This window comes from Leptolyngbya boryana PCC 6306 (genome assembly GCF_000353285.1).
Taxonomy (GTDB): Bacteria; Cyanobacteriota; Cyanobacteriia; order Leptolyngbyales; family Leptolyngbyaceae; genus Leptolyngbya; species Leptolyngbya boryana.
On the sequence record NZ_KB731324.1, the window covers coordinates 5,219,426 to 5,274,185 of the forward strand.

Here is a 54,760-nt window from a genome sequence, read left to right on the forward strand (position 1 = left end):
GAACCGTCATCGGTTTTGCGACGCGGGTCGGTATCCCGATGAGGTTCGGAGCTTTTCGTTGTGGTTTCCTGGCTATTCCTTCAGGTAGGTATTGCTGCTGCGACTGACCAATTGGGTGCATCGAGTCGATTGACTGGGCTTGCGATTTTAGGCTCGATCGCTGCTCATTCTGCCCAAACTTAATCGCTGTTTTAGCGTGCTAATCTACGATCGCATTCAACAACACTTCTGCCAAACTCATATCTGCCATATCATCCATCGTCACCGTGTCGCAGATATCAAACTTTGCTCCTACACTTTGAAGCTGATCGTCGAGAACCTTCAAGAATTTTGTCGCACTGGCATCTGAGCCAACTTGAATGAAAGAAATGGCTAATTCTTCATCGCGTTCCATTTTCTGTGTCGCTTGCACGATCGCTTCAATCACGGCTCGGCGATCGTCCGGCTCACCATCGGTAATGACTAAAATGGTTTCTCCAGTTTTGCTCTGCCCTGTGGCTTTGCGGCGAAAATAATCTTCGGTGGCATCCCGCAACACTGCTGCCAGATTGGTCGAGCCAACCGGATCGTTTTCCATAAAAATCTGTGCGACTTTGCTCGCCGTCACATTTTCGTACCGTCTGAATCGGCTAGAAAACGTATAAACCGTAATACCATCGGGATCAAACTGCTCGCATTTGCGCGCCAGTGCCAGCGTTGATTCTTGGGCTGCTTCCCAACGACTGCCGCCCCCAATTTGATCATTGGTAGACATACTGCCACTTTTATCCAAAATCAAGGTGTAGTCTCGATTTTGCAAAGTTTCAAAATTGGGCACGGCACATCTCCTATCGTCTAATTGCTATCCAGCACTGGGCTTCGATCCCGTCATCCCCATAATTTCGTAGCCTGCATCGACGTAGATCACCTGACCCGTGATCCCGCTTGATAAGTCACTACAGAGAAATGCTGCGGTATTCCCGACTTCGATCTGCGTCACAGTTCGACGTAACGGCGCAACTTCTTCAACGTGGTGAATCATATCGAGAATGCCACCGACTGCCGAGGAAGCCAATGTCCGAATCGGACCTGCTGAAATCGCATTGACTCGAATATTGTTCTGCCCTAACTCATTTGCGAGGTAGCGCACGTTCATTTCCAATGCTGCCTTGGCAATTCCCATGACGTTATAGTTCGGGATGACTTTCACACCACCGAGGTAAGTCAGCGTCACGATACTACCGCCTTCGCTCATTAGAGGTTTTGCGGCTCCAGCTAGTTGCACCAGCGAGTAAGAACTGATATCCAACGCCAGCGAATAACCCGCGCGCGACGTTTTGGAGAAATCGCCGGATAAATCATCTTTGCTAGCAAATGCGAGACAGTGGATCAGAATATCCAACTTGCCCCATTTGTCTTTCACGGTATTGAATGCGCTCTCAATCTGTGCGTCATCTTGCACGTTCAACGGCAAGAACAAACTGGGATTGAGCGGCTCGGTCAAGTCGGCAACTTTCTTTTCCGCTTTGCCGGTTGCATCCGGTAGATAGGTGATGCCAATATTTGCGCCTGCTTTGTGTAGCTGCTGAGCGATGCCCCATGCGATCGAGCGGTTGTTCGCGATTCCCGTTACAAGTGCGTTCTTTCCAGTCAGGTCTAGCATGGTCTTCTACCGTGTAAAGCATTTATGAGGATAGCAGAAAGGGATCCCTCTCGAACTGCTCTTCGCTGACGCGATCGTCCCAAGCTTGGCGGATCGAGGATCGAATTGCGTCATTTCTCAGTTCGGTTTTTCTGCCAGCGAATCCTCTCTGATTCTGGTTCGGAATCCTTCATGATTCCTTAATGCCTCGTCCTAGAATATTCGTGCTTTCACGGTATGATCTGTGGAAATTATTGGGTCTGCCCAGAAGATTCCAGTAGATCGACTCGAAATTGCGCCTTCTTCTTAGAGAATTTACTGAGTTTTCTGAAGATCAAAGCGAAATTGTAGTTTACGACACTAAAACAGATCATAGACTCAGTTTTAGTGGTCTAAAGTCATCGATTGCTTACATAGACTGTTAGACTTCCCAGCTTCACTCGATACGACAAGGAAAGAAATGGTAGTGACCAAGGATAAACCGCTTGCAGCGATGTTTCGTCAGATTGGAGGGGGAGCATATCCTCCTGTTGTAGAGACGTTTGAACGCGGTAAGACCATCTTCTTTCCGGGCGATCCGGCGGAGCGGGTCTACTTTCTCGTCAAGGGTGCGGTTAAACTCTCACGGGTGTACGAGGCAGGAGAAGAAATTACCGTCGCGCTGCTGCGAGAAAACAGCGTGTTCGGGGTGCTTTCTCTGATCACAGGACAACGTGCCGATCGCTTTTATCACGCAGTTGCCTTCACCCCTGTCGAATTGCTGTCTGTTCCGATCGAACAAGTTGAAAAAGCGCTCAAAGACAATCCCGAACTCTCAATGCTGATGCTGAAAGGCTTGTCGTCGAGAATCTTACAAACTGAAATGATGATTGAAACGCTGGCGCACCGAGATATGGGATCGCGTCTTGTGAGTTTCCTCCTGATTCTGTGTCGTGACTTTGGTGTGCCCTCACAAGAGGGGATCATGATTGATCTCAAACTGTCTCACCAAGCGATCGCTGAAGCAATCGGCTCGACTCGCGTCACAGTCACCCGCTTACTGGGAGATTTGCGTCAGGACAAAATGATCTCAATTCACAAGAAAAAAATAACCGTTCATAATCCGGTAACGCTTAGTCAACAATTTACCTAATTCGATTAGAATTCAGTCCTGAGTGACTCACGCGAATCATAGAGCGAGCAGTCATAATGAAAGGCAAAGTCTGAAAGTGCCCTTAGAGTGCAGTATGTCTAGGGGTTTGTGGGAGCGTCATGTCCGATGTCGGGCTAATTCTAATTTTGGTGGTGTTGGTGTTAGGAGGGGTGATCGCGACAGTCGGCGATCGCTTAGGAACGCGCGTGGGAAAAGCCCGCCTCAGCTTGTTCAATCTCCGTCCCAAACAAACAGCAGTTGTCGTGACGATTTTGACGGGCACGCTGATTTCTGCCTCTACGTTAGGCGTTTTACTGCTTGCGAGCCGCACCTTTCGAGAGATGGTGTTGAACTTCGGGCGAATTCAAGCCGACTTGCGGGCGACAAATCGCGACCTCGATAAAGTCACGGCTGATCTCAAAACCACAGATCAGCGAAAAGCTGAGGTTGAGAAAGATCTAGAGCAAGCGCGATCGGAACGTGCCCAAATTGAGGAATATCTCAAGCGCCTCAATGCCAATCTTCAAGTTTCAGTCGCTCGACAACGAGAAACCGATGCCCAACTTCGCAGGACAGAAGCGCAGCGAGATCTCACCCGCAATCAGCTAGAAACAGTTTCTCAGCAAGCACTTTCGCTCCGCAACGAAATCAATCAGCTGGAATCTGAGCAGCAGGCGTTAATTGAACAACGGGATCAGGTGAAAGCCCAAATTGCGGAACGAGATGCGCAAATTGCGGAACGAACTGCCCTGATTGAAAAGCGCGATCGCGAAATTAATGAGCGCGATCAAGTCATTGCTCAACGCGAAGCAGAATTGAAAACCCTGGAACAGCAGAGAGCTTTTCTCGTGGCAGCCGTTCAGCAAATTCAGCAAGATGTGGAACAGATTCGCCGAGGTGATCTGGCAATTTTTCGGACACAAGTGCTGTCTTCAGGCGTTGTGCGCGTCGTCGAACAAGGTGGAGCCAAAGCAGCAGTCGATCAATTACTGCAATTGGCAAATCAGACCGCGATCGAGTCGCTTCGCCTGGGGCAGAACAATCAGCAAATTGTGCAAATCCCGATTGCGGAAGTGCAAAACCTCATTCAGCAAATTCAAGATGGTAAAGATTATCTGGTGCGGGTGCAAGCCGGGGCAAATTATGTTCTCGGTGACGACCGAGGTGTTGTCGTGAATATGAGTGCGGTGCCGAATCAGGTTGTCTTTTTAGCAGGAGATACGATCGCGACTCAAACGCTGGAACCGTCTAAACTGTCCCCCCAGGATTTTCAGAAAACCTTACAAGACCTAATTGCAGCTTCTAATGCCCGTGCCCGTGTCGCAGGGGTGATGAATGACAGACTAGAGGTTGAGAAACTGTTGAGTCTGGGATCTTTTATCGATCAGCTTCGCCGCTATCCGAATTCGATTGAATTGCGGGCAGTTGCATCGGATGTGACTTACACAGCGGGACCGCTCAAAATAGAATTAGTAGCGGTGCAGGATGGGCAGGTTGTGCTGCGGGCATCGAATTAGCAATCTGTAGACAGAACAACGGCAAGAGGTGAGTATGGCGGAACAGCCCGTTATTCTGGGATTTGATCCAGGGCGACAAAAATGCGGAGTCGCAGTGATGGGAGTCGATCGCCGAATTTATTATCATCAAGTGATCTCGTCTGAAGAGACGATTTCGACGATCTCATCTCTGAGGAGTCAGTTTCCGATTTCGCTGTTGGTCATGGGTGATCAGACTTCTTCTAAAACCTGGCGGCAGAAGTTAGAGACTGATCTCAGTGAGCCGATGCGAATTATCACCGTCGATGAGCGCAATAGTTCGCTAGAGGCGCGCGATCGCTATTGGCAAATGTATCCACCGAAAGGGCTAACGCGGCTGATTCCTGAAGGGATGAGAACGCCGCCGCGACCGATTGATGACATTGTGGCAATTTTGTTGATTGAACGGTATTTGGGACGGCTGGTGAGTGGAGGAGTAGGGGAGTAGGGAGTGGGGGAGTTCACAACTCCGCCCGAATCGTAAACGAATAATCCCCACCCGGTTCAAGCTGATAATCTTTCGCTTCCAAAAATCTCCCTAGCGGTTCCTTAATCAAGGCTCGTCCGAGCGAAGGCTGAATGTTCAGCAATCCGCGTCGAAAATGCCAATGAAACTGCCACTCATATTCGTTTGCTCTGACCTCGCCTTCGATACTGCCCTGTTGCCAGGACTGGCGCAAAATGCGGACATGGGCAGTGGTTTCAGGGAGACGTTTGCTCATGATGCAGACTTCGACTCTACAGATTGATTGTTGTAAAGGCTCATGGCTTTTTCAACCCCTTGCTTGAGACTGAGTTCGACGGCGCTGACTGTGAGGTTTAAAACCTCATCGATCGCACCTTTCTCATTCGGGGCAAAGGTTCCTAAGACATGAGATACCGCATCTTTCTCGTTCGATTTGGCGCTACCGATACCAATTCTTAGGCGAGGAAATTTCTGAGTTCCCAGATGAGCGATCGCGGATTTCATTCCATTTTGCCCACCGGCTGACCCGGATAACCGCAATCGTAATCTTCCGACTGGCAAATCCATGTCATCGTAAATGACCATCACCGCTTCGGGTGGAATTTTGTACCAATCGATCACGGCTCGAATCGCTTGACCGGAATTATTCATATAAGTCGTCGGTTTCAGCAAGCGAATCTTGCCGACCGGACTCATTCCTTCTCCAAACCAGCCTTGGAATTTTTTATGTTCGGACAGTCCAATCTGCCAGAGTTTTGCTAAGCGATCGATCGCCAGGAACCCGACATTATGACGAGTATTTTCGTATTTGCTGCCAGGGTTTCCTAGCCCAACGATCAATTGCGGGGACGTTGCTTCGGAGGACATTAGGACTCTTTCTCGATCGGGGTGACAGCGACAGTCTCCTCAACCGTTTGAGGGTCTTCTGCCGGGGCGATTTTTGGTTTTTCTTCTAAAGTTGCTTCCATGGTCTGTGGAGCCGAGGCAGTCAGATTTTCTGCTTCGCGTTTGAATTCATTCTCAAATTCTTTAGAAGCGTCCTGGAAACTCCGGATCGCTTTACCCATACTGCGTCCAATTTCTGGCAGTTTTTTGGGACCAAAGACTAAGAGTGCCACGACGAGGATCAGTACCATTTCGGGTAAGCCGATGCCGAAGAAGTTCATATCGATCTCCTGATGTCAGTCAAGTAAAGGTGGAGTAGGGAGTGGGGATTCGATCTATTGTAGGGGTTCCCCTCAATCCCGCTCCTAAAAAAAAACCCGGAAAACTCCGGGAATGATTTTGCTAATTGCGTTTTTGGGTTTAGTTGCCCCAATCAACGTTAAAGCCATCGAGAAGCAATTCTTGGTTATAGATTTGCAGAATGATCAGCAGAAATACCAAGAAGAGTGCCATAAAGACTCCCATCAAAGGGGTGGTTCCCCATCCAGGTACAACTTTACCGTATTCAGAATTTAAAGGTTTTAGAATGTCTCCCAACCGAGTCCGCTGTGCCATGGCTCACCTTTATCGCTAAGTCTTGGAAAATGTTTAAACTCAATATATCAGCTTTGGGCGACGGCTTTCACAAGGGCTTCAAACAGAAGAATTGCAACTTTGCGCCGGGTGTAAGCGCGAGCCAATTTAATCTTGATGCCGCGCGGTCGTTCGTCGCTGCTGAGACTATAGCGATCAAGCGCGGTCTGGTAGATCTGGCGAATTTCGAGAATTCGGGGGTTTTGAGTTTTGCGGCGAACTTCGATTTGAGTAAACATCCACTGCCACAAGGCTTTACGACAGAGCGATGAGCCGCCTGTACGACGTTTTTTCAAGCTTGTGCCCGACTCTTCTCGCACTGGGGCAACGCCGATCGCTTTTTGAAATCGCCTCAGCGATAAATGTCGCGTGGTCGGTTTGCCCGATTTTTTGCCTTTAGCAATGCGAGTCTCAGGTTTGCCGTCGAGCAGAAAATCTTCGAGTGGATAGATCGTCGAAAGAAATAGAGCTGAAACGCGATCGCCAAATCCAAACTCTCGAAATACGGTGAGGTAGGGAGTGAAGCGATCGTCACTCTGAATCAGATGAGCAAGTTTTTGAGCGAGTTCTCTTTCCTCTCGAAAGCAAGCAGTTAGCGCTCGCGCCTGCATCTGAATTTCATCGTTTAGCCCAAATCCAATCGATTCAGCCAGCAGTCGATCGTAGCGCTTGGATTGACGTTCACCCGCGAGCCATCCCCAGAATAAGGGCGAAGCATCGCAGTTGATATTCATCTTTTCTGGGAACGCCTGCGCGAGGTCTTGCCGCAGGCGATTGATGATGGGAGCTTTTCGGCGATCGAGATGCTGAAGTCGCAGGGTGAGAGCGCGGATGGCTTGAATTGTGGAATCGCGCCGTCTCACGTAGTCGTATTTGGTGCGCTTGAATGGGTCAAGCCCATAGCAGGCAAGGGCGAGGGAATCGGCAAAGTCATCTTTGTCAGGAAGTCCAAGCGATTTTCGATAGGCGCGCAGCTTGGCATGATCCACAGCGCGACATTCAATTCCGGCTTCTTCCAGGCGTGCAACCCACACCGCAGAGTAAGCGATACCCGTCGGCTCATAGATGGCAATTTCAGGGCTGAGTGCAAGCAGCTGGTTCAGTCCGGCGCGGTTGAGTTGAAATTCGTGAAAGTTGTATTGCTGGTAGAACGTCTGTGGATGCGGTGGGATTTCGGTGAGTAGACACGCGACAACTCGATCGCAGCAGACATCTAGCCCGATCACACGGTAGGTATTCATGACTGGTATGAGCGACGTAGTTTTTTTGAGTCAATCTCAGCCTAAGAGTCGCCATAGTTTCCTAGCTCAATATGCAGGCGTTGAGATTGATAAAAGACTTGAGCCGCGCTTAATCTTAGCGAGAGGCATTAGAGCCTACTTCACACTGAAAGCGCTTAGCTTTAAGTCACGGAGGACAACCGCGCTTACGAGTTCAAAAAGGCAATGCCTACCTCAACATTAAAGCGCGATTGACTCATGCCGCGACAGACGTAATCAGGCATTCAATCGAGGGATTTAAACATCCGAATTATGTCTGTTTCATTTGCTGAGTTTGGCAAAATCATCAGGCGGACTGAAATCGGACGGGTTTCGGATAATTTTCGGAAAAGTATCGGAAAGTCTGATCGGATGGAAATCCGCTAGGCTTTTCCGTCCGAGTCCGATTTGTCCGAAAATCCGAAGTTTGTCCGAACGGACAGATTAAAGCGTTAGGAGAAGTCGCCATTCTTTCTGATCAGAATTGCGCCATTCCCCTGCTTGAATTCCGGTCAATGCTGTTAGTAATTGCCTCACTTGCTCAGTGTTCAAGCCGTATTTTTTAGCCCAGTTTGAGCGCAATTTCTCAACCGTAATCCATCCTTCTGGATCGCTATATTGCGCGCCTTGACCGCTGAGATATTCAACGCATAGCCAACCAATATCACCACACGCTTGCATCACGTCCTGCTTGAGTTTCAGTAAGTAGGTGGCTTGTTCTGGCGGTGCAAGTTCAGCGTGTGGAGTTGCACCCCACGCTGGCGATTGCTCCGGATAGAGGTTGCCTAACTCCTGCATCTGCTGATTGTGGTCAAGATCCATCGTTGCCAGGTTGCGATGATGCTGGTTCATCATGCTGTGCGAGATTTCTCGCTCGATCAACGACTCGGTGAGTTCCTGTCTGCGTCCTTCTTTCTGCCACTTGGGGAGAATGTGCAGAGCGTGAATAAAGCAGAGAATCGGAATTAGAAAAGTGAGCAGCTGAATCGACGGCGGCAAGATTTTGGCAAAGCAGATAAGGATGAACCAGGTAAAACAACCTGCGGCAAACGTGACTGCCCATTGTTGCCCGTAGTCGGCTTGAGGCATCCAGGTCATGAAGCGAGCCATCCGATTAGACCTCCGATGGTGAATGTCAGGAAAAGTGCGATCGCTAAACCGAGTGAGGTGTCCTCCCCCCATCCAAAGTGCTGATCGAGCAGTGGACCCGCGAAGTAACTCATGAGGGTGAGAACGAGCAGGATGAGAAGAACAACCCATAATCCGATCGCGAGTGGGGGAAGGTGGCGCGCCATTAGCCCAATAAAAGAACTAAGAGCTAGACCTAACCCCAGTAGGGTTGCGAATCTAGCTATTTTGAACATGTTTGATTAGCTCCAGCGGTTGCTTACGTCGGAGTAGAGCGCCTGATATTCCGAGACTTTCAGCTGTGCATCATGGTGAGACGCGCCCAGGCTGTAGCCCATTTGAGCGTATGCCGGGGTGAGGTTGTAGAGCGTCTTTGCCTTGCTGACATCGGCTTTTTTCTTGGTGGCAGTTGTGCGAGCCACAGTGGTTTGATAGGCGCGGAAACTGGATTGATCCGCTGCGTCTGAGGATTCAATCGAGCGCAATGCCTGATAAGCTTGACGGTTGTTTTTCGCCTGACGCTTGCGAGTGGCGGCGGTGATTCTCAGTTTGTCTGCTTCTTCTTGGGTGAAGTTGCGATGTCTGCTGACAACTTTCTCGGTGCGAATTTCACTACTGTCGCCCGGATTCCAGGGAGTAGGCGCGCCGCTGGCGACATTCATCACGTCATTGGGGGTCATGATTTGATTAACCTTTGACATTTTGCCGTTTGAACTTCCGAGTCTCATTTGATGTGCTCCTTAATTTGCAGAATGAATTTAGCGATTGCAGAAGGCGAGACAGTTGGTGGGAACCACTTTCTCTTGAGTGACGATCACAGGCTTTTCGATAATTTGCGGCTGAGCCGTAGCAGCAGCTGGCGGCGCGATCAAGTTGACAGCGACGTGAGTAGCGGCGGCGATCGCGACGGCAGCCATACCGACTGCGAACCAGAACAAGCCATCTTTGTCAGAGAGCAGCTTGACCAACGCAGAGTCAGGAACCAGCCGATAGTCTGTGCCATTGTGTCGATAGACCGGGTAATCGGTCGGTTTGGTGCTGTGCCATTGAACTGGCTGATGTTTGGTTAGATTTGCCATGATAGGAATGAGTAGATTTGCACGAACAAATAGGCGATCGCGCTTCTGTGGAGAAAGCACGGTCGCCTATTTCATTGATTGAATTCTGAAGTTACTTGCATAATTGGATTGCTCCGTCTGGGTGATGCTTGTACGGGGCTAGGGGGAGGTAAACTCCCCCGAATTGAGAATTTAATTTTGGCTGCGATCTCACCTCCTATCGAGTTACTGTTTGCGCTGAAGTGTAGAGACGACTACGCTTCAGCGCTTTTATTTGTGAACCGATCGGGCAGATCGCCAAGTTCGCACTGCAACAGATCGCAGAGCGCTTTGACCTGCCAAATGAACAAGCGCGGCTCTTCCCTGCCTTTCTCCCAGTTCCTAACCGTGTGGTCAGTCACTCCGAGGGCATCTGCTACAGCCTTTTGGGTTACTCCAGCCTTTTTTCTAAGTTCCACAAGCGCCTTTCCTGAAGACTCTTTAGACATCTTACCGTAAGTGGGCTTACGCGAAAGCTTGCTTACGGTAAGATGTTAAGGTCTACCGTAAACTGACTTACGCTTTGACATCGACGCGGGGCGAGATTTGCCGTCCTTCCCCGTGTCGCTACCCAATGATCCAACGAATCAGGGAGTTACGCCTGTTTCTCTCTTCCACTGCTAGAAAACGCTGACGGAATTAAGTCCAAAAAAAGCGCGATCGCACTTTTCCCGAAGAAATGCGATCGCGCGCTTACCTGAATTGAGGCTATCTCACTCATGACTAACCAAGAAATCATCGATCGATTACGCCGTCTCACGACTTGGCTCGCAGAAGACCATCAGGAACAAGCAGCCGACCTACTTGACGAACTGAGCAGCCGACTCAGTGATCAGGTCATAACTATGAATCTTGGCATCACGGGCAGTCCAGCAATTCTGGCAGCCGCGATCGGCAAAATCATCACGGACAACACCAGCGAAGCCGACTTAGAGCAGCTGCGCAACGACCTAATGCTGAGCCTTGCCAATCGACCGGACTAAAAAAGCGATCGCACTGCCAGGCAGTGCGATCGCTCAAAAAACAATTCTTGACTTTGTAACCAAAGGATAGCTTATGCAACTCCAATCAAGACCAACGAATCGCGACGCTGATATTTTGGCGGCGATCGCGCTGGAATTTGGGGACTACCTTGAATTTCTCACCTCATCGCAGCGACTTGAAGCCTTACTCCTGATTTCGCTCGCAACCTATACAGGCTCGATCCATCTGGCAGCAAATCATTTTGCTCTGTCCATTTCCACGATGTCACTCCCCCGAAAATTCGGTTTACTGGCGGGGCGACTGTCGAGAGATGGACGGCTCACTTTGTCGATCGCGCTGGCTCAATCTTTGAAGGACTACCCATGAATGATTTAGAGCAAAACCGCATTCGTCGGCTAGAAAACCACGTCAGCATCTTGATCACCCAACTTGCCATCACAAACACCGATTTGTGGCACGTGGTTGGAGAACTTTACAACCTCTACGACCCGAGTCATCCCAGAGCCATCGAGCTGAGCAAAAAACAGCTTTCAATTGGCAATCGGATTGAAGCGATTCGCTCGCTCGCCCCTCAGCCCAAAACCTTCTAACACTAAACAAGCCAGCAGGAAGACTCGACCCCTTCCCTGCTGGCTTGTTCCATGAATTTAATCATCTACCGACCCAACAAATACTCGCTTGCTGGCAATTTCGCACGCGAGAAACCACGTAACCGCATACCCCTATGAGGCTAGTCAAATGGTAGCAAGCCATAACACCCCCGTCCAATCTGAACCCAAAGTTCTGCCGATCAATCCTCAGCAAGACGGGATGATGATGATGGAATTGCAGAACAAACAGCGCTTTGAGGATGAAATTCTCAAGAAATCACTTCAGAATCTTTGGGAACCTGCACACCGCAAACACTATCTGACTCAAATCGCTCGCTCGTATGACACGTCGATCGAGACGGTCGAAGAAATCGCCCAACTCCTGGTCAGCAACATGGGCGTAGACCTGGAAGAACAGGAATTCACCTCAATGGTGCAAACCGTGCGGCAAATCGAAGCGATCGTGGATGAGGGATTGAGAAACTTCAAACTCTCTCGGCTCGCGAAGCGCCTGAGAATGCCGAAGACCGACATGATGAACTCGTACTATAAGGCGCTGATTAATCAGGCTCCCTTTGTCGATTACACCCTTGACCAACTCGATCAGCTTTGCACCCAAGTTAAAGACTGGCTTGTGAGTGGCTGGATTCCTCAAGGCATCGTCATGCTGCTTCATGCCCTCGGCGGCGCTGGCAAATCACTCATGATCTACGAGTTGATCGAATGCGTGGTCAAAGGGCAGCCGTGGAACGGCTATCAGGTCAGGCAAGGTAGAGCATTGATTCTGCAATCCGATGAACCCGTCATCGTTACCCGCGAGCGAATGCAGATTCGTGAACTCAGTCGGGAGTATCCCGTTACCGTCGTACCCGGCTGGCAAGTGGAAAACATGGCGCGATTGGAAGCGCGGTTGAAAGAATATGCCGAAATAGGCGATCCAGTGCGGCTGTGCATGGTGGATTCTGTGACGGCTATCAATCGCAACACGCTGATTTCCGAGAATGACACCGAGTATGCTCGCTTCATGCTGCAGCTGAATGACCTGGGCGATCGCTACGGCTGCACCTTCATCGTGGTGCATCACTCCAATTCCGATGGCGAGTCACGCGGTACGAAAGCCCTCTACAACTCGGCTTCCGAAGTTTGGGGCTTGATGGTTGCTGACGAATCGACAGGAGATCGCATTTTGCGAGTGCAGAAAACGCGCATGGGACGACCGCCAGGGCGCTATAAATTCCAATTTGAAGAGGAGAATTTCACCTTCACTTACTTGGGGCGTGAGGGTGACGAATCTGGAGAAGAAACAGCCCACACCGAAAAGCGGATCGAGCTTTGGCTGAATGAAGATGAGCATCGCGGCATTGGCTATGAAGTTGAAGAAATTGCCCAATATCTCGGACTGAATAAAAATACTGTCCGCAAAGTTTTGAAGGAGATGTGGGCAAAGGGTTCTGTGATGAGATATCCAAAGCGACAAGGAAACACAATGGTCTACTACGTGGGCGAACGTCGATCGCCAGATGAGGCGCGATCGACTAGCGATCGACCCTGCGATCGACACAAAAATCCAGCAAATCCGGGAAAAACTGAGGCTAGTGATCGGTCGATCGCGAAAAGTGAGCAAATTTCACTGTTGCAAAACCCTCAAAATGGCGATCGACCGATCACTAGCCCGGTCAAACCCTTGAAAAATATAGAAGATGATGTCGATCGCGAGGTCGATCGCACGTCGATCGCAGGGTCGATCGACACCCCGCTTATTGAGAACGCGATCGACTTGATTGAGGTGGGCGATCTGGTCACTCCTAATGCAACTTCTACGTGGCACAGTAGCGGAAGTGACAAGCTACCCTGGCGAGATATCCCTAAGCCTTACACCAGCAGTAGCAAGACCATTCCGGTTAATGCAATCGAGGGCAAGCTTTTCTTTGAATTAACGGACGTGAGCCGTGTGATTGCCATCAATGGTGAACGAATCAAGGTTCGCAATCAAAAGACCGGGCGCAATAGCGTCTACCAACTGGCTGACGTTTCGTTGCTGAGGAAACGCAATGGTTAGCTGGACTCAAATTGAATCCGCTCGCGAGGCATTGCTAAAGATGGCGCGTGGTAAGCAATTGGCATTACCGATCGCTGTGGAAGTTGTGCCAAAAAAAAAGAATTCTCCCTCACGACGAGCGAGGGAGAAGCGGCGATATGAGCAGTTGAAGCTGTTCTAAGGGTTGAGTGCAATCGTCACTCAGATGTGAATGCGGGATACTCTGCGATCGCAGTTCTCGAAGCTGCGATCGCTCGATACTCTTGAGCCAGCTGCTCTAATCCCAACGCAAGCTCTAAATGTGAAATGCCGCCTATTTCTGGCAAGTGAATCACTAAAAATCCAACGTGAGTCTTAACGGCTCTCACGTTCTCCAGGTCCATATTTTCCATTGGCTGTCTCAGGTGTGGTGAGGCGATCAAGTTTTTCGTTGAATAAACTCATCTCTTGCTGAATCTGCTGAAGGGCGTGGAAAATCTCGGTTTCCGTCCGCTTGCTCATCTGCAAAGCGAGATTAATATCTGTCGTAGCTGCACCCATTCGCTCGATCGCGAGCGCAATTTTATCGTGACTGCCTTTCAGCTGGATCAGCATTTCGGCTTGCTGTTTGAAGTGGATATTGCGATCGTTGCGAACATCCTCAATCAAAATTGCCATCAGCTTTTCTTCGCTGGCATCCTTCTGCTTGAAAAACCCTACGCCTTCTTTGATCAGGTAAACCACGATCGCCACCATCAGCCCACCTTCCATTAGAGGAGGGGTAGCAGTTGGGAGGGGTGAGGGTTGAAGCGGTTGAGCGGTCATCGCTGAAATATTGCTCATGTTGCTTGCCCCCAGATCAGCATTTCACCGACCGAAACGTTTACCCCGCCTGTGCTGTTAGAAAAGACAAACGTGTAAATCGTGTGAGCGGTGTTGAAATCTGTATCACTAGCGAGGTTGATCGTTTGGACTGTGGCTACAGTTGCCAGAGTGCCAGAGTATAACGGTGTACCAGCTGTGCTGGTCACTGCTCCAGCAAAGATGCTCAAATCTCTAGGATGATTGAAATTTCCGTTGAACTGCCCTAACCAAAGCTGCACTTGATTAAGGTAGACAGCGGTTGAAAACTGCACTTGTACGAATACCGTTGAGGCATTCGTCACCATCATTCCAACGGTGTTACTACCATCACGCAAAGCGCTCATTGTGTAGGCTGTGCCGTGATAGGTGTAGCTTCCGTTATTGATCGGCGTGTAGGTCAGCGGGTCAAGCTGCGCTGTATTGCGGCTTGAGATTGTGTTAGACACTAAGCCCGCGTTCCTCAAGCAATCTAGAATCGCCACGCTCGTTGTCCTCAATTGCTCGTTCGTTGGGTTCGATGGAGGATTTGAAATTGTGGGCGGTGTAGTAGAAGCCCTAGCAGCGCGGGTTACTGGCATTAGACAAACTCTCGTACTAAAGCGTTTCCACCCGTAGCCGACCAAATCCCGGCGATGTTGCCTGTGTAGGCAATCGGAAGCTCATACAAATCGCCATTGTTGAGCGAGATAGTAAACGCAGAAGTCGAAGCGGTTGCACCTAGCTCGACATACAAAATACCCGTGCCGTTGTTCAAGATAGAAGCGCTCTTTCGGTTTGCGTTTGCAGCGAGCAGCTGGACAGAAGTTGTCGAAGCTGTGACAGCCGAAGCTACGACATTTGAGCTAGTCGGAGTATTTACAGTGACTTGAGTTGCGCCACCACGAGAAATGGGCATAGAAGAAACCTCAATCTGAACATCAAAGGGCGTTGCAAAATTCGGCACTCTGAGGGCAAGAGCGCGATCGCTGAAAAATGGGGGCGCTTCAAATTCGAGAATCCGGGCGTGAGGGGTCGCAGTAATGCGGCGCTCGTCATAGATATCAGTGGAGTCCGGATCAACTTGAGCAAGCCAAACCGGAACACCAGCCGTCTCAAACGTGAGCCGGACATAACCTAGGTCTGGGTCAATCACTGGAGTAGATTGCCAGTCTTGCCCTGCGGTAATCGTTGCGAGCGTTGTCCAGGTCATCAGAATAAAAGTTGAACTTGCGTTTGCAATTCTCGAATCAAGTCTTCAGTACTATCGCTTTCAGTGCCGATGTACTCGTAGAGAGTCAAGGCAATCTCACTAAACCACCACGGACAACTAAATTTCAGTTGATAAGTGGTTGAGAACTTCGGGAAAATCAGCAATCTTGCACCATTGCAGGGCAGTTGATAGCGACTCAGCGCCAGTTGCCCAATGTCAGAAACGCCAGAATCGACTAGAGGCGTGAGTGATCCGCCGCTTTTCCAGGTTGATTTGGCGTACTGACTGAACGTTTTAACCGCCAGAATGCGCGATTCTGCTTGCACGGGTAGCACCGTGTCAGGAATCAACGATCGCTCTCTCGCACTAATCTGCTGAGTTGTGAATTGGTGCTGATAAAGCAATTGCCAATTCGTACCGTTAGCGGGATTGATGATTAATCGGCTCATACATGAGGCAACCAGAGAATCGTGTCTGCATCTTCTAAAGCCGTTCCCTGTTCAATCACAGCGTCAATGTTCTCGTCAACGATGCCCCAATACTCACCAGGCTCTACGCCAAACTGAGCAAGGCAATCTTCTAACTCATCGATCGTCACGTCTCCTTTGAGAAATTTCTCAGTTAGGCGTTGAATCGTGAAATGAGCATCAATTTCAGCTGCAATATCGCTTTTGTTGTGATCTGGGGTGAGTCCCAGATCAAGCAGGAACGGCTCTAGAACGTGCATGAATTAGACCTTCTCTTCAACCAAAGTAAACTTCAGGTTAGTCGAAGACCCTTTCGCCTGAGTTGCGATTTCGTTGAATGCGTCAACCATCGTATCGGTTGCGCCTTTCTTGCCAAATGGAATCGAAGCGCTTTCAGTGTTGTACTTGAGATACTTCAATCCAGTGAGCTTGGAAGTAGCAGCTGTACCAGTCTGGCTAGACTGCTGACGACGAACCACGCGAGCAGGGCGGTAGGTGCTCATCTTGATCGGGGTGTTTGTGCCCAAGGTTGCCGTGACACGGGTATTTGCTTCGCTCAAGTTGCTGAACAAGTTCCAGGACGGAACCAGGGCAGAGGCTTGAATTTTTACCGCAGTGCCGAGAGGTAGAGCGAAGGGGTCGAGGTAGAGCTTAATCGAGTCGGGACGGTTGCCTTTCGTTCCAATTCCCTCGCCTTGTTCAGCCAGTCCTTGCAAGTAGTTAAGGTATCTTGTGCGAGCGGTTGCGCCACGCATTCCGCGTAGAACGCGGGAAAATCTCGGTGCTGTTGACATACGTTGTAAGAGTGCTTGAGAGTGAGTAGCTGTATGAGAAGCGTGCCTTCAATCTACCCACCCAAAAACACCTATACGAGTTTCTGGAAAGGTTGAACCTTTCCCAGTGATACCGAAAATTTTAGGTTCGATAGCTTGGCACCAAAGCGCTGTCATACCGTCCAGAACGGTCGAATAAGTACACGGGTTTGGCTAGACCTGCGAGCTTTACCGTGGCGTATTGAAATCGCACTTCAGCAATTGGACGACGGCGGGGAAGACGGCGGGATTTGCCCAGAATTGTCTCTCTGGGTGGAATGGTGGGAAAGGCTTCAGAAGGGCTACCGTTTTCGATACGGTTGAAGAACTCCCAATCAGGGGTATGCGATTGCAGATCTAGCACTTTGCCGATCAGCGTTCTAGCTTCAGCTTCGCTCCGGACCAATAGCTGAAGCTGATATCCCTTATCCCAATCGGTGTAAGAGCAAAGTTCCTTGCCCTTCCTCCACACAAACCCCTGACCTGTGCCGAATTCGGTCTTGATTTTGTTGGCAAGGGCGAGAGCTTCGGAGTTAGAAAAGGTTGTACTCGTTTGAGTCATCAGACGAAATGAGATTTCGCCTGAAACGGGGTCATAACCGGGTTCAACGTCTTCTAAATCTTCCAGGAAGTAGAGCGTCACTTGTGGACGGGTGCGACGTAACACGCGGTAATTCAAATCGCGATCTCCGCTCACTATGCCCTGATTCCATCGCTGTTTAATCAGCATGTCAAAGAGCAGCATTCTCGATAGGGTCATATCCATCGTGTCCATCTCTGCGTGAGTGCAGGCAGTTCTCAAACTAGCTCTAGGGGTGTTGATGTCAGGGTCATCGGTCGTAATGTCGCTGAACCATTCACGCACCTCTGGGTTATAGGTGCGGCGAATGGTGTCTTGCAGGTGTTCAGCGGGGCTGAAATTGTTTGGTAAAGGCATTACTCTGCATCTCCTTTTGTGCGGTCTGTTGGTTGCAGAGTGGGCGATTTACTTGCGGCATTCGACTGATCAGCCGTGGCTTTTGTCGAATCGTTATCGGGGCGACTGTTGGGGGTGGCTTCCTTGATTGCCTTGTCAAAGGCTTCTTTCTGCTCCCTAAATTCGTTCACTTCTTCAGTGATTGATCGAACCTCGCCCACAACACTAGCAATTGAGCTTGCGGCATCATCTAGGTTTTCTTGACCATCCCTAAATTTCTGCATTCTCTGCTGCCATTTGCTCTGGGCTGTAACCCGCTCTGGCATCCAGGGATAAGCATTCTCGCCCACGACTCGGAAGCGTTTCAGCGCGTTGCCAATTTTTCCGGTATTTTCTGCCGTCCATTCGGCAATTTCGCGGGATGAGTCAGCGATCGATCTGACTGTCCAAACAATTTGGCTCGCAGTGGTGACAATGCGATTGAGCTTAGTAAAGGTTGCTTTGGTCCCGTTCCAGGTTTCTGCCCCTAGCGCATTCTCCATCGTTTCATTGACTGCCTTACCTAGCACTTCGTTAAAGTCAAAAGCTTCGGCGGCGGTCTTATCTACGCCAAACATCGGGGCAAAGGTTTGAACGGACTGCGTAACGACATCGCCCAAGGTTTGACCCAGATTTGCAGACAGCATCGCGGCATTATGCAACGATGCAGCGGTGCTGAGTGTGTTCATCACTTGGGTGAGTCGCGCGCGCAGTTCAGCCAATCCAAAGCGCGATCTGATGTTGGCAGTGCGATCGCCCATCATTTTTGCGAAGGGTGCAAGATCAGACGGAACTTGCACCGGTTCCTTGATAAACACTGCGCCTGTCAAACTATTCCATGTCACAAAGCGATCGACCATCACCGCTGTCATTTGTCGCTGCTGATTTTGGGCTTGCTGTCCAAGCTGCAAATCCGCAATACAGTCGTTCTGACATCGCCCAGGCGTAGTTTGATCGGGTTCAACTCGCTTCTCAGCTTTGCCTTGAATTTCCTGAATTTTGTCAGATTTCAATCTGCCGTCTTTGAGAAAGTCAGTAGTAATCCTTCCATCTAGTTGCTGTCTTAGCCCAATTTCTGGAGCAAAGTTAGGGCGCTGATTCAAATTGACTTCTGGAGCAAAGTTAGGACGCTGATTCAAATTGACTTCTGGAGCAAAGTTAGGGCGCTGATCTACTCTGATTTCCTGGCGAACTTCAACGCGAGGCTTAGGATCAATACCGGGTTTAATTGGTGGGCGACCAGGGGGCGGCTCAAGTCTTCGATTAGGCGGCGGAATTTCAATAATTCGTACTGGGGGATCAATACCTCTGCGATCGGGTGGTGGGACAGGCTCGATTCTGCGATCGGGTGGTGGGACAGGCTCGATTCTGCGATCGGGTGGTGGAGCAATAACGGGCGGTGGAAAAACCGGGGGCGGTGGAAAAATAACTCCGATTGGCGGAGGTTCAGGACGGGGTGGTGGAAATGGATCGATTCCTGTGCCTGGATCAGGAACAATTGCAGGACTTCCAGCATTCAGAATCACCCGAAAGTTACCGAATTCTAGGACAGCGGTATTTACGGGCTGTCCAATCATTTCTCGCACTTGCTCGCCGCTTGCTCTTTTCCAAACTAGAAAAAACGTGTTGACAATTCTGCGCCCACTATCAGCAACCGTGTTTGGATCTGTACTGTCTGGGTTCGATTCATCCGTGGTGAATCGCTGGATTGCAAGGGGTGTTCCGATTCGCTCGTCATATGACGAAACTGGCAGACTATCTTCACCAGAGCGGGGCGTAAGTTCTTTTGTGCCTGGATTTCTCACAGATCCAGCATCGCGATTATATCGAGTAGCGATAATCCCGATTCTGAATGTATAGGGCACTTCGGTAGGTTGAAAGTTGACGGTTGATGTACTGTCTCTTCTTCCGCGCTCTAATCGCCAGTCAATATTTGTGTTTGGTGGTCTCCCTTGCCGTCGCCTTATCAACTCCTCCCATTGTCGATATTCGGTAACGGGATCAGGAATAACACTGCGTCTAAAACTTTGCCAGTCAAACCGCCCTTCTTTAAAGGCGTTGATCACTGCGTCCCCCAGGAACCCTACAGCAGCAACCGCCACACTTCCCCTGATAACAGTGCTGGTTCTAATTGTTCTGGAGCCATCACCGCTCCGATTTAAGACAACCTCAGATGCTCTAGGAAACGGCTGTGGTGAAGTAAATCCACCTTCGATTCTTCCTTGAGGGGTGCGATTATACCTTTCCTGGGCGCGCTGCCGTACCAAATCGCCATAGCCAGAGAATTTATCTCTAATCGCTTCTCCTGCGGTTCTTCCCCGTCGCTGCCCATTGTCTAGAATTTGCTGGACTCGATTCTCAGTTGGCTTTCCCCCAAACATCCCACCCCGATTAGAAGTAGATACAGAGGAAGGATTTGGATTGTAGTTGGTTTGGCGAGGATTGTAGCCCCAATTCATGTTCGGGATGAAGCCGGATGAGACTTTCCCGTTATTGATAGATATGTTCGGCATTCTTTTACCCCAAAAAAAACAAAATCGAGGGGTATTCCCCTCGATCGCCAGAAAACAGGATTGAAATTAATTGCTGGTGAATGACGCGGGAATGTTGCCACTTCCCAGTTCATCAACGCTCATCCAAAGCTTGCGCGTGTCGGTAATATAGGCAGGATCAAGCTTGAGAGACAGCCTTAAAAGTAATTGAGTCGTTTCTTCAGCAGAAGTAAAGATTCCAGTCTGAACTGAAAGTTCTCGGACGGTTTCACTCTCTAAAACCGACTTGTCGGGATACATCCTCGAAAGCGTGAGCGCTCCCCAGGCGACTAGCTGCTCTAAGGTGACGATCGAATTGGGGATTTGGGTTGCGATATTAAGTGCAGTCATTTTGGATTAAGCCTTGCTACGGGTTTATTAATCCCTGCAATGACGCAAATCACAGCGATCGACGAAAAAAGCCTGCAACTGAACCGTTACAGGCAGACGGGAATCATAAACGCGACGGGTTTAGATTCCATAAAATTATGAACAGAACGACCGAATGGCTGAACGGATTAACAACCAAGCTTGCAATCGCGCTCATGCTCGCAACTGGACTTCTCTTTGTCTTGAGAGTCTGCAAGTTTCATATTGAACGAGCGAATTTAAGTGAGGCGGCAGCGATTGCGGAGAAAGAAGGGGTGATACCAGAGCGAGCCTTCGCATACAGAGATGGTAAGGACTACACCCAACAAGAGTTAGTCAAGCCTTACGACATTGCACTAGACCAGTTGCAGCAAAAATGCCAGGAATCTCGAATGGAGATTGCGGGAATGGTAAGCGCGATCGTGAAACACGAGAAGCAGAAAGGAACTCAAACAAATCATATGGAAGAACTCAAAGGGTTTTTACACGTAGTTGAAAGTGGTTTTGATCGGCATCCAGCAAAATGCCTACAGGCTTACACCGCTATTGTTCAAGCAGAAAAGTAATAACCTTGCTTCTAAGCAAAAGTGAGACCGATTGAACTGGACTAAAAATGGCTTAAATCGCTAATCAGTTATGAATAGAAAAGCCCATTCTTTCATGAGTCTCAATTAGACTCAAGCACGAAAGAATGGGATTTTCAGTAGGGACTTCTGCGGCGTGCGCAGCTCACCAGAACTCAAAAATATAGCTTTAACGGTTCTGTTGAGCGGCTATCAATAACTTGCAGTCTCATACTCAGAGCTTTCGCTAGTCCGCTCCAACAGAATTGTTAGCTCGATGTTCCGCTATGTCAAATGTAAGACCGTATAGAAATTTACCTTTCTTTATATTGTCGCGATTAAAAGCAACTCTTTGAACTTTGTCGGTTCCACTTAGTGCATCTCTAGCAGACAGCGTAAAAAATATCCATTCATCATCAGCGAGTTGTCCTTCAAGATTAATTTCATCTAGAATCTGAAAATGAAAAACAGGGGAGATTGCATGAAGTGGATTTCCAAAATCTTGAACTGCACCCAGAGATGGTATTTGTCCATCAAAGCTTAACTTCAATTCTCTCAGTGTGATATATCTATTTTTTTCCTTAACTCGAACTACTGTTGCACTAGCGACCAAATCAACAACTTGCCTTCTGCCAGAATTGTAAATTTTGATTCGATAAACAATTTCGTTTGTCCTGATATGATGAGATCCCTTTAGAAGAATTCTCGAAATTTTAACTCTTGGTTGTAAAAACAATAAATACTTCCAAAACAGCCATGAACCAAAAACACCAAGGAAAAATCCAAGTAGCAGATTAGCGATTTCTTTTAGTTCCACGCAGTTAATCTCCTCAGAGCAGCCCTTGTAATTAATTCAATTCGTGTTGTCATAAGCTGATAAACTGCTTTATTCTCTCGCGGATGAACACTATTGTGCCTACCTTAGCAGTATCCCGGCGAGCTAACAATTGTTTAGACTGACTCTTTCCGCCTAATCATCCAACTTCGGACGTTAGACCGAAAATGGTCGGCATAACATCCCGTTAGGGCGAGTTAGGCTAATGAAAGTCGGCATAACATCCCAAACTAGAGGATTAGACCGACTTTTTCTGCCTAATACCGGGATTTAGAATGTTAGATCGACTCACGTTCCGCATATTACCCCTCGCCAGGGGAATTATCCCGAAAACTTCCGTATTTCTTCTCAAAGAAAGTTTGTACTATTCTGCCTAAGATCCCATTCGACTCCATTCACCCGATGACTGTTGAACGAGAGGACATAAAGATAAAGAAATGTAATCAATCGTCTTGTTTATTTGTTGATTGATAGAAAAATGGCGACTCAATATATCAGCTTTGGGCGACGGCTTTCACAAGGGCTTCAAACAGAAGAATTGCAACTTTGCGTCGGGTGTAGGCGCGAGCCAATTTAATCTTGATGCCGCGCGGTCGTTCGTCGCTGCTGAGACTATAGCGATCGAGTGCGGTCTGATAGAGCTGGCGAATTTCGAGAATTCGGGGGTTTTGAGTTTTGCGGCGAACTTCGATTTGAGTAAACATCCACTGCCACAAGGCTTTACGGCAGAGCGATGATCCGCCTGTGCGACGCTTTTTCAAGCTTGTGCCCGACTCTTCTTGCACTGGGGCAACGCCGATCGCTTTTTGAAATCGCCTCAATGATAAATGTCTTGTGGTCGATTTGCCTGAATTTCTACCCTTACGAATCCGAACTTCAGGCTTGCCGAAACTTAGACTCAATCGTGCAAAATTTGGGCTGCTACTGTCTGAAATCGTCTAGAGAGCCAGAAAACGGCAAATCATTGCCGCACTTCTTTCGTGACCGTTCCCTTCGGTATCAAACCGATCATAAGGATGGACTACGATCGTTTTGCCATCCTTCAGCGCGATCGCAATCCGTCCCATCGGACCAAATTTTCCACCCCGTTTTTTCTGCACCGTCACCTCTGCAATTTGGTCTAGCGGATACTCAGTCGTCCGGGTTCTAATCCAATTCCGTCGTTTCAACGTTAATCGCTGAGTGTATCGGCTGATTTCCAGCGTCACTCGTTCTGCCCAAATCCCAAAGACTGCTGCCCCTGCTAAACAAAGCGTGAAACAAAAAAAACCGTACGATCGCTGATCTCTTTGAAATTTTATGCGCGATCGCTGAGCTTTCAGAAACTGCTGGATCTCCTCTTGCTGTGAGGGTTTGGGATAAACTTCTGCCTGTTCAATGATTCCTGTTGTCGTGACCAGTTGAATCTGATAGCGCAGTGAACCCCTTCTTTCAGAACCGACCGTTTTTAGAGTCACATCTTTGATCTCTTCCAGTTGCCAACTCCGTTGACGTTTGCTAATCCAATTGTGCTGAGTGATCGTACAGTGCCCCTGAGTTGGAAGTGCTAGGTTGCGATTGCACTCAAACGTTTCCCAGGTTAATGCGAGAAGTGCAAACAGAACCACGATCGCACAGATGTTAAACACACTCACAAATGTCCACTTAAACCAGGGACAGAATTGCAGCGCTAGTTTATTTTCGCTTTTATAAATGACTTTCATGGGGGCAATGAAAAGCTTGCACAAGAGAAATCGCAAAGCTTCAAAGCTTAAAGTACCCAGGATTGCCTTTTCGGTGAAATGCCTAAATCTCACGGGATACTCGCAACTGTCGCTTAATCCCCAGACTGCGATCGTAGCGCTTGGATTGACGCTCACCTGCGAGCCATCCCCAAAATAAGGGCGAAGCATCACAGGTGATATTCATCTTTTCCGGGAACGCCTGTGCTATTGAGCAGAAGTCCAATGTAGAGCGTTTTAGGATGAAACCAACGCAGTGTTAGCTGGATCGGGCGGAACACAGACATTTGCTGCCTTAGAAGCATAAAATAGTAGGACTAGCAGGAAGGAGTATAGCCATGAGCATTATTGTCTCTGACGAAATTTTAGCCGCAACTCGCATGACTGAGACTGAAATGCGTCAGGAAATCGCTATTATGCTCTTTCAGCGGGAAAAGCTTACTCTTGCTCAAGCCAGTCGTTTTGCGGGAATGCACCGTGTAGCCTTTCAACACCTACTCGCTAGCCGTCATATCCCAGTACATTACGGAGTAGAAGATTTTGAGCAGGATATTCAGAACCTGCGGGAGATGGGCAGATTGTGATTATCGTCAGTGACACATCACCCATCAACAATTTTGCTGCAATCAATCACCTTCATCTTCTTAATCAACTGTATGGAACGGTTTTTATTCCCGAAGTCGTTTATCGAGAATTAACTGACCCCAATTTTCCTGTTGCAGGTGCGACTGAAGTATAAACCTTTGACTGGATCCAAACTCGTGCTGTTAGCGATCGCATCCTTGTCGAAGCACTGAGCAACGAACTTGATATTGGAGAAGCCGAGGCGATCGCTCTAGCAGTTGAGATTCAAGCCGATCAAGTTTTAATTGATGAACGCCGAGGTCGGTTAGTTGCAAACAGGCTGAATCTTCGCTATACAGGCATCTTGGGAATCTTAGTCGAAGCGAAAAGTAAAGGCTTGATCACTGAGGTGAGACCGCTATTGGATGCGTTGATGAATGAAGCTGGATTTTGGGTTGCAGAACCTTTGTATAACAGCGTTTTACGACTTGTTAACGAGATTGATTTAGCTTGAGCTTTTGAAGAACAGGAAAGTTTTGTGCATGTCCCACAGACGGGATAGAGCCAGCTAATGACCCCAATCACCGGACACAGATAACCTTTGCAACTTACCGATCACTTGACATTGTTCCGGTGCATTGGGATTGTTGGGCGGCGGATAACTTCAACACTTCAATACTTATTAAAAAGTAATGAACTCACGTAAATCGCTCAGGGTAGATTGAAGCTTCTCGCCATCTCTTAACTCCCAATTACTAACTCGAAAAACGTGCCAGTTTTCTTTACGAAGCTTTCTATCCTCTTTCAATCGTTTGGAATAAGCTTCTTGGTCAGCATACCAATCTGATTCCTTCTTAGTAGCATAATGGCTTATGTCATCTACCAAAATTACATATCTTCTATTGTTCCAAAATGCTACAAAATCAACTCTATATAAGTCATCCATATGTAGTGATGAGGCAGAACGAAGGTTTTTCTTGGCTTGAGAATGCCATTGTATCCAAGCTTGAGGTATTAAAACAGGCAAATCCTGATTCGCCATGTCAAATCTCTTGGCATACTCTATAAAAAATTTCTTCTCATACTCCGATTGATTCATATCAATCATTGCCTTCTTCAAAACCCTATTTTTTGAAGCATCAAGACCGTAGGAAGCCTCTAGCATCTTAAAACTAAAATCGGGATAAACTTTGCCTCTTACTAATCCCAATCCATCTTGAAGCTCATACTTCAATGTCTGTCCACCTTTTTCTGCGCTAATAGAGAAGTCTGGTTTAAGTACCCCAAAAGGTAGTCCGGCAGGAAATTGATATGCAAATAGATCCTCACCCAGAATAGAACCTTCGTAATTGATCTTATTATCTTCAACTCCAAACCCGTTGCTAGTACATATAGAGCGTAGGCGATCTTTCGCCTCATCAGAGATGTAGTGCAACTGAAGGATATATTCAATGACTTTAAAGAACTTATGGATATTCTCTATCTTTTGCCAATCAGTAGCAGCATAAAACTCATCAACAAGCCCACGCCTTGCTCCTCCAGAAGATGCTTCATTCTCTAAAGTGAAACCTGCATTCGAGAAAATACCTTTAATTTGACCTAAAGATAAAAAGTCAACACAGAACTCTCTGAACTCAATTTTAAGAACTTTTAGAAGAGCGGTTGCGTTATTCGTCATCTACATGAACAAGCAGTTTAGGATAATGGAGATATTCTAATCAATCAAAGGATGGTTCAATGTTCAATAGCTATTTAACTCCCCTTGAACCTTGAAATGCCGCCTCCACAGATAACATTAAGCTTCCCAACAATTGTTTAGACTGACTCTTTCCGCCTAACCATCCAGATTCGGACGTTAGACCGACTTTTTCTGCCTAATACCGGGATTTGGAATGTTAGATCGACTACGTTCCGCATATTACGCCTCGACAGGGGAATTAGAGCGAAAACTTCCGTATTTCTTCCCAAAGAAAGCTTGTACTTATTCTGCCTAAGATCCTGTTCAACCACATTCACCCGATGACTGTTGAACGAGATGACATAAAGATAAAGAAATGTAATCAATCATCTTGCTTATTTGTTGGTTAACAGAAAAATATGGCGACTCACACTATCACTTTCTTGTAACGCTGTTAATCGATCGATTCAAGAATCCTAATTTCTCTTGCGAATCCCACGGCGATCGCAATCTTGTAACCAGAGTTGGATTGCTTTCCCGATCGAGCTTTCTCGACTCTCGCGGGGTGGAGTGATCGGCTGTCCTGGTGTCGTCGTGCCAATGCGGGTAAACATAAGCGGAAGTTGCCATCCTCGCTGGCTACGAGTGAGAAAGAGCCAGTGAAATTCTTGCAGTTCGACTGGCGTGTTTCCCACATATTCTCGTCCTAATGTCGTGATAAAGACTTGTTTGAGGGTTAGATCGGGAGGACGATCGGAATTGAGCGGCAGCGGTTCAAATTCGGGTCGTCCTGCCAAGATGACGGAGCTTCTCCGATTTCGAGTTAAGCGTTCTCGCACTGTAATGCGATTGGCATATCCTGGCAATTCAGGCAGCATTGCCCTGACGAGCGGTTCGATTTCGGTGGGGCAAGCGACACGAGTTGCAGCTTGGACAGGAAATTGAGAAACCGCGATCGCCCAAACACTCATGAGCGCCCAATAAGGTAAAGATTTCATCTTGAGACATCCAAGTGAATCAAACGATTAAGAGACAGAAGCCGCTTCGATCTCCTCACAAATTCGCTCAAACGCTGCCCCCGGATCATCTGCTGCCGTAATCGGTCTGCCAATGACTAAATACGTCGCTCCCGCCTTCATTGCCTGCCCCGGAGTCATGACCCGTTGCTGATCGCCAACAGCCGCCCATGCAGGACGCACCCCCGGACAAACCAAGACAAAATCCTTGCCACACACCTCGCGCAACTGTGTCACCTCATGAGGCGAACATACGGCTCCCCCTAATCCGCTCTCCTTCGCCAACATCGCCATTTCCAGCGCATACTCTGGCAATTCCAGCGGAATTTTTAACTCAAATGCCAGCGATCGCGCCGATAAACTCGTCAAAACGGTAATCGCAATTAGCTTCGGATCTGACCCCGGTGCTTTATTTGCCTCAATCGCACTTTGTGCGGCTTGCAAGGCTGCCTTTCCTGCTGTCGCGTGAACCGTAATCAAATCCACGCCATACCGAGCCGCCGCCGCGCAAGCTCCTGCTACCGTATTGGGAATATCGTGAAACTTCAGGTCGAGGAAGATCCGCTTCTCCCGCTCTTGCAAGACTTTGAGAATGTTGGAACCCGAACTGACAAACAATTCCAGCCCCACTTTCCAAAACGTGACTTGAGGCAAGCGATCGATGAGCGCGATCGCACTTTCCTCAGACGGGACATCTAACGGCACGATAATTCGATCGTTCATGGTACAAACCGCACAAATTTATTCTTTCCAAGCTGAAGCACTTTTCCGGTCAAAGTGTCTGGCGTTTCAAACAGCAGATCCGGACTGCTCATTTTCTCGCCGTCTAACTTGACGGCTCCGCCTTGAATTTGTCTCCGCGCTTCGGAACTGCTCTTACACAGTCCGGCGGCACTCACGAGATAAAACAATTTCGATGGAAATTGCAGCCCAGACAGCGAGAACTCTGGGACAGCATCGCTTTGGCTTCCACCACCTTGAATCAAACTTAAAGCAGCAGTTTGAGCTTCTAAAGCCTTGTCTTTCCCGTGATACTGGGTAACGATATCGAGGGCAAGAAGTTTTTGACGCTCTCTTGGATTCTCAGGCAGTTGGTCGAGGGGTAAGTCAGTCAAAAGCTCGAAATATTGAGCGATCGTCGAATCCGGGACTTTTTCCAATTTCGAGTACATGCTGAGCGGATCTTCTGACAGTCCTACATAATTGCCCAACGATTTCGACATTTTCTGAACGCCGTCTAATCCTGGCAAAATCGGCATTAATAATCCAAATTGCGGAGTCTGTCCAAAATGCCGCTGTAAATCACGTCCAACCGCCAAATTAAACTTCTGATCGGTTCCTCCTAATTCGACATCGGCTTCTAATGCAACCGAATCGTAGCCTTGCATCAACGGGTACAAAAATTCATGCAAATAAATCGCGGTTCCTTGCTTATACCGCTCGGCAAAGCCTTCTTTTGCCAGCATTTGCCCGACCGTCATCGTCGCTAACAGTTCTAGAATCTTAGCCAAATCCAACTTAGACAGCCATTCAGAGTTATAACGAATCTCTAAACGTCCCGGCGTATCAAAATCCAGAATCGGGCGCAACTGCTGCAAATACGTCTTTGCATTCGCGGCGACATCTTCTTCGGTCAACTGCTTCCGCACCTCGGATTTCCCTGTCGGATCGCCAATTCTTGCCGTAAAGTCCCCGATTAACAACACCGCAGTATGTCCGGCATCCTGAAACTGACGCAACTTGCGGTAGATAGTACTATGCCCCAAATGGATATCCGTTCCAGTAGGGTCAATTCCGAACTTAATCCGCAACGGACGCTCGCTTTTCTCCAAGCGAACCCGTAAATTTTCAGTCGGAAGATGAGAATCCGGCTGGTCTGGGAAAATCTCTGTCGTTCCCCGAAACAGCCAGTCAAGCGAGTTAGACATACTTTATACTTTTGAGAAAATCAACGACTGCATCTGTTCCGTAATCTACAATACTGACTCTGTGCCATTTTCAATCACTTGTTCGACCAATTACTATAGTTTTCATTTGGCTGAGCTTTCTTGAAACTTTGATCCATTTCAGCAAGTCTCAATTATCCTACTAGAGTTACGGAATCCTTACCCGGAAACGCTTGACTCATCCAAGCATCGAACCCCACTTTTACGAAAGAGAGTTTGCCGTGTCGTCTAACACCTTAAGACAAAAGCAGCGCCAACCTGAAACCACCCGAGAATTTGTTCAATCCATCGGCAAAGTGACAGGAGGAACGCTACTTGCGATTACGATGCTGTCAAGTTCGGTGATTGCAGGTGGACTGGTCGGACTTGCGATCAGTTTTCGCAACTTGCCTGACGTGCGATCGCTGCGAGGCTACAAACCGAGCGAAACCACTCATATTTACGATATCAAGGGCAAAATGCTTGCCAGTATTCACGGTGAGGCAAATCGAGAAGTGGTTCCCCTCAATGGAATTTCTCCTCATCTCAAACGGGCTGTGATTGCCATTGAAGATAGTTATTTCTATTCACACCGTGGGGTGAATGGCGGCGCGATCGCCCGAGCCACGATGGCGAATTTCACGACAGGACGCACGGTTGAAGGCGGCTCGACGCTGACCATGCAGCTTGTGAAAAACCTATTTCTGTCCCCGAAGCGTGCGATCAGCCGCAAAGTGGCAGAAGCCGTTCTATCTTTGCGAGTTGAGCAGATTTTCAAGAAAGACCAAATCTTGGAAATGTATCTAAACCAGATTTATTGGGGACATAACAACTACGGCGCTCAAACCGCTGCAAGAAGTTATTTTGGCAAAGATGTATCGAAGCTGAATCTAGCTGAATCTGCGATGATGGCAGGCTTGATTCAATCGCCGGAAGATCTCAGCCCCTTTGTCGATCTGAAAGCGGCAAAAGCCCGTCAAGGCGATGTGCTCAATCGGATGCGAGAACTGGGCTGGATTACGGCTGAAGAGGAAACTGCCGCTCGCAAACAGCCGATTAAACTTGGCAAAATCACCTCGTTCCAGACCAGTCAGATGCCCTATGTTACGAATGAGGTCACGAAAGAACTCACACGTAGATTCGGGCGCGATGCAGTGCTCAAAGGTGGGATGCGCATTCAAACCACGATCGACTCTAAGATGCAGCGGGCTGCTGAAGATACTGCCCGTCGATGGATTAGTACCTTGAATAACCAAGGGGTGTATGCCGACCAGATGGCGATCGTTTCAGTCGATCCCCGGACGCAGTTTATCAAAGCGATGGTGGGTGGAGTCGATGCGAAGAAGAGCGAATATAACCGGGCAACTCAAGCCCTTCGCCAACCTGGATCAGCCTTTAAACCGTTTGTGTACTACGCGGCTTTTGCCTCCGGCAGATATTCTCCCGATGCAACGATCCTAGATGCGCCAGTGGGATATCCAGATGGATATGAAATGTATTATCCGCAAAACTACGATCGTAGTTTTGGTGGAGCGATGACGCTACGCCGCGCGCTAGAGCAGTCGCGAAATGTCCCTGCGGTCAAGCTGGGTCAAGAAATCGGCTTAAATAAAGTCGTTGAGATCTGCCGAAGTATTGGTATCAAAAGCCCCATCGATCCTGTGATCTCTTTGCCATTAGGAGCCGTTGACCTGACGCCGCTAGAAATGGCGAGTGCGTATGCAACCTTCGCAAACAATGGCTGGTATTCAGATACGACCTTGATCGCCCAAGTTGCAGATAGCAGTGGCAATGTGATTTTAGACAACACGCCGAAACCAAGACTAGTGCTTGATTCCTGGGCATCTGCTGCTCTGAATGACACTCTACAAGGTGTAATCACGCGCGGAACAGCAACTGCAGCCCAAATTGGTCGTCCTGCTGCCGGAAAGACGGGAACAACTTCTTCAGAGCGCGATATTTGGTTTGTGGGATATGTGCCTCAGCTTGCAACAGCAGTTTGGGTCGGAAACGATAACTACTCGCAGCTAGGACAGGGTGCAACGGGAGGAACGTTTGTCGCTCCAATTTGGCGAGATTTTATGTCTCAAGCGTTGCAGGATGTACCTGTTGAGAAGTTCCGCCCCATGTCGGACTTTGAAAAACCGTAACAAATTCTTGGGGTTGGGCAGTTTGCCCGACCCGCTTTATTTGTCAATTTGGGATTTCATCCGATTCAAGGTTTGCTGCATTTGATCGAACATTTGCTGTGGAGTCATGCCAAACTGACCTAACTGAGTTTTCAGTTGCTCAACTGTCATCTGAGCAGAGAAATCTTCGGATAGCTCAAAGCGTTTCATAAAAACTTTGTAGCGATCCATAATGGCTTCCATCTGTTCGATGTACATGATTTTGCCTTCACGATCGAACTTGCCATAGCTGCTGCCTAGTTGGATTAGAGATTGATAATCCTGAAAAAGATTCTTAGCTTCTTCTTGAACGATCTCGGAATCAAAAAATGACATTGTCTTAAAATCACGAGAATACTTGAGTTCATTTTATTCACAAGGGCTGACACTCGTTAAGTAGTGGAAACACTACTTGGAACATTCATATGCACGATACAGAGATTGTCGTAATCGGGAGTGGAATTGGTGGACTGGTCGCAGGGGCATTATTGGCTCGATATGGAAAGTCGGTGGTGGTCTGTGAAAGCCATACTATTCCAGGCGGCGCAATTCACAGCTTTTCGCGGCAAGGATTTCATTTTGATTCTGGGGCATCGTTTTACTGCGGGTTGAGCGATGCCCATTCAGTCAATCCGCTGCGCCAAGTTTTAGCGGTGTTAGAAGAACCCGTCGCAGCGATTCCTTATGATCCGTTTGGTCATTATCATTTTCCAGATGCGACTCTCCCGGTGTATGGAAATTTAGAAAAATATCGATCGGCGATCGCGAACATTTCTCCTCAAGGTGCGATCGAGCTTGTCGAACTTGAAAAACGGTTTCTCAAACTCTACGAAGGCTTACGCGGAATTCCAACGCTCGCTCTACGCAGCGATTGGAAATTAGCCCCGCTTTTGTTGAGTCGTTATCTTCCTTCGTTGCTGAAATTGCTCCCGAATTTGGGGATGATTCAAGCTTCTGTTGGCGATTTGATGGATCAAACGGTTCGTGATCCTTGGGTGCGAAGACTCATCGATTTGGAATGTTTCCTATTGTCTGGATTAAAGGCTCACGGCACGATCGCGCCTGAAGTTGCCTTTATGTTTGGAGAGCGGACGAACTCTGTAATTGACTATCCGATTGGGGGAAGTGGCGCGATCGTCGATGCGCTGGTGCGAGGCTTGAAAAAATGGGGCGGATCGCTGCGATTGGGTACGCATGTCGAGAAAATTCTCGTGGAATCCGGCAAAGTTCGAGGCGTGCGGTTGCGAAATGGCGAAGAATTAAAATCAGCGATCGTCATCTCTAACGCCACAATTTGGGATACCTATTCGCAACTTTTAGATCCCCTGCCGAATACTCAAGACGCACTCAAAACGCCAGCGATCGAGAGTTTTATGCACTTACATCTTGGAATTCGTTCAGATGGTTTAGAAGGTTTGACAGGTCATCATGTGGTCGTGCATGACGATCGAGACATCACGACTCCTGGAAATACCTGCATGATTTCGATTCCCTCGGTTTGGGATGCGACGCTTGCTCCAGATGGGCATCACGTTGTTCATGCTTACACGTTAGAACCTTTTGAAGGTTGGGCGCGAAATGCCGAGTATGAGCAGAAAAAACATCAGCGATCGCAGTCGCTATTTCGTGCCGTTGAGAAAGTCATTCCAGATTTGAAATCCCGCATCGTCTTGGAACTGATTGGAACTCCGCTGACTCATGCGCGATATTTGCGACGATATCAAGGCACATACGGAGCCGGAATTCCTGCTGGACAAGGATTATTTCCGAGTTGTTATACGCCAATTGAGAATCTCTACCGAGTTGGAGATAGCACCATGCCCGGAATTGGTGTGCCTGCTGTTGCGGCTTCGGGAATTCTCTGCGCGAATACACTCGTCGATCCGGCTCAAACACTTGAATTGGTTGATTTACTTTGACTTTTTTTCTTCAATTTCGAGGTGAAATTGCTGCGCTGATGGCTGCTTTGATCTGGGCAACTGCCTCGATCGTCTATACGGGCGTTGGACGGCAAATCAAGCCGCTGGCTTTGAATTTCACCAAGGGCTGGATTGCGATCGTTTTGCTCATCCTGACCTTACTCCTCACTCAGCGGAATATTCCCTCGATCGATCCTGCTCATTTTCTCCTGCTCTTTCTCAGCGGCACGATCGGCATTGGCTTCGGTGACACTGCCTATTTCAACGCGCTCAATTGCATCGGCGCAAGAAGAACCCTTTTATTTGAAACTCTTGCACCTCCTATGTCTGCTGTGTTTGCCCTGCTTTTTCTCAAAGAGCAGATTTCAACCACGGCTTGGCTTGGGATTGGATTGACGATTGTCGGAGTCGTTTGGGTGATCTTAGAACGGGCTTCTGATGTTCACGAAAATTTCCGTCCGCTTCGGGGCAGTCTATTCGGACTGCTAGCCGCGATCGGACAGGCAACAGGTGCCGTTATGTCAAGAGCCGCACTGGTCAGTTCTGAAATTGACTCACTCTGGAGTACATTAATTCGGCTTTTAGGCGGTACGATCGCACTGCTCATCTGGATCTTGCTGCAACGCCAATCGGTTGAACTGGTTAAACCCGTACAAAATCGTCGATTGTTTGTCGTGATTGCAACAACGGGATTCGTGAGTACTTATTTAGGAATTTTACTTCAGCAAACGTCTCTGAAATTCGCTGCAACCGGAATCGCACAAGCCTTGAGTAGTACCAGTCCCTTATTTGTCATACCCTTAACTCGGATTTTGGGCGATCGCGTTAGCATACGATCTGTCATGGGTGTCCTGATTGCGCTGTTGGGAGTGGGTTTATTGTTTCAGCGTCAATGATTTTAATCACTGGTAGGTAACAGGTGATGCTGGGTAACATTTACAACGTGATACGATGCCGTGTAACAATGTCTTTCATAAATCTATAGAACAACATTCAGTGATTTTGCTAACGCAGATATTCAGAACTGCATAGTATCTCTAGAGGAGGAAAGCTACGGGACTAACACGGGGTCGCTACGATTTCAATTCCTAGCAACGTCAATGTTTGAGGAAAGAGTTGTTTATGCAAGTTTTGTTAGTGGTTTCGGGATTATTTTACGTAGCCGTGATGCCAGTTCTCTTCATTAGCTGGCTCGAATTTTTCCGTCATGATCAAGATGATTTAACCAAGAAAGAGCAACGGATATCAGGCTTAGTGATTGCGATCGCGTGTCTATTTTGGGTCATCGTTCTCCCCTTCGCTTACTTAGAACTTCTGGATAAATTTAAGCGTTCTAGCCGTGCCGCAAGACTCTATCAAAAAATGTTAACGGCTCCGAAAATCCAATCCTTAACGCCACCCGAAGATTTTCCCTGTTCTAATTTCTCGAACAACTGAGTGACATTTGCAACCAATCTGTATCTCGTGAGAGAAGACAAAGCGGCTGCATTTAGAAAATACTAAAGGTGGAAATGGAAGAAATTTGCTGTCAAGAACAATACAATATGTGAGGAAAATGGTACGCTCCAGTACCAGTTGTTATAATGGCAATGATTCTGCTACCGAGGCTGACTCGCTTACGTCCCTCGTTTTGTCTTATAAGTAGCAGTTCTTTCTCGCATGTCCGTATTAAATTAGCCAACAGCAAGATCAAACCAGAGTACCTGGTTTTTTGTTGTGGGTGCTTTTGTCAACACTTTAGGGAAGTCAATCTGTGGGTCGCTTAATTTGAATCTAAGCCCTTTTTAGGGTGCTTGAATTCAAAACGGAGGAACCAATTTTTGGGGCGAATCTCAAACACCCGTTTGAGAAAGACACCTTCCAGTCTTAGCCCGTCAGCTAACTCCGTCAGCATTGGGAGGATTCTCCAGAACGCAGTTCTCTGCGATTATGGTGTCCTGAATTTCGATCGTCTATCTGCGATCGTCAAAAATCCCTCACCCACCTCTCAGCCCTGTGTAGTTAGGAGAGGTTTCAAACTCGTGAATATTCATTCGATGCTCGTACGGCTCCAAGGCACGCTTGGACGGACTGATTTGGTTCAGAAAATGCTGCTGATGGCAGGTACAAGTCATGCCGAGGAGCCAGAAATCAATCTGGTCGTTGGTTATTCTCATTCGCCGAGTAGTCAGACGGCGCTGGATCTGACATTATGGATTGCTCACCAAACACGCTTGGCAACGGGTAAACAGGTGACGGTTCAAGTCGTGTATGTGATTGATGATGGCGTGATGAACCGGATTCCGGTTTTTAATAGCACCTCGAAACGCTCGAAAAAAGAAGCGGGAAATGAGTGGCAGACCAGCCGAACTGCGATCGCGGAATTAGAAACGATGGCAAGTCCGCAGTTTGGGATGGCGGAACTGTTTGAGCAAGCCGATCGCATCTTATGGAATGCGCGCTGTATGGCGGAAGAATGGCGCGGTTCCCTGAAGACGCATTTGCGGTTTGGGCGTGTTGCAAAAGAGTTGAAGGAAGTTGTCGAGGCTGAGAAGGCTTCGCTGTTGATTTTGGGATGTGATACAGGCGACCATCCGCTGGTGAGGCAATTGGGGGTGCAGTTCCCCTGTCCAGTGTTGGGAATTCCGTCTGTGTTGGAAGATTAGGGTGAACCATCGGCGATCGCGGAGATTTAGACGATCGCCTGGTTCAAAAAGTAAGCTTAGTTCCCCAACGAAAGGTATGGTTTTTAGTGGCGTTGGGGTAGCAGCTCAGAACTTATGACAGGAAAAATATTAGCGATCGCGGTGGGTGATCAGGGTCAGTTCGCGCAGTTAGTGACGGTACTGATTATTTTGCTGTTGGTGGCGACGATTGTGGCATTGCTGTCGCGACGGTTAAGAGTGCCTTATGTGACGGGATTGGTGCTGGCAGGAGTCGCGATCGCGGAATTTCTGCCTCGAAAAGTTGGATTAGATTCAGCGCTGATTATTAATTTGTTTCTGCCCATTTTGCTGTTTGAGGCAGCGATTAATACTGATATTAGTCGGTTAAGAAGTACGCTGAAGCCGATTTTGCTGCTCGCAGGTCCGGGTGTGCTGATCGCAGTTGGAATTACGGCGATCGGACTAAAATTTGGCTTGGCATTGGAGTGGATTCCAGCGCTGTTGGTTGGAGTGATTTTGGCGATTACGGACACAGTGTCGGTGATTGCCGTGTTTAAAGAGGTGGAAGTTCCCTCCAAACTGATCACGATCGTCGAAGGAGAAAGCCTATTTAACGACGGCATTGCGCTGGTGCTGTTCAGTTTGGTTTTGAAATTTAATTCGACTGGTAGCCTTGCGCTGACTGATGGGATTCGCGAGTTGGTGGTCGTGATTGTTGGCGGACTCGCGGTTGGCTTGGTTCTGGGGTATTTGGGAGTGGAATTGTATTTGCAATCCGAAGATGATCCACTCAGCAGTATTTTGTTGACTGTGGCGATCGCGCTGAGTGCATTTCAATTAGGTCAATTTCTGCATGTTTCGGGTGTGGTAGCAGTCGTGATTGCGGGTTTGATGTTGGGAAACTTGGAGCGATCGCGCAAGGTTTCGGCATCGAGTCGGATCACGGTACTGAGCTTTTGGGAGTATGCGGGATTCGGAGTCAATACGTTTATTTTTCTGCTGATTGGATTAGAGCTGCGATTAGATACGTTGGGGCGAATTTTGCCTGCGGTCTTGCTGGCTGTGTTGGCATATCAGATTGGGCGGATGTTGGCAGTGTATCCCCTACTCGCATTGGTAGGAGTGTTTGATCGACCCATTCCGCTCAAGTGGCAACACGTGCTGTTTTTGGGCAATATTAAAGGCTCGTTGTCGATGGCTTTGGTGTTAAGTTTGCCATCGAGTATTCCGGGGCGAGAATCGCTGATTGCGATCGTGTTTGGGTCGGTGTTGTTATCGCTGGTTGTGCAAGGGGTGGGATTGCCGTTTATTGTTCAACGATTGAAGTTGGCTCATCGTTCCGAGGTGCAAGAGTGGGTCGAAGGATTGCAATCGCAGTTAATGACGGCAAAAGCAGCGCAGGATGAACTCGACACCTTGCTCAAAAGTGGGGTTTTGCCGAAGTCAGTATATGAGGAATTGCGATCGAGCTATCAAATTAAAGTGGCAGCGGCCGAGCGATCGCTGCGAGATTTTTACAATCGTCGCTCGGAGAAATCTACTGTCCTTACCTTTCAGGCATCTCGGTTTGATGCAGTGAAGCGACGGTTGTTATTAGCGGAAAAAAATGCCTTGAATGATGCGTTGCGTAAGCGAATTTTGTCTGAGGAAGTTGTGAAAGGCAGATTGAAAGCGATCGATGAGCAGTTGTTGAAGGTTGAGGATGATTGACGCTAAAGCTGCATTAACGGATGATAGCGAATGCTGTCTGTAATTTTATTGTGTTATGACTTCTGCGAACCCGTACAGTGAAGCGATCGCGCTTCATGTCACCGATGCTCACCACGATCTTGTGATTCAGCGCCCGAGTGCGGGACTGGCGTTGCAAGGTCGAATTCGGGTTCCAGGAGATAAATCGATTTCGCATCGGGCGTTAATGTTGGGCGCTTTGGCTCAAGGCGAAACCGTTATTCACGGATTGCTTTTAGGAGAAGATCCAAGAAGCACAGCTAGTTGTTTTCGGGCGATGGGAGCCGAAATCTCGGAGTTGAACACGGAAGAGGTGCGAGTCAAGGGAATTGGACTGGGCAATTTAGTCGAGCCTGTGGATGTTTTAGATGCGGGAAATTCTGGCACAACCTTACGATTAATGCTCGGAATTTTGGCATCGCATCCGGATCGATTTTTTACCGTAACCGGAGATGGATCATTGCGATCGCGTCCGATGTCTCGTGTCGTGAAACCCCTTCAGCAAATGGGCGCACAGATTTGGGGACGCAAGCAAAATTCGCTCGCGCCTTTAGCCATTCAGGGGCAGGTTTTGAAACCGATTCATTACCATTCGCCGATCGCGTCTGCTCAAGTGAAATCCTGCGTTTTACTTGCTGGATTAATGACGCAAGGAAAAACAACCGTCACCGAGCCAGCCTTGTCGCGCGATCATAGTGAACGGATGCTGCGGGCGTTTGGAGCAGATTTAACCGTTGACCCTGAAACCAATAGTGTGACCGTAACCGGACAGTCTCAATTGACCGGGCAGACGGTTGTTGTGCCGGGAGATATTAGCTCAGCCGCATTTTGGCTCGTTGCAGGGGCGATCGTACCTGGGTCAGATTTGACGATCGAGAATGTTGGGGTGAATCCAACCCGAACGGGTGTCTTAGAAATTCTCGAGCGCATGGGAGCTGATATTACCTTGGAAAATCAGCGGGAAGTTGCAGGCGAACCTGTAGCAGATTTGCGGGTGCGGCATAGTGCATTGAAAGCTTGTGAAATCTCAGGCGATGTGATTCCAAGATTGATTGATGAGATTCCAATTCTGGCAGTGGCAGCGGCATTTGCCGAGGGAACCACGATTGTTAAAGATGCGGAAGAGTTACGTGTGAAAGAGAGCGATCGCATTACTGTGATGGCGACGCAGCTAAATCAGATGGGAGCTTCGGTTCGAGAACTCCCGGATGGAATGGAAATTACAGGTGGAACGCCTCTGAAAGGGGCTGAAGTGGATAGCTATACGGATCATCGGATTGCGATGAGTTTAGCGATCGCGGCGTTGAATGCTGCGGGAACGACGACGATTCATCGGGCAGAGGCGGCAGCGATTTCGTATCCAGATTTCACGCCGACATTGCAGCGGGTTACGGGGTTAGGTTGATAAATTTTCGGAGAATCTCGGAAATTGCTTCCACCTGTAAATTTCGGGTTGATTTGTCGATCTCACTCTCCCGCACAGGGTTTTAAACCCCGTGCTAACTGTGCAAAGTCCCTGAACGGACTGAATCGCTATATTCTGGTAGTCTCTTTAGAGACTTCGCACGGTTAGACCGTGATTTTCAATCACGGGCGGGAAAGCGCAATCAATGATCAACCCAAAATTTACAGGTGGAATTGCTTTACGCAGCGGTGAGTGCTGCGATCGCTTCAACCTCGATTTTCAACCCTGGCACAAAAAGGCTCTCGACTTGTACAAGGGAACTTGCAGGCAAGTGCTGTTCAAAGTAGCGAAATAAAACAGTTCTAAGCTGACTCAGTTGTCCTAGCTCGGTAACGAATATCGTGACTTTGAGTAATCCTTGAAAGCTCGTCTTTTCTGCTTCGAGAATGCCTTGCATCTGTTCGAGAATCACTTCAGCCTGAGCGATTAGATCTTCGTCTTGTGCAGGCGTATTGAACGCGGTTAAGCCCGAAATAAACAGTAAGTCACCGTGGCGTACGGTATGCACATACGCACCTAGGGGTCTGTCGAGATGAGGATAATTTTTGCGTTCAATCTGCATTGGTTTGGAAGGGCATCTCCTTGTTCAACTGTTGAATCGCTTCATCCATTTGACGTTTACGATCGCATTCTTGCGCGATCGCTCTCAAAACTCGTTCTGTAATTTGATCAGGCGTTTCATCAGGCTGGATCAAGATATGAATGTCGGCTTGAGCATAGCGCGATCGACGTTCAGATAAAAGCTGGTTTAAACGTGATCCTAAGTCTTGCTGCTGAAGTAAAGGGCGAGTCGTGTCATCACTCAGACGCTTTTGGATCTGCTCAACGGGTAAATCTAACCAAACAATTACGCCATGCTTCAAATAGCTCCAATTATCTGGAGCCACAACAATTCCGCCTCCGGTTGCAACAACCTTTCTCAACCGTGAAGAAACCTGAGATAGCGTCGCCGTTTCGAGTTGCCGAAAAATGCTTTCTCCAGATTCAGCAAAAATGGTCGAAACACTTTGCCCAGTCGCTTGCTCGATAAACATATCCGTATCGAGAAATTCGTAGTTCAAGCGCTGTGCTAATAATTGCCCGATCGTCGTTTTTCCCACTCCCATCATGCCAATGAGAAAAACACTCACCCCGTTTAACATTTAGAACTCTTCCTCATCCAAATTTCGAGTCGGTGGTTTGATCACCTTATAGTCTGCATCCACAACGTCCGGCGGTGTAGTAGGTTCGCGATAGGTGTAGGAGTACGACGACCCAGATCGTGTTTCTGTAGTCGGTTCTTGACGCTTCTCGAACTCTTGCCGAGGACGATTGCGCGGTGTCTCTCCCCAATCATCACTCCCATCACTAAACCAATCGTCCGCATCCTCGCTTTTCGAGGGAGGGGATTGTTGACCGTAGGTGTAAACGCCTGCGGGTTTTGTCGATTGCCGAACCGTTTTACGTTCTGATCGACGCGCTGCAAATCGTGTTAATCCAAACAGGAAGTTGATGATGATTGTCGTTGCAATCCCAAGCGCGATCGCACCTAAAATCCACAACGACAGTGGCATCGTGGGAGATCGCACTCCTAGAAATACGATCGACATCGGCACTGTTGAATTTGACAGCGTGAAGATAACCAGAATGCCTGCTACCGCAAGGATAAAGACAAAGCGTAAAAGAGCCATGAGCAAAACCCACGATCTACGCTATCAGCTTAGCGTATTGAGCTTATGTCCAGTACAGAATTTTCCCATGTGGAAATCGCCGTGCTAATTCTCGCTCAAAGAACTGTCGCAATTCGCGCATCGTCTTCGCATCGTATACATATTTCATGCCACCGAATTTATTCCGCTTCACGACTCGCGCAGACTCATCGAGATCTAACTTCGTATTCGGATACCAACTTAGGAGGACTTGCTTCGAGCCAGGTGTAAAGCGATGAGAAATCAGTTCAAAGGTCAAGTCACAATCGAAGTCAATCAGCTCAGACATGCGATCGAGTAACTGTGTGTAATGCGCTTGCCAATCATCGATCGGCATAATCGGTGCGATCACAATGCCTAAAGGATAACCGCCTTCTAAACCTAATCGTCTCAGGGCTTGCAAGCGCTCCTCGACAGAAGCTGTGCCGCCTTCTAAGCGCTGACTCACGGGTGCAGCATTCACGCTGACTCGACAGCGCGTATGTCCATTGTGAGGCAGATCTAATAAGCCTTCCACATGACTGAACTTAGAAACCCATCTCAGATAGCCATCTTGGCGTGTACCGAAGTAACGAATACACTCGGCTAAGCTGCCCGTGAGATGCTCAATCCCCAGCGGATCAGTGTAGCAACTCACTTCATAGCTCGTCTCACGATTAGGATGCTCGTATCGAGCTAAGTTATCCAAAATCTGAGGGAGATTTGCATACACTCGAATCACAGGTGGCCCTGATAAACTGCCAGCGAGATAACAATACTGGCAATGCGCAGGGCAGCCTTCTGCAAGATGAAACTGCCAATCGGCAGAAGGTGGGATCGGACTGAGCTTGAGTTGACTTTGAGGAGCGGTGACGATCGCTAACGTTCGTTTCGCAATGCTGTAGGTCTCACGATCATCTTCTCCACGCAAGCCAGTCAAACGGTTTTTGGGAAGTTCTTCAATCGGTAAATCTAAGCTTTGAACTCGCTCTAAAATCTGTTGTCCCCACGGTTCATCTAATGCAGCGGGTGTAAAGAGAACTCGATCAGGCATCCAAAGCTTCGATTCGCGGGCTAAAACGGGACTCGCTACCATGCTGATTCATGCTTGCTACTTCTCTATTATGGCAAGGCTAAATTCAGCGAGGGTGGCGGGTTTTACGCCAGTTTGATCAGGTGGTTCCACACTTGTTTGAGGGCGCAATTGACGGCAATTTTTTCAGCGATCGAACAATCTGCTTTTTCAAACAAAGGTGCAAGCTGTTTGGCTTCGATCAAACTAAAGCCATAGCTGCTTAGTTGCTGAGTATAAATTTGCTCACACACCGGATTGCGTCCTTGAGTCAGTAACTCTAAGTACTCTGTGTCTGACATTTCTAAATCGACAACGATTGACATTTCCTTCTCCGTGAATCGCTGCGTATAGCATATCAGGGATCGCTTCATCTCTCTAAAGACTGAAGAAAGGGTTCGATGATCAAGATAATTTCTCGGGCTGTTCTTCTCTTAACGGCGATAGCTGCGTGACAGGTCAAAACTTACGGTTGCACAATTTCCGAGTCCGCCTCATGAATCCTGTATTAAATCGATGAGAATGATTAGGCTGATTGCAAAAATATTCTGCTAAAATCTAAACGCTCTCACCCGATTGGGGGATTGATAACAACCTTTTAGTAGAAATGTTAAAGCTGATGCTTCATGGAAATTGTTCTAAGAAATGTCTGGGTTGAGTAAAAGATCATTCTGATCATTGAGCAGGGGAATACTCCCGTTCGTCTGCTAGGATAAGTGCAGCTATTTTGTATCACATACTACAAAATTAGAGACGCTTTCCAGAGCGTTTTTGATCATCTGACCAACCTTACTGCACTTAATATTCTTCTAGCCGGAAAAAAGTCTGAGGCTGTAGGTTCGATTGCAGTCAGCGATCGAGATGTGTCAGGAATGAGGATGAGATCACAATCTATCTGCTTTGACCATCGATCAGATTGGCAATTGAACTCCAAACTCCAAGGCTATCACTCAGACAAATTGGGATTGTCTTGCTTTCTCCGAAATTTTCCGCAATTGGCAATGATAATGCCTAGCCCAGTGTAACTCTATTCGACGGTAGCTCTCCAAATCATGGACATTCAAACGATGGATGCTCAACGCCCCTTCACCCTGCAAGACATTTACCGATTCTTCCAAACGCCGCAGGTGATTTTCCTCAATCAGCAATTGACGGTTTGTTACCTGTTGTCGATCTTGGTTGAAAGCGACTCTTATGGGACTGAGTTTGTTCAGTCTTTAAAACAGAACTATCCGGGCTATCGACTCTCTGACACAATTTTGCAAAGTTCGCTGCGGTTTCTAGAGAAAGAAGGACTCGTCAGTAGTTATTGGAAAAAGCCAGAAAAGCGAGGTCGTCCACGCCGAATGTATCAGCTTTCCTCCTCAGCTCGACCCCAAGCCGAGGAACTTTCTACGCTGTGGCGGGAGTACGTGCTAAACCATCCGATCGAGACAGGAGATTCTTAGGGAGAAGGAGTCGGAGTTGGGTATGCGATGGGTTTAGGCGCTGCCAAAATTTGAGCGATGTCAGCCTGCTGTTGCAATTGCTGCGTTGAAGAAACTAGACCACTTAAACCATTGATCAGGCGCTTCAGATTGTCTCTTAACTGCGGATCACCGGTCAGTTCATCTAAGTCAGAGGTGATTTTCTGAGTGTTTTCAAAGGTTGCCCGTGCTGAATCTAATGTTTGTTGAAGCATGGTGATATTTGCGGGGTTGTTTAAGGTCACGGAGATATCCCGCAAGTTTGCAGAGGTTTGCACGGCATTCGCAGACAGGGTTTCTAAGTTGTTGATGAGCTGACTGCTTTCAACTCGGTTCAAAATCGGGCTGAGCCGAACGACGCTCGTGCGAAGCTCACTACTCGTTGCACTGAGATTGTCTAAGGTGGAAACGAGGGTCGATCGATTCGCGGCAATCAGATCATTAATTTGAGTAATGGTTAAAGTTGCTCGATCGGCTGTATTACTAATGGATCTGGCAGTTGCTGAAAATGTGCCAACTTCTTGACGTGCAGACTTAACTAAGCCCGTCACTTCGCGGCTCAGTTGAGCAATTTCCGCTGCTGCAACACTACTATTTTTGGTCAGAGCATTGATGTTGCCTGTAAATTGCGGATTGCTATACACATCTGCAAATTTGATCGTCGCTCGAATGAGTTCGTCAGTGCTAATTCCCATCACTCCTTGAATGCGAGAGTTTTCACACAGAATTAAATCTCGATTGCAATCTCGATCCAAGGGTTTACCTGGTTCAGCAGTCGCTACGAGATCTTTGAGTGGCGAAATGTCTAAAACAGTCTCCCCGAGTAGCCCGGTTTGATTCACACTCAACGTTGAGTCTCTGGGAATCACTAAATCCGCTGGTGCAATTTCTAGCTTCACTTCGACTCCATTTGCGCCAGCTGCAATGTTAGAGATTCTCCCGACATTGACTCCTCGGTAACGGACTGGACTCCCGACCTGAACGCCGTTGATTGTCTCGAATTCTGCTACTACGGTAAAACTTCGATTAGCAGGATTCAGTCCCTTCAGCCAGAGCACTAGACCGCCAAACAGTCCCACGCCTGCCAAAATCATTAAGCCTACTGATCCTTCTCGAACCGTTCGCGATCGCATAACCCCTCTACCCTAATACCTGAATTGGTCCTTCTACACTGCCACTAAAGAACTGCCGAATCAATGGCTCATCGGTTGTGTCGATTTCATGGACTTTGCCTTCCCATTGCACCTGCCCGCGATGGAGAAATAAAACTCGATCGGCGGTGCGCCGAATTGTACTCTCTTGGTGCGTCACCATCACATAACTTTGACATCCCCGCTTCGGACATTGTAGCGATCGTACTAAATCTTCAATCACTGTTGATGCGATCGGATCGAGTCCAGCGGTCGGCTCATCATACAGCAGTACGTCTGGTGTATCGTTAGGATTATCAGGATTTGCCATGATTGCCCGCGCAAAACTGACTCGTTTTCTCATCCCACCCGAAAGCTCAGCGGGAAATCGTTGACTGATGCCGGATAATCCAACCATTTCTAGGCGTTCTTCAACGAGTTGGCGAATTCTTTGGCGAGGCAGCCGGGAATGTTGATACAGCAAAAATCCAACATTTTCCTCAACATTCAGCGAGTCAAATAGCGCTGCTTGTTGAAACACCATACTGATGTGTAGTGGATCAGCCGCATCTTCGATCAGTCCTTTCCGCCGTTTACCGCCGATATAGACCTCTCCCGAATCAGGGGCAAGCAGTCCTGCCATAATTCGTAGAACTGTAGATTTTCCAGTGCCGGAGGGTCCGATGATTGCAAGGGCTTCTCCACGATAAACGGTTAAATCGACCTGATCGAGAACGGCATTGTCCCCGAATCGTTTGCTGACACCTTTTAATTCAATCAATGGATCAGCCATGCCTGTCCTAAAGTGCGATCGATTATCGCCATTGTGCAATACCAATACCAAAATAGCGATTCTTGTGTCCGATCCGTTAGGACAGATGCAGAAATTGGCTTAACAAGATTTGAACATTAGTTTCCAGGCGATTTTTTCGACGATCGTGTTCACGCCTTCGTGATGCAGTTCGATCGGTTGTTTTTTCAAGCGTCGCAGTTCGGTCATGGCTTTGCGGGTGACCGCGTGGCTGGTGTCATCGGTGAGTAAGAGCACTGCATCGGCGGTTTGAATCTGCTGCACGGCTTGATCGACAATCAGTAAGCCATCCTCAACCGTTGACCAGACAAAATAAACTTTCGGTAACTTTTCTTTTACATAAGTGCGTGTTGTCGTGTGTCCCCCAAAGACAACGACTTTGCCGCGTAAGTGCGTATAAGATTCTTTTTGTTCTTTTTCTTCGATGTCCGTTTCAGGTTTCGGCTTTTTTTCGAGGATTGCTTTGGGTTCGGATTGCGCTTGTGCCCAGAGTTTGCGGGCATGTGCATCCATGATTTTTAGCTTCTGGATGGCAGTGCCTTGCAGGGTAATTGGTTTGTCGCTTAACTCTTGAACGCGATTAAACAGAAACTCTACGACTTCATCTAAGCGATCGACTCCTTTCAAATCCTCTCGATAGTGATAAACGTCCATAGCTAAGTAAGAGGCATCATAATAGCTGGTCTGTTCTCTAATGCGATCGAGAAGTTGTTCGGCAGTTTCGTGTCGTTCTTGGGTGAGTTTTTCGGCTTGGTGTCGGCTCATTTGCGCTTCGTATTCGCGCTGTGCTTGTTCTTCCCGCCGTTCTTCGATCACTTGCTTGATGAAGTCGATATCGGTTGTGTTTTCGCCGTTTTCTTCGAGGGATTGTCGGGCTTCGATCAAGCGGCGAGAGAGTTCAGGGAGATCGTTTTGGATCTGGCTGCGGTAATGTCGAATGGCTATGACTAATTGTTCATAAGTGTTGCGTGCTTGAGTATCGCCTTCTAAAATGCCTTTTTCATCGAAGCCGCGTTTAAGATCTTCTAAGCGATTACAGTATTGCTCTAATCTTTGCTGTATTTCTCGCCGCGTATCCATAAGGACAAGTGTTTCTTGAGAGGCGGCTTCAAGATCATCGATCGAGAGGAAAGATTGCATCAGAGATTCCTTTTAGTAACTTGACTGGAGTGTTTTTTAAATATAGAGCCGTCCCGAACTCGTCTGAAATTCAGGATGGCTCAGGTGTGGGGTGATTCCACTCTATTTAGTCTGCCCATTGTACTGTCTGTTTGATTGTTTGCGGCGGACTAAATAATCCGCTTACGTAATAAATTTATTTTTATTCAGTTTAGATGCACAATGGAGATCTGAAATGTAAAGTACGAACGAATCGGTGTATTCAAATGCTATCGCGATCGAGAACCTGAGTTAAGGCAGTTTTTTAGCCAGAACCAGAATGCGGAGTGGGGGCTGTCGGAAGTCGGCTTTTTCAGTCTAAAACTTGCGCTTCAGCAGACTGTTTTCGATGGCGATCGCGCAGTTCAATATAGAGTGAATCAGTTTTAGCAAGCTGCCATTTTTCGTAGAAAATTTGAGCGGATTCGGCTTTCACTGGATCTTCGACGCGAGGCAGAACGACTTGAGCGTCTTTGTCATACTTTCTTCCTGATTTGTGATTTGCATAGCGTCGAGCGCGCGTATACCCCATCTGTAGAAATTTACGCGCCATGTCCATGCCCACAAAATCTTGTTGAGCTTTGTAGTTGAGAAAGAGTTGATAAATTGCGTCTGCAGATTGACGAGCAATCTCTGGCGTTTTGAATCTCCAGTGCGGCAATATCTCGCTTTTGTAGGGTTCAACGAGCAATACGCCTTGCTCACCTCGACCCATACGATACAGTTCGGGATGCTGGCGAAAGTCGATCGCTTTAAAGTCCAGTGAGTAATCAAACTCTTGCATGAATTGAATCTTAAGCTAACGATTTAGGTTTACACGATGTCTAAAGTTAGCGAATCGACCAACTGAGAGAGATTTATAGCAATCCGGTTTGAGTGTAAAGGCTCAAAAGAGTGGGGATTGGGGAGTTACTAAGGGAACAACTTCTTACTTCACAACTGAATCTAGGGCGGCTATAGAACAAGCTGGAAAACACCGATTTCAGGTAGGCTATGAATAAGTTTTAGACGTGTTCCTCTAAGTGTATGGCTACTTATTTGGTGACAGGCGCAAATCGAGGCATTGGATATGAATATTGCCGTCAATTACAGGCGCAAGGTCATGAGGTGATTGCAGTTTGTCGAACTGCTTCTGAAGAATTGCGGCAGCTAGGGATTCGAGTTGAAGAAGGGATTGAACTCACCTCAGAATCTGCGATCGCAGAGTTACGATCGCGCTTAGGTGAAATGACGATCGATGTTCTGATCAACAATGCGGCAATTGCCAAACGAATTGACCTCAGTCATCTAGATGTTGCGAGTATCCGAGAGCAGTTTGAAGTGAATGCGATCGCGCCGCTAAGATTGACTCATGCACTGCTGCCTTTGCTCAAGTCAGGCTCTAAAATTGCGCTGATGACAAGCCGAATGGGGTCGATCTCAGACAATACGTCTGGCGGTTCTTATGGTTATCGGATGTCAAAAGTTGCCTTGTCCATGGCAGGAAAATCACTGGCTCACGATCTCAAGCCTCAAGGCATTGCTGTCGCAATTTTGCATCCTGGTTTAGTGCAAACCCGAATGACAAACTTTACCGTAAACGGGATTACTCCAGAAACCTCTGTTAAAGGACTATTGCAGCGAATCGAACAGCTTTCATTAGACAATACAGGGACGTTTTGGCATTCTAACGGGGAAGTGCTGCCGTGGTAAGTAGAGGGTGATTCAACATCAATTCGGCAAGTTCTCTCGCTTCTGGGGAAGTTCTGCCGTGGCATGTAGATGGGTGTAATTCAACATCAATTCGGCAAGTTCTCTCGCTTCGTTGCTCACCCGCCCCGGAATGAATTCGGGACTAACCGTGCGAAGTCCGCTCTGGGACTAACAACCAGTTAAAACATTTTCTTCATTGAGTTTCAGTCCACTGATTTCAATCTTGTCTGCTTTGAAGATAGAAGTTAGTAGTTCACTCCATTCAATCGGATAGGGCGATAGAGTGAAGATCTAAAATCATGGTTGCTACTCTCCACTCTGCCACTATGAGCAGTTGACAACTAAACAATTACAGCCAGAATCTCCAATGAGAGCGAATTACGAACTGTAAACGAAGTCAAACTTTGTTTGGGAACTGTAAACCTTTTTCATCCATCCCGACTGTGACGCTCCTGACAGATTCGAGAATAGATCAGTAGGAGACTGGATACTTTCCCTGCACATTTCCCAGATTTTTCGATTGGAGTCAGTTAGGTTATGGTGAGTCAAGCTTTTGGAGATGCCTTGGGCACAGGTTCGCGAGAGCATTATGAATCTCAAACGCAAGCGATCGCGAGACAATTGCTGCGAGCAACTCGCGAATCGAGATCTTGGTTTGCTCAAGTCCGCGATCAGATGCAGTGGGATGATAAGTTGCTCGGCTGGGCAATGAGTAACCCAGGATTGCGAGTGCAGTTGTTTCGGTTAATTGATTGTTTGCCTGCGCTCCGCAGTAAGCCAGAAATCGCGCGGCATTTGCAGGAATATATGAGCGATCAGACGGTCGAATTACCTGCAGCGTTAAAAGGTCTGCTGAATTTTGCCAATGCTGATTCGATGCCGGGACAGCTTGCCGCAACGACGCTTTCTACTGCGGTTGAGACATTGGCGCATAAATATATTTCAGGCGAAAACCTGAAACAAGTGCTGAAAACGATCGAGCGACTACGCAAAGAAAAAATGGCGTTTACGGTCGATCTGTTAGGTGAAGCAGTGATTACGGAGGCGGAGGCACAGTCTTATCTCGATCGCTACTTAGAGTTGCTTGAGCAATTGACCGAAGCCTCAAAATCTTGGTCGAAAGTTGAGCAAATTGACTTCGCGGATGGGCAACCATTGCCGAAGGTGCAAGTGTCTGTGAAGTTGACCGCATTCTACTCGCAGTTTGACCCGTTGGATGAGGCAGGAAGTCAGGTGCGGGTTGCCGATCGTGCTAGAACTTTGCTGCGTCGGGCGAAGGAGCTAGGAGCAGCCGTTCACTTTGATATGGAGCAGTATGCTTACAAAGATTTGACGCTAGAGACTTTGAAGGCGTTGCTTTTAGAAGAAGAGTTTCGATCGCGCTCTGATGTGGGCATGACGATTCAAGGCTACTTGCGCGACAGTCAAGCCGACTTACAAGGGTTGATTGATTGGGCGAAGGAGCGAGGCACACCGATCACAGTGCGCTTAGTCAAAGGGGCTTACTGGGATCAAGAAACCATCAAAGCGGTTCAGAAAGATTGGCAACAGCCCGTTTTTAACGATAAAGCTGAGACTGATGCGAACTATGAACGCTTGACAGAATTGCTGCTCGAAAATCATGAGGTTTTGAATGCGGCAATTGGTAGCCATAATGTGCGATCGCAAGCTCATGCGTTAGCGATCGCGACTGCTTTAGAAATTCCGAAATCTCGGATCGAATTCCAAACCCTTTACGGCATGGGCGATAAACTTGCGAAAGCGATTGTAGAACAAGGCTATCGAGTTCGAGTTTACTGTCCTTACGGTGAACTGATTCCGGGAATGTCGTATTTGATTCGGCGATTGCTCGAAAATACTGCAAATAGTTCATTTTTGCGGCAGAACTTAGAAGAAAGACCGATCGAGGATTTGATTGCGGCTCCTCAAGTCGGTGAACCTTCTCAACTCAAAGCGCTCGACAAGTTTGAGAATGCAGCCGATACGGACTATGCCGATCGAGCAAAACGCGATCGCATTCAATCTGCTTTGAAATCAGTTCGTCAGCAGTTTGGACAAACTTACCTGCCTTTGATCAATGGCGAGTTTGTAGAAACGGCTGAGAAGCTGAAATCTGAGAATCCATCGCGTTTTAGTGAGACGGTTGGCACAATTGGGCTGATCAGCGTTGACCAAGCAGAAGACGCGATCGCATCTGCGAAAGCTGCTTTTCCAGCCTGGAAACGGACTTCTGCTCAAGAACGTGCTCATATTCTGCGCAAAGCTGCCAATCTTTTCGAGCAACGTCGAGAGGAATTGATTGCTTGGATGACTTACGAAGTCGGTAAGCCTGTGAAGGAAGGAGACGGCGAGGTTTCAGAAGCGATCGATTTCTGTAACTACTATGCTGATGAGATGGAACGCCTCGATCGGGGCGTGGACTACGATTTCCCCGGTGAAACAAACCACTATCGCTATCACGCTCGCGGCATTGTTCTAGTCATTTCTCCTTGGAACTTTCCATTAGCAATTCCGGTTGGTATGACTGTTGCTGCTTTGGTCACGGGTAACTGTGCATTGTTGAAACCTGCCGAGACTTCTTCTGTGATTGCTGCCAAGATTGCAGAGATTTTAGTAGAAGCAGGCATTCCAGCGGGAGTGTTCCAATTTATTCCAGGCAAAGGACATACCGTGGGCGCGCATCTTGTCAAACATCCTGATGTGCATATGATTGTGTTTACTGGATCGCAAGCGGTCGGATGCCAGATTTACAAGGATGCAGCCGTGTTACAGCCTGGACAAAAGCACCTCAAACGAGTGGTCGCTGAAATGGGCGGGAAGAATGCAGTAATCATTGATGAGAGCGCAGATTTAGATCAAGCGGTTCAGGGGGTTGTGCAGTCTGCGTTTGGATATAGTGGGCAGAAATGCTCGGCGTGTTCTAAAGCGATCGTGCTTGAACCTGTGTATGAGACATTCTTGTCAAGATTGGTCGAGGCAACTCGATCTCTGAACATTGGAGAAGCTGAATTACCGGGTACGAAAGTTGGTCCTGTGATTGATAAGGAAGCTCAGAATCGCATTCAAAAATTCATTGAATGGGGTGAAAGGGCAGGAACACTTGTATTAAAGATGCCTGTTCCAGAAGGAGGTTACTTTGTAGGCCCAACAATCATCACAGATGTTTCTGCAGACGCAAAAATAGTTCAAGAAGAAATCTTTGGGCCAGTACTTGCTGTGATGCGAGCAAGTTCGTTCCAAGAAGCTTTGGATTTAGCGAATGGTACGCCTTATGCGTTGACCGGGGGATTGTATTCGCGCACGCCATCGCATATTGAGCAGGCACAAGCTGATTTTGAGGTCGGAAATCTGTATATCAATCGCGGCATTACAGGCGCGATCGTGGCTCGGCAACCGTTTGGAGGCTTTAAGCTCTCAGGGGTTGGCTCGAAAGCAGGTGGAGTCGATTATTTGCTTCAGTTCCTAGAGCCGCGAGTGGTGACGGAAAACGTTCAGCGGCAAGGATTTGCGCCGATCGAAGGAGCGGAATAATGATGTGTGTAGGTTAGGGGCGTGGGCTAGTTGTCAAGCGCATGAATTTGGGGGAGTGGGGAGTAAGAACTTCTCTCCCCCTTCCCCCACTCCCCTATCGGTCTGTTATGGTGAACGACTAGCTCTCAACTCAATTCGCAGACACCAAAACTCCGCTGCATCGCCTTAAACCAGAGCAGTCGATTTCACCATGCCTTCTAAAGTTCGCAAGAGCACCTGTTCGTTATAAGGCTTGGAAAAATAGGCTGCTGCTCCCAAATTCTCCGCGACTTTTCGATGCTTCTCTCCACTCCGGGAAGTCAACATCATCACAGGAATCTGTGCCAACTGCTCGTCCGATCGCAGTTTTGCCAAAAAGCCATATCCGTCTAATCGGGGCATTTCAATGTCGCAAATCACCGCTTGCACAGACAGTCCTGCCTCTAGACGCTCGATCGCATCTTGACCATCTTTGGCTTGTTCAACTCGATAGCCCGATCGTTCTAAAGTCAAGGCTAAGAACCGACGCACATTGATCGAATCATCAACGACCAAAATTGTTGGCGTTGTCGATCGCGCCATACTCGGTTGGGATGCCACTAAACTTGCGCGCAGTTGCTTGCTAAAGGCTTGATCCGGTTGAATATCTGAGCGCTCACAGCTTGTAATCCAGCGCAATAGCTCCGTCACATTCACCAATGGCACAACTCGCCCATCACCCAAAATCGTACAGCCACTAAAACCAGTGGGCAGAGCTAAGTTTCCTTCTACTTTTCGCATCGTTGCTTCTTGTTCACCCCAACAGCGATCGATTTGAATCCCGAACCATTGCGGTGCTTGATCAATGATCACAACACTCGTCATCGCGATCGTGGGTGGCGTTTCAAATCCATGCGGGATTTGCGGACAGTTAAATCGCATCCATTTCTGCAATCGCACCAATTGCACCACTTTGTCTTGCCAGTTGAGAACCTCACTTCCCGCGGTTTCAATAATTTGATTAGGCTGGAGTAAAAAGAGTTCTGAAACAACATCGGTTGGCAAAGCAAGCAACATGCCATGACATTCAATCAGTAATACTTTGATCGTCGAAAGAGCAAACGGGATCGATAACGTAAACGTTGTTCCTTGTCCGGCTTGAGTGTTAACGCTAATTTCACCGCGAATTTGCTTGAGATTGTTTCGCACCACATCCATCCCAACTCCACGACCCGAAAGGGCAGTGACTTGAGTACTCGTACTAAATCCTGGCTCAAAAATCAGCGATAACAGTTCTTCATCGCGAGCCGCATCGAGTAAGACGGGATCGAGTCCCATTTGTTCAGCGCGATCGCGAATTTTGTCGATCGGAATTCCTTCGCCATCGTCTCTGACGGTAATGATGGTGCGGTTGCCTTGATTAGCCGCTTGAATCTCGATCGTGCCTTGCGGTGGTTTTCCTCGGAGTGCGCGCAATGTTGGCTCTTCAATCCCATGATCAAAGGCATTCCGAATCAGATGCATTAACGGATCATTCAATGCTTCGAGAAGATTGCGATCGATGAGGGTGCTACCCCCAACTACCGAAAGCTGCACCTCTTTCCCATATTGCAATGACCATTCTCGGATCGCGCGAGGGAAGCGATTGATCACATCGGAAATCGGGCGCATCCGCAACTGAGTTAAGCCACTTTGCAGTTGCTTCGCAGTTTTGGTTAAGTTCCGCGCCGATTGATCCGCATCATCCAAACTCAGATCAATGTCTTCGCTCACCTCTTGCAGTTGCACGATCGTTTCCATCACTTGCTGAGACAACAAATGCAAATCGCCATAGCGATCGAGTTCTAGCGCGTCAAAGCCCGATCGGCGATTGTCCTGGAGCGATCGACTGCCATCTAAGGTGACGCGATCGTAAGCAGTTCTTAACTTAGCATTGACTTGATCAAGGACTTGTACCCGGTCGTGTAAAGTCCGAGCTAGACCTCGTAAGCGTTTTAGATAGAGATCTAACCCGTTGCGATCGATAGTTAATTCACCAAACGAATCATTTAACTGATTGAGTTGACGAACGGGAACGCGCACAGTCGTATCTTGAGCTTCAGTTGCCGTACTGATATCAGGTTCGGGATCTAGAATTTTGAAATCTGTGCCTTTTGGTTCGCCGACTGGAATGCGAGTTGGCATCGGAATCGGCTGAAAATCATCGACGGCTAACGCTTCTGCTGCTAATGCTTCGGTAAACCAATCGGTTTCGCCGACATTGGGTTCGAGGACAGAAGGCACATCTGCAAAATCAGCCAAGTCTGGAGGCAGAGTCGATTCTGCGATCGCAGTGGGAATTTGATCGTACTGTCCAGCAATGGCTAGCTTTTGCGCGGTGCGCCACGCTGTTAAAGCTGATTCAGCAATGGCGCTAGTATTCTGTGAATCCTGTTCGATCGCGTAAGCAATCGATTGGCACAGTTGCACAAATTGCGAAAGTTGCAGCATTTCGCCTAACCCACCCAACTCTTGCGCCAGAATTGCTACCTCTTCTCGCAAGCAAGGCTGATCTGGAGTGTTGAGCACCGTTTCTAATCGCTCTAAACATCCTTCTACTTCTGTCTCAAACAACAGTGGAACGATGTCTTGCCCTTCTTCGGGTGAGAGAATCGAGGCTGCATTTTCTTCCTGGGGATCGCCGAGTTCAGCATGTAATGCGTCAAAGACGGGATACGCTTCAACCGAGAGCCAATTCGCATCGACAAAAGAATCCTGATGACGCTGCATCGATTCGCGATCGAACTCTACAACTTGTCGCAGACAGCCCACTGAGGCAAGCAGTAAATTCTCCAATCGCGGACTAACCACAATCGACTTGTCAATTTTCAGGACTTTCCAAGAATCTTCGAGCCGATGGGCAAGCTCACTGAGAACTTGAAATCCCATCATGCCTGCTCCGCCTTTAATCGAATGCGCTGCCCGCAAGGCGGCATTCGCTTTTGCCACATCGATCGGATGATTTGCTAAATCTAAAATCGTCGCATCAAGAACATCTAAGTACTCTTGCGCTTCATCGAGAAACTGACGGCGAATTTCCAGTTCTTTATCTTGTGCCATTAGCCCACCTTAAATGTGCCCACTGATTCTTGTAGCTCCTGCGCGACTTCTACGGTTTGTCTCAACGATCGAGAGACTTCCATTGAAGATGCCGATGTGCGTCCTGCTGCGGCTACGATCTCTTGCATCAAGTGCGAGACTGCATCTGAGGTTTGCACCTGCGTCACCGTCGCCTCTGAAATGGACTGCACCAAATCATCGATGCGGCGCGATACCTCTAGAATCTGCTCCAAACTCTGCTTCGCGTTATCGACTAATCGAGTTCCTTCCACGACCTGAGTTGTGCCTTGCTCCATCGCTTCGACCACTTCAGTCGTTTCGCGCTGAATCGTTGCGACAATTTGCTCAATTTCGCGCGTTGCTGTCGCCGATCGCGTTGCCAAATCTCCCACTTCTTCTGCAACGACAGCGAAAC

At 48.1% G+C, this 54,760-nt stretch carries 65 protein-coding genes and 1 riboswitch (1 of these 66 only partly in view); of the genes, 23 read left to right on the forward strand and 42 right to left on the reverse strand.

Annotation, left to right across the window (positions count from 1 at the left end):
• Nucleotides 1-60 precede the first annotated feature (60 nt).
• Nucleotides 61-183, forward strand: coding sequence for a hypothetical protein (locus LEPBO_RS44565; protein ID WP_263970838.1), 123 nt, complete (start codon nt 61-63; stop codon nt 181-183).
• Nucleotides 184-199: 16 nt separating this feature from the next.
• On the opposite strand, the gene LEPBO_RS0126065 is transcribed toward LEPBO_RS44565, so the two are convergent.
• Nucleotides 200-817 (reverse strand): vWA domain-containing protein, encoded by a 618-nt coding sequence (locus LEPBO_RS0126065; RefSeq protein ID WP_017290535.1) that lies wholly within the window; start codon nt 815-817, stop codon nt 200-202.
• Nucleotides 818-841: 24 nt separating this feature from the next.
• The gene (gene fabI / locus LEPBO_RS0126070) at nt 842-1,642 is read right to left on the reverse strand and encodes an enoyl-ACP reductase FabI (RefSeq protein ID WP_017290536.1); all 801 of its coding nucleotides are present in this window, start codon (nt 1,640-1,642) and stop codon (nt 842-844) included.
• 439 nt (nt 1,643-2,081) lie between these two features.
• Here fabI and ntcA point away from each other — a divergent pair, with 439 nt between their 5' ends.
• The 3 genes from ntcA (at nt 2,082) to LEPBO_RS0126085 (ending at nt 4,736) form a co-directional block, all read left to right on the forward strand.
• Nucleotides 2,082-2,753 carry a global nitrogen regulator NtcA gene (gene ntcA / locus LEPBO_RS0126075; RefSeq protein WP_017290537.1) on the forward strand — a complete coding sequence of 224 codons (672 nt, stop codon included), beginning with the start codon at nt 2,082-2,084 and terminating at the stop codon, nt 2,751-2,753.
• Nucleotides 2,754-2,872: 119 nt separating this feature from the next.
• A complete protein-coding gene (locus LEPBO_RS0126080) occupies nt 2,873-4,270 on the forward strand; it encodes a DUF3084 domain-containing protein (RefSeq protein WP_017290538.1) in 1,398 nt (465 codons plus the stop codon).
• A gap of 34 nt (nt 4,271-4,304) precedes the next feature.
• Complete coding sequence (locus LEPBO_RS0126085) at nt 4,305-4,736, forward strand: RuvC family protein (protein ID WP_017290539.1); 432 nt, start codon at nt 4,305-4,307, stop codon at nt 4,734-4,736.
• Between the two features lie 13 nt (nt 4,737-4,749).
• Here LEPBO_RS0126085 and LEPBO_RS0126090 read toward each other — a convergent pair whose 3' ends face one another.
• The 10 genes from LEPBO_RS0126090 to LEPBO_RS0126135 all read right to left on the reverse strand — a co-directional run bounded on the left by LEPBO_RS0126090 (nt 4,750) and on the right by LEPBO_RS0126135 (nt 10,175).
• On the reverse strand, nt 4,750-5,010 hold the full coding sequence (locus LEPBO_RS0126090) for a DUF3146 family protein (RefSeq protein ID WP_017290540.1): 261 nt from the start codon (nt 5,008-5,010) through the stop codon (nt 4,750-4,752).
• Entirely contained in the window at nt 5,007-5,621 is a 615-nt protein-coding gene (gene pth, locus LEPBO_RS0126095) for an aminoacyl-tRNA hydrolase (protein ID WP_017290541.1), read from the reverse strand. Before pth ends, LEPBO_RS0126090 begins: the two co-directional genes overlap by 4 nt.
• Nucleotides 5,621-5,920 (reverse strand): TatA/E family twin arginine-targeting protein translocase, encoded by a 300-nt coding sequence (locus LEPBO_RS0126100; RefSeq protein WP_017290542.1) that lies wholly within the window; start codon nt 5,918-5,920, stop codon nt 5,621-5,623. The genes pth and LEPBO_RS0126100 overlap by 1 nt, the downstream gene beginning before the upstream one ends.
• 139 nt (nt 5,921-6,059) lie before the next feature.
• Nucleotides 6,060-6,254 carry a photosystem II reaction center phosphoprotein PsbH gene (gene psbH / locus LEPBO_RS0126105; protein ID WP_017290543.1) on the reverse strand — a complete coding sequence of 65 codons (195 nt, stop codon included), beginning with the start codon at nt 6,252-6,254 and terminating at the stop codon, nt 6,060-6,062.
• A gap of 47 nt (nt 6,255-6,301) precedes the next feature.
• Nucleotides 6,302-7,513 (reverse strand): IS110 family transposase, encoded by a 1,212-nt coding sequence (locus tag LEPBO_RS0126110; RefSeq protein ID WP_017290544.1) that lies wholly within the window; start codon nt 7,511-7,513, stop codon nt 6,302-6,304.
• Nucleotides 7,514-7,975: 462 nt separating this feature from the next.
• Nucleotides 7,976-8,641 (reverse strand): hypothetical protein, encoded by a 666-nt coding sequence (locus LEPBO_RS0126115; RefSeq protein WP_026148940.1) that lies wholly within the window; start codon nt 8,639-8,641, stop codon nt 7,976-7,978.
• A complete protein-coding gene (locus LEPBO_RS0126120) occupies nt 8,626-8,826 on the reverse strand; it encodes a hypothetical protein (protein ID WP_144056276.1) in 201 nt (66 codons plus the stop codon). Before LEPBO_RS0126120 ends, LEPBO_RS0126115 begins: the two co-directional genes overlap by 16 nt.
• 75 nt (nt 8,827-8,901) lie before the next feature.
• Complete coding sequence (locus LEPBO_RS0126125) at nt 8,902-9,387, reverse strand: hypothetical protein (RefSeq protein ID WP_144056277.1); 486 nt, start codon at nt 9,385-9,387, stop codon at nt 8,902-8,904.
• Between the two features lie 30 nt (nt 9,388-9,417).
• Complete coding sequence (locus tag LEPBO_RS0126130) at nt 9,418-9,798, reverse strand: hypothetical protein (protein ID WP_017290548.1); 381 nt, start codon at nt 9,796-9,798, stop codon at nt 9,418-9,420.
• A 173-nt stretch (nt 9,799-9,971) separates the two neighbouring features.
• On the reverse strand, nt 9,972-10,175 hold the full coding sequence (locus tag LEPBO_RS0126135; RefSeq protein ID WP_239741226.1) for a helix-turn-helix transcriptional regulator: 204 nt from the start codon (nt 10,173-10,175) through the stop codon (nt 9,972-9,974).
• A gap of 300 nt (nt 10,176-10,475) precedes the next feature.
• On the opposite strand from LEPBO_RS0126135, the gene LEPBO_RS0126140 reads away from it, so the two are divergent.
• The 5 genes from LEPBO_RS0126140 to LEPBO_RS43435 all read left to right on the forward strand — a co-directional run bounded on the left by LEPBO_RS0126140 (nt 10,476) and on the right by LEPBO_RS43435 (nt 13,549).
• Entirely contained in the window at nt 10,476-10,739 is a 264-nt protein-coding gene (locus LEPBO_RS0126140; RefSeq protein WP_017290550.1) for a hypothetical protein, read from the forward strand.
• Between the two features lie 73 nt (nt 10,740-10,812).
• Complete coding sequence (locus tag LEPBO_RS0126145) at nt 10,813-11,106, forward strand: hypothetical protein (protein WP_017290551.1); 294 nt, start codon at nt 10,813-10,815, stop codon at nt 11,104-11,106.
• Nucleotides 11,103-11,330 carry a hypothetical protein gene (locus LEPBO_RS0126150; protein WP_017290552.1) on the forward strand — a complete coding sequence of 76 codons (228 nt, stop codon included), beginning with the start codon at nt 11,103-11,105 and terminating at the stop codon, nt 11,328-11,330. The genes LEPBO_RS0126145 and LEPBO_RS0126150 overlap by 4 nt, the downstream gene beginning before the upstream one ends.
• A gap of 148 nt (nt 11,331-11,478) precedes the next feature.
• Nucleotides 11,479-13,389 carry an AAA family ATPase gene (locus LEPBO_RS0126155; RefSeq protein ID WP_017290553.1) on the forward strand — a complete coding sequence of 637 codons (1,911 nt, stop codon included), beginning with the start codon at nt 11,479-11,481 and terminating at the stop codon, nt 13,387-13,389.
• A complete protein-coding gene (locus LEPBO_RS43435) occupies nt 13,382-13,549 on the forward strand; it encodes a hypothetical protein (RefSeq protein ID WP_017290554.1) in 168 nt (55 codons plus the stop codon). The genes LEPBO_RS0126155 and LEPBO_RS43435 overlap by 8 nt, the downstream gene beginning before the upstream one ends.
• 16 nt (nt 13,550-13,565) lie before the next feature.
• Here LEPBO_RS43435 and LEPBO_RS42485 read toward each other — a convergent pair whose 3' ends face one another.
• The 10 genes from LEPBO_RS42485 to LEPBO_RS0126215 form a co-directional block, all read right to left on the reverse strand.
• Entirely contained in the window at nt 13,566-13,751 is a 186-nt protein-coding gene (locus LEPBO_RS42485; RefSeq protein WP_144056237.1) for a hypothetical protein, read from the reverse strand.
• On the reverse strand, nt 13,723-14,190 hold the full coding sequence (locus LEPBO_RS0126170; protein WP_017289371.1) for a hypothetical protein: 468 nt from the start codon (nt 14,188-14,190) through the stop codon (nt 13,723-13,725). Before LEPBO_RS0126170 ends, LEPBO_RS42485 begins: the two co-directional genes overlap by 29 nt.
• Entirely contained in the window at nt 14,187-14,693 is a 507-nt protein-coding gene (locus LEPBO_RS0126175; RefSeq protein ID WP_017289370.1) for a hypothetical protein, read from the reverse strand. Before LEPBO_RS0126175 ends, LEPBO_RS0126170 begins: the two co-directional genes overlap by 4 nt.
• Nucleotides 14,694-14,788: 95 nt before the next feature.
• The gene (locus LEPBO_RS43440; RefSeq protein WP_017290555.1) at nt 14,789-15,400 is read right to left on the reverse strand and encodes a hypothetical protein; all 612 of its coding nucleotides are present in this window, start codon (nt 15,398-15,400) and stop codon (nt 14,789-14,791) included.
• Entirely contained in the window at nt 15,400-15,849 is a 450-nt protein-coding gene (locus LEPBO_RS0126185; protein ID WP_017290556.1) for a hypothetical protein, read from the reverse strand. The genes LEPBO_RS43440 and LEPBO_RS0126185 overlap by 1 nt, the downstream gene beginning before the upstream one ends.
• The gene (locus LEPBO_RS0126190) at nt 15,846-16,127 is read right to left on the reverse strand and encodes a hypothetical protein (RefSeq protein WP_017290557.1); all 282 of its coding nucleotides are present in this window, start codon (nt 16,125-16,127) and stop codon (nt 15,846-15,848) included. Before LEPBO_RS0126190 ends, LEPBO_RS0126185 begins: the two co-directional genes overlap by 4 nt.
• A 3-nt stretch (nt 16,128-16,130) precedes the next feature.
• Nucleotides 16,131-16,661 (reverse strand): hypothetical protein, encoded by a 531-nt coding sequence (locus LEPBO_RS0126195; RefSeq protein WP_017289366.1) that lies wholly within the window; start codon nt 16,659-16,661, stop codon nt 16,131-16,133.
• 121 nt (nt 16,662-16,782) lie between these two features.
• On the reverse strand, nt 16,783-17,616 hold the full coding sequence (locus LEPBO_RS0126200) for a hypothetical protein (protein ID WP_017290558.1): 834 nt from the start codon (nt 17,614-17,616) through the stop codon (nt 16,783-16,785).
• Nucleotides 17,616-20,147: a hypothetical protein gene (locus LEPBO_RS0126205; RefSeq protein WP_144056279.1), complete on the reverse strand. Its 2,532-nt coding sequence runs from the start codon at nt 20,145-20,147 to the stop codon at nt 17,616-17,618. Before LEPBO_RS0126205 ends, LEPBO_RS0126200 begins: the two co-directional genes overlap by 1 nt.
• Nucleotides 20,148-20,213: 66 nt before the next feature.
• Entirely contained in the window at nt 20,214-20,516 is a 303-nt protein-coding gene (locus LEPBO_RS0126215; RefSeq protein WP_017290561.1) for a hypothetical protein, read from the reverse strand.
• Between the two features lie 137 nt (nt 20,517-20,653).
• Between LEPBO_RS0126215 and LEPBO_RS0126220 the strand changes: the two genes are divergently transcribed.
• The gene (locus LEPBO_RS0126220) at nt 20,654-21,100 is read left to right on the forward strand and encodes a hypothetical protein (protein WP_017290562.1); all 447 of its coding nucleotides are present in this window, start codon (nt 20,654-20,656) and stop codon (nt 21,098-21,100) included.
• Between the two features lie 244 nt (nt 21,101-21,344).
• Here LEPBO_RS0126220 and LEPBO_RS0126225 read toward each other — a convergent pair whose 3' ends face one another.
• From LEPBO_RS0126225 to LEPBO_RS44570, 4 genes are all read right to left on the reverse strand, one after another.
• The gene (locus LEPBO_RS0126225) at nt 21,345-21,914 is read right to left on the reverse strand and encodes a hypothetical protein (protein WP_017290563.1); all 570 of its coding nucleotides are present in this window, start codon (nt 21,912-21,914) and stop codon (nt 21,345-21,347) included.
• A gap of 512 nt (nt 21,915-22,426) precedes the next feature.
• Nucleotides 22,427-22,753, reverse strand: coding sequence for a transposase (locus LEPBO_RS0126230; protein WP_017290564.1), 327 nt, complete (start codon nt 22,751-22,753; stop codon nt 22,427-22,429).
• Nucleotides 22,754-22,870: 117 nt separating this feature from the next.
• The gene (locus LEPBO_RS0126240) at nt 22,871-23,635 is read right to left on the reverse strand and encodes a hypothetical protein (RefSeq protein ID WP_148664726.1); all 765 of its coding nucleotides are present in this window, start codon (nt 23,633-23,635) and stop codon (nt 22,871-22,873) included.
• Nucleotides 23,636-23,717: 82 nt separating this feature from the next.
• Nucleotides 23,718-23,840 carry a hypothetical protein gene (locus tag LEPBO_RS44570; RefSeq protein ID WP_263970839.1) on the reverse strand — a complete coding sequence of 41 codons (123 nt, stop codon included), beginning with the start codon at nt 23,838-23,840 and terminating at the stop codon, nt 23,718-23,720.
• Nucleotides 23,841-23,991: 151 nt separating this feature from the next.
• Between LEPBO_RS44570 and LEPBO_RS0126245 the strand changes: the two genes are divergently transcribed.
• The 3 genes from LEPBO_RS0126245 (at nt 23,992) to LEPBO_RS45125 (ending at nt 24,731) form a co-directional block, all read left to right on the forward strand.
• On the forward strand, nt 23,992-24,237 hold the full coding sequence (locus tag LEPBO_RS0126245) for a UPF0175 family protein (RefSeq protein ID WP_017290567.1): 246 nt from the start codon (nt 23,992-23,994) through the stop codon (nt 24,235-24,237).
• Nucleotides 24,234-24,392 (forward strand): hypothetical protein, encoded by a 159-nt coding sequence (locus LEPBO_RS45120; RefSeq protein ID WP_017290568.1) that lies wholly within the window; start codon nt 24,234-24,236, stop codon nt 24,390-24,392. The genes LEPBO_RS0126245 and LEPBO_RS45120 overlap by 4 nt, the downstream gene beginning before the upstream one ends.
• A 189-nt stretch (nt 24,393-24,581) precedes the next feature.
• On the forward strand, nt 24,582-24,731 hold the full coding sequence (locus tag LEPBO_RS45125; protein ID WP_017290569.1) for a DUF3368 domain-containing protein: 150 nt from the start codon (nt 24,582-24,584) through the stop codon (nt 24,729-24,731).
• Between the two features lie 168 nt (nt 24,732-24,899).
• Here the strand turns inward: LEPBO_RS45125 and LEPBO_RS43445 are convergent, their stop codons facing one another.
• The 4 genes from LEPBO_RS43445 to tyrS form a co-directional block, all read right to left on the reverse strand.
• Complete coding sequence (locus LEPBO_RS43445) at nt 24,900-25,895, reverse strand: KH domain-containing protein (protein ID WP_017290570.1); 996 nt, start codon at nt 25,893-25,895, stop codon at nt 24,900-24,902.
• 476 nt (nt 25,896-26,371) lie between these two features.
• Nucleotides 26,372-26,893, reverse strand: a complete 522-nt coding sequence (locus LEPBO_RS0126265; RefSeq protein ID WP_017290571.1) for a hypothetical protein — start codon at nt 26,891-26,893, stop codon at nt 26,372-26,374.
• Between the two features lie 27 nt (nt 26,894-26,920).
• The gene (pyrF, locus tag LEPBO_RS0126270; RefSeq protein ID WP_017290572.1) at nt 26,921-27,634 is read right to left on the reverse strand and encodes an orotidine-5'-phosphate decarboxylase; all 714 of its coding nucleotides are present in this window, start codon (nt 27,632-27,634) and stop codon (nt 26,921-26,923) included.
• Complete coding sequence (gene tyrS, locus LEPBO_RS0126275; RefSeq protein ID WP_017290573.1) at nt 27,631-28,839, reverse strand: tyrosine--tRNA ligase; 1,209 nt, start codon at nt 28,837-28,839, stop codon at nt 27,631-27,633. Before tyrS ends, pyrF begins: the two co-directional genes overlap by 4 nt.
• A gap of 239 nt (nt 28,840-29,078) precedes the next feature.
• Between tyrS and LEPBO_RS0126280 the strand changes: the two genes are divergently transcribed.
• On the forward strand, nt 29,079-30,986 hold the full coding sequence (locus LEPBO_RS0126280) for a transglycosylase domain-containing protein (protein WP_017290574.1): 1,908 nt from the start codon (nt 29,079-29,081) through the stop codon (nt 30,984-30,986).
• Between the two features lie 36 nt (nt 30,987-31,022).
• Here the strand turns inward: LEPBO_RS0126280 and LEPBO_RS0126285 are convergent, their stop codons facing one another.
• Nucleotides 31,023-31,340 (reverse strand): DUF1825 family protein, encoded by a 318-nt coding sequence (locus LEPBO_RS0126285; protein WP_017290575.1) that lies wholly within the window; start codon nt 31,338-31,340, stop codon nt 31,023-31,025.
• 89 nt (nt 31,341-31,429) lie between these two features.
• Between LEPBO_RS0126285 and LEPBO_RS0126290 the strand changes: the two genes are divergently transcribed.
• The 6 genes from LEPBO_RS0126290 to aroA all read left to right on the forward strand — a co-directional run bounded on the left by LEPBO_RS0126290 (nt 31,430) and on the right by aroA (nt 38,701).
• A complete protein-coding gene (locus LEPBO_RS0126290) occupies nt 31,430-32,923 on the forward strand; it encodes a phytoene desaturase family protein (protein WP_017290576.1) in 1,494 nt (497 codons plus the stop codon).
• Nucleotides 32,920-33,819 carry a DMT family transporter gene (locus tag LEPBO_RS0126295; RefSeq protein ID WP_017290577.1) on the forward strand — a complete coding sequence of 300 codons (900 nt, stop codon included), beginning with the start codon at nt 32,920-32,922 and terminating at the stop codon, nt 33,817-33,819. Before LEPBO_RS0126290 ends, LEPBO_RS0126295 begins: the two co-directional genes overlap by 4 nt.
• A gap of 226 nt (nt 33,820-34,045) precedes the next feature.
• Nucleotides 34,046-34,360 (forward strand): hypothetical protein, encoded by a 315-nt coding sequence (locus LEPBO_RS40375; protein ID WP_017290578.1) that lies wholly within the window; start codon nt 34,046-34,048, stop codon nt 34,358-34,360.
• 343 nt (nt 34,361-34,703) lie between these two features.
• Nucleotides 34,704-34,828, forward strand: a riboswitch (cyclic di-AMP (ydaO/yuaA leader).
• Nucleotides 34,829-34,944: 116 nt separating this feature from the next.
• Nucleotides 34,945-35,568: a universal stress protein gene (locus tag LEPBO_RS0126310; protein WP_197693233.1), complete on the forward strand. Its 624-nt coding sequence runs from the start codon at nt 34,945-34,947 to the stop codon at nt 35,566-35,568.
• Nucleotides 35,569-35,682: 114 nt separating this feature from the next.
• Nucleotides 35,683-37,278, forward strand: coding sequence for a cation:proton antiporter (locus LEPBO_RS0126315; protein WP_017290581.1), 1,596 nt, complete (start codon nt 35,683-35,685; stop codon nt 37,276-37,278).
• A 55-nt stretch (nt 37,279-37,333) separates the two neighbouring features.
• Nucleotides 37,334-38,701 (forward strand): 3-phosphoshikimate 1-carboxyvinyltransferase, encoded by a 1,368-nt coding sequence (aroA, locus tag LEPBO_RS0126320; protein ID WP_017290582.1) that lies wholly within the window; start codon nt 37,334-37,336, stop codon nt 38,699-38,701.
• Between the two features lie 238 nt (nt 38,702-38,939).
• Here the strand turns inward: aroA and LEPBO_RS0126325 are convergent, their stop codons facing one another.
• The 5 genes from LEPBO_RS0126325 to LEPBO_RS0126345 form a co-directional block, all read right to left on the reverse strand.
• Nucleotides 38,940-39,323, reverse strand: coding sequence for a RidA family protein (locus LEPBO_RS0126325; protein ID WP_017290583.1), 384 nt, complete (start codon nt 39,321-39,323; stop codon nt 38,940-38,942).
• Nucleotides 39,313-39,891 carry a shikimate kinase gene (locus LEPBO_RS0126330; protein WP_239741228.1) on the reverse strand — a complete coding sequence of 193 codons (579 nt, stop codon included), beginning with the start codon at nt 39,889-39,891 and terminating at the stop codon, nt 39,313-39,315. Before LEPBO_RS0126330 ends, LEPBO_RS0126325 begins: the two co-directional genes overlap by 11 nt.
• Before the next feature lie 12 nt (nt 39,892-39,903).
• On the reverse strand, nt 39,904-40,431 hold the full coding sequence (locus LEPBO_RS0126335) for a LapA family protein (RefSeq protein ID WP_017290585.1): 528 nt from the start codon (nt 40,429-40,431) through the stop codon (nt 39,904-39,906).
• Between the two features lie 43 nt (nt 40,432-40,474).
• Nucleotides 40,475-41,524 (reverse strand): spore photoproduct lyase family protein, encoded by a 1,050-nt coding sequence (locus LEPBO_RS0126340; RefSeq protein ID WP_017290586.1) that lies wholly within the window; start codon nt 41,522-41,524, stop codon nt 40,475-40,477.
• 62 nt (nt 41,525-41,586) lie between these two features.
• Complete coding sequence (locus LEPBO_RS0126345; protein ID WP_017290587.1) at nt 41,587-41,826, reverse strand: hypothetical protein; 240 nt, start codon at nt 41,824-41,826, stop codon at nt 41,587-41,589.
• A gap of 726 nt (nt 41,827-42,552) precedes the next feature.
• Here LEPBO_RS0126345 and LEPBO_RS0126350 point away from each other — a divergent pair.
• Complete coding sequence (locus LEPBO_RS0126350) at nt 42,553-42,948, forward strand: PadR family transcriptional regulator (RefSeq protein ID WP_197693232.1); 396 nt, start codon at nt 42,553-42,555, stop codon at nt 42,946-42,948.
• Here the strand turns inward: LEPBO_RS0126350 and LEPBO_RS0126355 are convergent.
• The 4 genes from LEPBO_RS0126355 to LEPBO_RS0126370 all read right to left on the reverse strand — a co-directional run bounded on the left by LEPBO_RS0126355 (nt 42,945) and on the right by LEPBO_RS0126370 (nt 46,849).
• Nucleotides 42,945-44,099 carry an MlaD family protein gene (locus LEPBO_RS0126355; RefSeq protein WP_017290589.1) on the reverse strand — a complete coding sequence of 385 codons (1,155 nt, stop codon included), beginning with the start codon at nt 44,097-44,099 and terminating at the stop codon, nt 42,945-42,947. The genes LEPBO_RS0126350 and LEPBO_RS0126355 overlap by 4 nt on opposite strands.
• A 7-nt stretch (nt 44,100-44,106) precedes the next feature.
• Nucleotides 44,107-44,889 (reverse strand): ABC transporter ATP-binding protein, encoded by a 783-nt coding sequence (locus LEPBO_RS0126360; protein ID WP_017290590.1) that lies wholly within the window; start codon nt 44,887-44,889, stop codon nt 44,107-44,109.
• A gap of 99 nt (nt 44,890-44,988) precedes the next feature.
• On the reverse strand, nt 44,989-46,047 hold the full coding sequence (locus LEPBO_RS0126365; RefSeq protein WP_017290591.1) for a hypothetical protein: 1,059 nt from the start codon (nt 46,045-46,047) through the stop codon (nt 44,989-44,991).
• A gap of 331 nt (nt 46,048-46,378) precedes the next feature.
• Nucleotides 46,379-46,849: a DUF4385 domain-containing protein gene (locus tag LEPBO_RS0126370; RefSeq protein ID WP_017290592.1), complete on the reverse strand. Its 471-nt coding sequence runs from the start codon at nt 46,847-46,849 to the stop codon at nt 46,379-46,381.
• A 242-nt stretch (nt 46,850-47,091) separates the two neighbouring features.
• Between LEPBO_RS0126370 and LEPBO_RS0126375 the strand changes: the two genes are divergently transcribed.
• A complete protein-coding gene (locus tag LEPBO_RS0126375) occupies nt 47,092-47,757 on the forward strand; it encodes an SDR family oxidoreductase (RefSeq protein WP_017290593.1) in 666 nt (221 codons plus the stop codon).
• Between the two features lie 537 nt (nt 47,758-48,294).
• A complete protein-coding gene (gene pruA, locus LEPBO_RS0126380; RefSeq protein ID WP_017290594.1) occupies nt 48,295-51,288 on the forward strand; it encodes an L-glutamate gamma-semialdehyde dehydrogenase in 2,994 nt (997 codons plus the stop codon).
• A 165-nt stretch (nt 51,289-51,453) separates the two neighbouring features.
• On the opposite strand, the gene LEPBO_RS0126385 is transcribed toward pruA, so the two are convergent.
• The gene (locus tag LEPBO_RS0126385) at nt 51,454-54,345 is read right to left on the reverse strand and encodes a hybrid sensor histidine kinase/response regulator (RefSeq protein ID WP_017290595.1); all 2,892 of its coding nucleotides are present in this window, start codon (nt 54,343-54,345) and stop codon (nt 51,454-51,456) included.
• Nucleotides 54,345-54,760: the 3' end of a methyl-accepting chemotaxis protein gene (locus LEPBO_RS0126390; RefSeq protein ID WP_017290596.1), read on the reverse strand. 2,377 nt of this gene lie beyond the right edge of the window; only the last 416 of its 2,793 coding nucleotides appear in the window; its start codon lies off the right edge, out of view; it ends in the stop codon at nt 54,345-54,347. The genes LEPBO_RS0126385 and LEPBO_RS0126390 overlap by 1 nt, the downstream gene beginning before the upstream one ends.

Coding starts and splice junctions, on each gene's coding strand:
- fabI (WP_017290536.1), bottom strand. CDS start 1,642: ATGCTAGACCTGACTGGAAAGAACGCACTTGTAACGGGAATCGCGAAC.
- ntcA (WP_017290537.1), top strand. CDS start 2,082: ATGGTAGTGACCAAGGATAAACCGCTTGCAGCGATGTTTCGTCAGATT.
- LEPBO_RS0126080 (WP_017290538.1), top strand. CDS start 2,873: ATGTCCGATGTCGGGCTAATTCTAATTTTGGTGGTGTTGGTGTTAGGA.
- LEPBO_RS0126085 (WP_017290539.1), top strand. CDS start 4,305: ATGGCGGAACAGCCCGTTATTCTGGGATTTGATCCAGGGCGACAAAAA.
- LEPBO_RS0126090 (WP_017290540.1), bottom strand. CDS start 5,010: ATGAGCAAACGTCTCCCTGAAACCACTGCCCATGTCCGCATTTTGCGC.
- pth (WP_017290541.1), bottom strand. CDS start 5,621: ATGTCCTCCGAAGCAACGTCCCCGCAATTGATCGTTGGGCTAGGAAAC.
- LEPBO_RS0126100 (WP_017290542.1), bottom strand. CDS start 5,920: ATGAACTTCTTCGGCATCGGCTTACCCGAAATGGTACTGATCCTCGTC.
- psbH (WP_017290543.1), bottom strand. CDS start 6,254: ATGGCACAGCGGACTCGGTTGGGAGACATTCTAAAACCTTTAAATTCT.
- LEPBO_RS0126110 (WP_017290544.1), bottom strand. CDS start 7,513: ATGAATACCTACCGTGTGATCGGGCTAGATGTCTGCTGCGATCGAGTT.
- LEPBO_RS0126115 (WP_026148940.1), bottom strand. CDS start 8,641: ATGGCTCGCTTCATGACCTGGATGCCTCAAGCCGACTACGGGCAACAA.
- LEPBO_RS0126120 (WP_144056276.1), bottom strand. CDS start 8,826: ATGGCGCGCCACCTTCCCCCACTCGCGATCGGATTATGGGTTGTTCTT.
- LEPBO_RS0126125 (WP_144056277.1), bottom strand. CDS start 9,387: ATGAGACTCGGAAGTTCAAACGGCAAAATGTCAAAGGTTAATCAAATC.
- LEPBO_RS0126140 (WP_017290550.1), top strand. CDS start 10,476: ATGACTAACCAAGAAATCATCGATCGATTACGCCGTCTCACGACTTGG.
- LEPBO_RS0126145 (WP_017290551.1), top strand. CDS start 10,813: ATGCAACTCCAATCAAGACCAACGAATCGCGACGCTGATATTTTGGCG.
- LEPBO_RS0126150 (WP_017290552.1), top strand. CDS start 11,103: ATGAATGATTTAGAGCAAAACCGCATTCGTCGGCTAGAAAACCACGTC.
- LEPBO_RS0126155 (WP_017290553.1), top strand. CDS start 11,479: ATGGTAGCAAGCCATAACACCCCCGTCCAATCTGAACCCAAAGTTCTG.
- LEPBO_RS43435 (WP_017290554.1), top strand. CDS start 13,382: ATGGTTAGCTGGACTCAAATTGAATCCGCTCGCGAGGCATTGCTAAAG.
- LEPBO_RS42485 (WP_144056237.1), bottom strand. CDS start 13,751: ATGGACCTGGAGAACGTGAGAGCCGTTAAGACTCACGTTGGATTTTTA.
- LEPBO_RS0126170 (WP_017289371.1), bottom strand. CDS start 14,190: ATGAGCAATATTTCAGCGATGACCGCTCAACCGCTTCAACCCTCACCC.
- LEPBO_RS43440 (WP_017290555.1), bottom strand. CDS start 15,400: ATGACCTGGACAACGCTCGCAACGATTACCGCAGGGCAAGACTGGCAA.
- LEPBO_RS0126185 (WP_017290556.1), bottom strand. CDS start 15,849: ATGAGCCGATTAATCATCAATCCCGCTAACGGTACGAATTGGCAATTG.
- LEPBO_RS0126190 (WP_017290557.1), bottom strand. CDS start 16,127: ATGCACGTTCTAGAGCCGTTCCTGCTTGATCTGGGACTCACCCCAGAT.
- LEPBO_RS0126195 (WP_017289366.1), bottom strand. CDS start 16,661: ATGTCAACAGCACCGAGATTTTCCCGCGTTCTACGCGGAATGCGTGGC.
- LEPBO_RS0126200 (WP_017290558.1), bottom strand. CDS start 17,616: ATGCCTTTACCAAACAATTTCAGCCCCGCTGAACACCTGCAAGACACC.
- LEPBO_RS0126205 (WP_144056279.1), bottom strand. CDS start 20,147: ATGCCGAACATATCTATCAATAACGGGAAAGTCTCATCCGGCTTCATC.
- LEPBO_RS0126215 (WP_017290561.1), bottom strand. CDS start 20,516: ATGACTGCACTTAATATCGCAACCCAAATCCCCAATTCGATCGTCACC.
- LEPBO_RS0126220 (WP_017290562.1), top strand. CDS start 20,654: ATGAACAGAACGACCGAATGGCTGAACGGATTAACAACCAAGCTTGCA.
- LEPBO_RS0126240 (WP_148664726.1), bottom strand. CDS start 23,635: ATGAAAGTCATTTATAAAAGCGAAAATAAACTAGCGCTGCAATTCTGT.
- LEPBO_RS44570 (WP_263970839.1), bottom strand. CDS start 23,840: ATGAATATCACCTGTGATGCTTCGCCCTTATTTTGGGGATGGCTCGCA.
- LEPBO_RS0126245 (WP_017290567.1), top strand. CDS start 23,992: ATGAGCATTATTGTCTCTGACGAAATTTTAGCCGCAACTCGCATGACT.
- LEPBO_RS43445 (WP_017290570.1), bottom strand. CDS start 25,895: ATGACGAATAACGCAACCGCTCTTCTAAAAGTTCTTAAAATTGAGTTC.
- LEPBO_RS0126265 (WP_017290571.1), bottom strand. CDS start 26,893: ATGAAATCTTTACCTTATTGGGCGCTCATGAGTGTTTGGGCGATCGCG.
- pyrF (WP_017290572.1), bottom strand. CDS start 27,634: ATGAACGATCGAATTATCGTGCCGTTAGATGTCCCGTCTGAGGAAAGT.
- tyrS (WP_017290573.1), bottom strand. CDS start 28,839: ATGTCTAACTCGCTTGACTGGCTGTTTCGGGGAACGACAGAGATTTTC.
- LEPBO_RS0126285 (WP_017290575.1), bottom strand. CDS start 31,340: ATGTCATTTTTTGATTCCGAGATCGTTCAAGAAGAAGCTAAGAATCTT.
- LEPBO_RS0126290 (WP_017290576.1), top strand. CDS start 31,430: ATGCACGATACAGAGATTGTCGTAATCGGGAGTGGAATTGGTGGACTG.
- LEPBO_RS40375 (WP_017290578.1), top strand. CDS start 34,046: ATGCAAGTTTTGTTAGTGGTTTCGGGATTATTTTACGTAGCCGTGATG.
- LEPBO_RS0126315 (WP_017290581.1), top strand. CDS start 35,683: ATGACAGGAAAAATATTAGCGATCGCGGTGGGTGATCAGGGTCAGTTC.
- aroA (WP_017290582.1), top strand. CDS start 37,334: ATGACTTCTGCGAACCCGTACAGTGAAGCGATCGCGCTTCATGTCACC.
- LEPBO_RS0126325 (WP_017290583.1), bottom strand. CDS start 39,323: ATGCAGATTGAACGCAAAAATTATCCTCATCTCGACAGACCCCTAGGT.
- LEPBO_RS0126335 (WP_017290585.1), bottom strand. CDS start 40,431: ATGGCTCTTTTACGCTTTGTCTTTATCCTTGCGGTAGCAGGCATTCTG.
- LEPBO_RS0126340 (WP_017290586.1), bottom strand. CDS start 41,524: ATGGTAGCGAGTCCCGTTTTAGCCCGCGAATCGAAGCTTTGGATGCCT.
- LEPBO_RS0126345 (WP_017290587.1), bottom strand. CDS start 41,826: ATGTCAATCGTTGTCGATTTAGAAATGTCAGACACAGAGTACTTAGAG.
- LEPBO_RS0126350 (WP_197693232.1), top strand. CDS start 42,553: ATGGACATTCAAACGATGGATGCTCAACGCCCCTTCACCCTGCAAGAC.
- LEPBO_RS0126355 (WP_017290589.1), bottom strand. CDS start 44,099: ATGCGATCGCGAACGGTTCGAGAAGGATCAGTAGGCTTAATGATTTTG.
- LEPBO_RS0126360 (WP_017290590.1), bottom strand. CDS start 44,889: ATGGCTGATCCATTGATTGAATTAAAAGGTGTCAGCAAACGATTCGGG.
- LEPBO_RS0126365 (WP_017290591.1), bottom strand. CDS start 46,047: ATGCAATCTTTCCTCTCGATCGATGATCTTGAAGCCGCCTCTCAAGAA.
- LEPBO_RS0126370 (WP_017290592.1), bottom strand. CDS start 46,849: ATGCAAGAGTTTGATTACTCACTGGACTTTAAAGCGATCGACTTTCGC.
- LEPBO_RS0126375 (WP_017290593.1), top strand. CDS start 47,092: ATGGCTACTTATTTGGTGACAGGCGCAAATCGAGGCATTGGATATGAA.
- pruA (WP_017290594.1), top strand. CDS start 48,295: ATGGTGAGTCAAGCTTTTGGAGATGCCTTGGGCACAGGTTCGCGAGAG.
- LEPBO_RS0126385 (WP_017290595.1), bottom strand. CDS start 54,345: ATGGCACAAGATAAAGAACTGGAAATTCGCCGTCAGTTTCTCGATGAA.